Origin of the sequence: Bacillus sp. ME78 (genome assembly GCF_903970865.1) — a bacterium.
Taxonomy (GTDB): domain Bacteria; phylum Bacillota; class Bacilli; order Bacillales; family Bacillaceae_G; genus Bacillus_A; species Bacillus_A cereus.
On the sequence record NZ_CAJCKK010000016.1, the window covers coordinates 57,672 to 115,342 of the forward strand.

Here is a 57,671-nt window from a genome sequence, read left to right on the forward strand (position 1 = left end):
AATATATAGCGCCATACTAAGGAAGAAAATAAATAACTGTGTCAAACTAGCAAGACCGACTCCTAATATCTTCCCAAAGACCATGTGAACAGGCGACACCTTCGTTACCATCACTTCCATAACACGCGACGCCTTCTCTGACGCTACCGCTGTAGCAATCGCATTTCCATACGAAGTAATTGCTAAGTACATAATCGCTACTAATAAATACACCAGTAAGAATGAGCTTGTTTCTTCGTTATTTAAGTTTTGCTTTTTCGCTTGCACGTTCATCGTCAGTGATTTCACAGCCTCTTCTGATAACTGTTGTTTAACTACCGCACTTTGAAAATACTGATTTTGTACAAATACCTGCGCACTTTGAATCAACTTAGGATTATCCACCTTCATAAAGTAATCTAATACTGGTTCAGCACCCGCACCCTCTTTTAATATAAAGAGCGCTTCGACTTTCTTATCTAACAAATCTTGCTTATATTGATTTAATTTTGTTTTATCACCTAAAGACCAATCCCATTCCGGAAGAGCTTTACTAAGATTAGATTGATCCAAAGTAACATTAGGTGCTTCGGAAATAAATACAACTTTTGCTTTTTCTTTCTCTCCAGAAAACTTTTGTACTAAAGTTGGAAAGGAGAATAAGAATATCCCTCCCCCTATTAATAACAATGTCATCCCAATAAATATTTTCGTCCTCACACGATCCCAATACGTTTGCCCTAAAACAATCCAGAAATTCCTCATTACTTATGCACCCGCCTTTTCAACAAAGATTTGATGTAAAGAAGGTTCTTTAATAGAAACATCTCGGATATATTGTTTAGTTTTAATGTCTTCAAGCAGCGAAAATGCATCCTCTCCATCATTAACTTTAATCATGAACGTACGATTAACTTTTTCAAAATTGAAATTTTTCTTTTTAAGAATAGGTTCAATATCCCCTTCCGTTTGCAACGTCATATATTTGTATTGATAACTTTTCTTAATATCTGACAAGGCACCCGATAATACAAGTTGACCATTTTTCATAATACAAAATTCCTCACAGAACGTTTCTACACTGTCCATTTGATGACTACAGAAGATAATCGTTTTTCTTTGCGCGATTAACTCGAGCACAACATTTTTTAACATCTCTGCATTTACAGGATCCAATCCACTAAATGGTTCATCTAGTATGATGAATTCCGGATTATGCAATATCGCTGAAATCAATTGAATTTTTTGTTGATTTCCCTTTGACAATTCCTCTGTTTTCTTCTTTAAATGTGGTGTCATTTCTAATTTTTCTAGCCACTGTAACGCATGCCTTTTTGCAAGATTAGCTGGCATTCCTTCTAACTTGCCGAAATACACCAATTGCTCCACTACATTCATTTTCGGGTATAATCCACGCTCTTCTGGTAAATAGCCAATAGATAGGTCTTTCTTTGAAAAAGGGCGATTATTCCATAGAATTTGGCCGCTATCCGGTTTGATTAAATCTAAGATCATACGAATTGTTGTCGTCTTACCAGCACCATTTCGGCCCAGCATCCCTAAAATTCCACCTTCTTCTACACGTATATTTAAATCATTAACGGCTTTATATTCACCAAATGTTTTATTTAATCCTTGAATTTCAAATGCCATCCATAACAGCTCCTTTTAGCTTTTTACGAAATAAATAACCGCCATTCCTAATACAATCCCGCCTATCATCAAAAAAAACTTTTTCATCACTATTGCCTCCTTCATTTACTTGTTAAGTTGTATCTTTATCATAGACTTCTTTCTGATGCTATTGTCCGCAATCCGTACTGTATTTACCGTAAAAAAGGCGAACCACTCTTATGTGGTTCACCGCAATTTCAACAGATGACATTGATTGTATGAAAACTTCTTAAATGTTATTATAAAAATATTCAGAAATTAAACGATATACCTACAAAGAGAGGTGTCTAAACCGTTGCAGATACAACGTAACTTCGTTTTCATTTTATGTGTAACTATCCTGTATTTTTGTTTACAAGGCTATATCTTATATAAAATAAACCAACCATATAGTGGAGTTCTTATTTCTAAAACAGACTCAACTACATACACAATAGCAAAAATTAAATCCTCCGGTTGGGCTTTTCAGACGGACTTAAAAGAAGGAGATATAATCTATTCGATAAATAAAGAAAAGCCTCATTTAGGAATACTTCCTGGATATCAAAACCAATCACTAAATGCATCTGAAATACAAATTAAAAAAGACGATATCACCCAAACTTATAAAGGAACACAACATTTTATTGATTCTCGTGACAAAATTATTTCTGTATACTTTCCCTTCCTACTCGCTTTTATTTGTTTAGGGTTATCTATTTTTCTTTATACAAAGAAGCCTTTGAACCGGGAAACATTCTTTTTGATCACGTTTCTATTCATGACTTCCTCAAGTCTTCTAATCGCAGTTGAATCTGGTAAAGGTGATTTTATCGCTCTCATTATTTTAAGTATTGTATTTCAAGGTACACCTATGTCTCTCATTTTATTGTTGAATGAATTATTCAAGAAAAAGCAACTATACGTCATTTCTATGAGATTTCTAAAAATCGATATTGAAATTGGCATTATTTTACTATCATTCTCTATTTTAACGATGTTCATTCCATTTCCAATAGTTAATACCGATGGATTAGAACTAATTTACCTTTCAATAAATATTATCTTTTGTATATATTTTTTAATCCGTGCCTATATCAAATATCACAGTACAGTACATAAACCATTTTTAAAATTAATGCTCACGATTCATTCCATTGCCTTCTTTCCGTTCGTTACACTCTATGCTCTTCCAGATGCAATATTCAGAACACCGATTCTCTCAGCAGATATTGGAGCTATGTTCCTAATCGCTCTTCCAATCGGTTATTTTTATTTAGTAGCGACGAAGCAGATTTTTGATATAGATTTTGTATTTGATCGTTTACGGTATTACGCATTTCTGTCATTAATCCCAACTCTATTAATTGCAATCATTACGAGCTGGAGCATTTATTACAAAGACAATTTTCTCTCTCGACTGCTGCAAAGTTTTATTATTATTTTTCCGTTAAATATTCTATTTCTCATATTAAAAGAAAGATTAGATTTTACATTTCGTAATCACCTCTTTCGGACTAAAACAAACTTATACGTAAACATTGAACAGTTTACCGCACAGCTATCATCTATTATGAAAACAGAAGAGTTAGAGAAAAAATTCACTAATGAAATCGTTTCAATGTTGAAACCTTCTTTTATTCAATTTGTTCAATATGATATGAAAGAAAACACATATACACAATGCAACGGATATGGACAAACGAAAGATTTCACACTTTCTAAAAAGAAAAAATGGAGTATGGCAGCATTACTAATTAATGATTTATTAGAGGATGATGGATGCATCGGTATTTACTTATACTCTACTAAACATATAAAACACTACATCTGGATTGGAACAAAAGTGAATAATATTAAATATAATACGCATGAAAAATCATGGTTCATCACTGTCACGACATACGTCCGTCTTATTTACGAAAACTTGTATACCATTAATGAAATTATTCATTCTCTAGAGCAGGAGAGTTTAGAATCCAAAACAAATTCTGCAAGCTTATCACGCCTACTCTTTCAAATTTCTGAACAAGAAAGGCGCCGACTTGCTTCAGATTTACACGACTCTGCATTACAAGATCAAATTGTATGGTACCGCAAACTAGACTCTTTATTAAAAAACAAATCCGTTCCACTAGAATTAAAAAATGAACTAAAAAAAATCCATTTCGGTATGCACGATGTAATACAACAAATTCGCGACACATGTAATGAATTGCGTCCATCACTTTTATCAGATGCTGGTTTAATTGGTGCATTAAGAGAATTGCTAGCCCAAACACAATTGCGTGTGCAGTTTCAAATTCAATTTGATCATGAATCAATTCAAGAACATCATTACGATTTTGACAAAATTCTATCTTTATATCGTATCATTCAAGAACTACTAACAAACGCAGATAAACATTCCGAGGCAACCATCGTATCGATTTTTTTATGGGAAGAGAATAACTGTATTTTCCTAGACTACCGAGACAACGGCAAAGGTTTTAATATAGACACTCCCTACTCTCCTAAGCAGCATATGGGGCTTTCCGGTATAAAAGGAAGGCTTCAATCAATTGGTGGAGAAATACATATAGTATCCGAAGCTAAAAAAGGACTTCAAATAAACATTACAGTTCCGAGGTGGTAAATAATGATTCGAGTATTAATTGTAGATGATCATCAAATTGTAGGCGAAGGAACAAAGAGCATGATTGAATTAGAAGAAGATATGCAAGCAGAATATATTTTAAATGAACAGGAAGCACTCATAAAAAGTGACGCTACACCTTTTGACGTATACCTCTTGGATATGAATATGCCCAATTGTAGTGGTATTGAACTCGCCCAGAAAATATTACATATTCAAACAGATGCAAAAATCATTTTATATACAGGTTTTGAATATGTATCCCAATTCAATTTATTAATAAACTCTGGTATCAGCGGCATTATTAGTAAATCAGCTTCTCAACAAGAGCTATTAATGGCAATTCGTGCAGCTGTAAACGGATATACTTTACTTCCTATTTCGTTATTACGTCAACTACGTACAGACGATATAACGACTCAACAACTTGAAAATAAAACCGCTCTTCTTACACAAAAAGAATTAGAAATCTTAGAATCCGTCTCTAAAGGAAGTAGCAATAAACAAATTGCTGATGAACTGTACATGAGTTCAAGAGCTGTAGAATACAACCTAACAAAAATCTTCAAAAAATTAAAAGTAGGATCACGCTCCGAAGCTTTAACAGAAGCAATGAGACAAGGCATTTTGAAAGTACACATATAAAATGAGACTTCCATCAGTTTGTTTTGTTTAACCCTCAAATAATGAGATAAATAAAAAAGTCCTAACCTACAAAACGTAAGTTAGGACTTTTTGACGCGCCCAGAGGGATTCGAACCCCCGGCAGACGTGGTACCGGAAACCACCGCTCTATCCGACTGAGCTATGGGCGCATGATTATAGAAAACACTTCATTTTCTTCTCATAATAATAGCAATAAAATCCATCTAAATCAATAAAAATATCCCCGTAATACCTTATGCATCTTAGCTAAAAGCATATAAAATCTATTCCACCCCTAAATTTTCCAATCATAAATTCACCCCAACTCACAAATTATAATCTTTGAATTGATATTCCAAAGGGGGCTTCATTCAATGACTGTAATTACAAAATTAAAGCAAACTGTTTCTGGATTAAAAAGTGCACAAGCTAGCTTAGAGGGATTCGCTCTTGATACGGATAACCAACAAGCTAAGCAACTTTTCCAAACAGCTGCGCAGCAAACACAAACGATTATCGATTCTTTAAACCCACGCGTTGAAGAAGTCCAACAAGAAGAACCACAATACTCACAGCAATAACGAATCAGTCTTGCTGTGAAATAGAAAAAGGATGATATGCAGTCATCCTTTTTCTATCACATTACATATTGCAATAGAAATGGAATGATAATTATGCGAAAACTCGGCCTCATAACCGCATTATTTGCACTTCTATTTAGCTCTTTTACCGGATGTGATAATAGTCCTTTAGATAAAAAAGTGAAAGAAGAAGCAAAACGAACGGAGAAAGAAAAAGGTCCAAAGTTAACAAAGACGAGTACGGAATCCTTTAATCAATCTATATCACAAGGAGCGAAGAAAAGAGCTCTCGCTATGGATGAAATTATAAAAAGCACAGCAGTGAATTCAAATTTAGATCTCTACATAGCAGTTACACCTGAGCATCACGAAAGGTTTGGATTAAAACCTCTTCGTAAAAAGCTTCAAAAGCAGCTAAGTGATGAGCATCCTACTTTCGATGTTCGTGTCAGTACAGATAAAAAAATCTTTATGTTACTCGAAAAACTCGAAAGAAAAATTAAGGAAAAAGAAGTATCTAAAGATGAAATTAATAAACAATTAAAATTCATTGGTAAAAAAATGGAGTCTAACACTTAACGCTTTTTAAAAGAAAAGGAAGGATTGCAATGTCTAGTAAAGATAAAAACTTAACCCCTGTACAACAGGAGTATAAAAAATTCGAACAAGAACGCGAACCGAAACGACCTGTCTTAAAAAATTGTATAAAAGCCTTTTTCGTCGGTGGTTTTATTTGCTTCATCGGACAACTCATTTCTACTTTTTACATCACATATTTTGATTTCACTGAACGCTCAGCAGGAAATCCGACAGTCGCAACTCTTATTTTCATTTCTATGTTACTAACTGGATTTGGTATATACGATCGTTTTGGACAGTTTGCTGGTGCTGGTACAGCTGTACCTGTTACTGGATTTGGTAACTCTGTTATTGCCGCATGTATTGAGCATCGAACGGAAGGATTTGTCCTTGGCGTTGGCGGCAATATGTTTAAACTAGCTGGTTCTGTTATTTTATTTGGTGTATTTTCCGCTTTCGTCATCGCACTTATTAAAACTATTCTCGTTCAATGGGGAGGGCTATAAATGTTACAAGGACACCGAACGTGGGTATTTGAAAACAAACCAGTCATTATCTCAACAGGGGTTGTCGGTGGACCATTTGAAGCAAAGGGGAACATCCCAGAAGACTTCGATATCCTTCATGAAGATTTATGGCTCGGACAAGATTCCTATGAAAAAGCACATAAAATTTTATTCGAAGAAGCTTGTAGTCGCGCTACTGAAAAAGCAGAGCTTCGTAAAGATGATATTCAATTCGTACTCGCAGGAGATTTAATTAATCAAATTACTCCAACAAGCTTTGCTTGCCGCACACTGGGCACTCCTTATCTCGGATTATTCGGGGCTTGCTCTACTTCTATGGAAGGTTTAGCACTTGGGGCAAGTATCGTAAATGCAAAAGGTGCAAAATATTTATTAACTGGAGCTTCAAGCCATAATACTGCTGTAGAAAAACAATTCCGCTACCCTACCGAATACGGTGGACAAAAGCCGCCTACTGCACAGTGGACAGTAACCGGAGCAGGAGCCGCTATTTTAAGCGATACTGGCCATGGTCCAAGAGTAACATCTGCAACGATTGGGCGAGTTGTTGATATGGGATTAACGGATCCGTTTAATATGGGAGGCGCAATGGCTCCAGCTGCAGTTGATACAATTGAAGCCCATTTACGTGAACGCCAAATTGATGCCTCTTACTACGATTTAATCGTAACAGGCGATCTCGGACATGTAGGACGCGAAATTGCTTATGACTTACTACATAAACACGGAACGAAAGTAACGAGCGAACAATTTCAAGATTGCGGAATTATCATTTACAGAGAAGGACAACCTGTCATAGCTGGTGCTAGCGGGCCTGGATGTTCCGCAACAGTCGTGTATGGTCATTTATTAAACCGAATGAAAAGAGGAGAGTTCAAAAAAATACTTGTCGTTGCGACAGGCGCTTTACTATCTCCACTTACATTCCAACAAGAAGAAACAATTCCATGTATCGCTCATGCCGTTTCGATTGAATTTGGAGGTGCAACGCAATGATTTTTTTCTGGGCTTTCGTCATTGGCGGACTCATATGTGTAATCGGCCAACTTATGTTTGATGTCGGCAAACTAACACCCGCTCATACAATGGCAACACTCGTTGTTGCTGGAGCTATATTAGATGGATTTAATTTGTATGAGCCATTAATTGATTTCGCTGGAGCCGGGGCAACTGTACCTATTACAAGCTTTGGTAATGCCCTCGTTCATGGCGCAATGGAAGAAGCTGCAAAACATGGCATCGTTGGTGTTATTACCGGCATGTTTAAAGTAACGAGCGCCGGTGTATCAGCAGCTATTATTTTCGGCTTCATTGGAGCATTGTTATTTAAACCGAAAGGATAAGAGGTGTTTATATGACTGTTATCGCTAGCGTAAAAACTTGCCTTGCTAGTGTAAAGGGCGCTCAAGCAAGTTTAAGCTCCCTTTCATTAAATTCACAAGACGAAGAATCAAAACGCGTATTTCATGAATGTATGTTAGAAATGGACAGCGTCATCGCTGATTTAAAGGATAGAATTTCAGTATTAGAACGTGAAGAACCTCAATATAAAGGGTTTTAAGTAGACTGGAGGAAACGACTATGTCTCACCTGCCGGAATGGACACTTGTCATTCTTCGCTCTGTATTCATATTAATTATTTTATTCGCTATTACGAAATGGTTAGGGAAAAGACAAATCTCTCAGCTTTCCTTTTTTGAATACATAGCCGGAATGACGATTGGTGACATCGCTGCCCAAGTATCTACAGGGCTCGATTCAAAATTTTTTCACGGTGTCTTTGCAATACTCATTTTCGCTGTGGTACCTTTTTTAACAGGAATCCTCTCTTTAAAGAACAAAACAGCTCGGGACTTCTTTGAAGGAAAATCTACCGTATTAATAAAAGACGGAAAGATACTCGAAGATAACTTAAAGAAAGAAAAATATACGAGTGACGAATTACTGGAACTTCTCCGTGGAAAAAGTGCGTTCAGCGTAGCTGAAGTCGAATTTGCTGTCTTAGAACCGAGCGGAGAATTAAATGTATTATTAAAGAAAGATTCTCAGCCACTTACAGCAAAAGACATCGGTTTAAAAGTACCGAATGAAAAAGAACCACAAACTGTTATTATGGATGGAAATGTACTAGATGAACCTCTTTCAGCAAGCGGACATAACCGTGCTTGGCTACATTCAGAATTAGAAAAACTCGGTGTTGTTATTGAAAATGTCTTCCTCGGTCAAGTGGATTCATACGGACAACTTACTATCGACATTTACAATGACAAACTCCAAATGCCTTCTCCTCAAAACAAACCTTTATTATTAGCATCTTTAAAAAAATGTCATGCTGATCTTGAACTATTTTCTCTAGAAACAAAGTCGAAATCAGCAAGCGAAATGTATAGTAAAAACGCGAAACAAATCGAAAAAATTTTAAATAAAGTAACCTATCTTTTAAAAGACTAATTATCGAAAGAACGCTTCAGTTAAAAGGCGTTCTTTTCTTTTTTCTCCAGTTTTCATAACGTTTAAATTTATGTAATTCGGTTATGATGTTGAAGATACATAAGCAGGGAATTTCGAAAACATAGCGAATATTTCATGGTACAACTACATATTTTTTTGATTTAAAGTGGTTTCGTTTGACCTTTATTGACCATAATTGTATTATAAGACTAAGAAAGCTTTAGAAGGAGGAAATAACAGATGAATTTAATTCCTACAGTAATTGAACAAACAAATCGTGGAGAACGCGCTTACGATATTTACTCTCGACTATTAAAAGACCGCATCATTATGCTTGGTAGTGCAATTGATGACAACGTAGCTAACTCAATCGTTTCCCAGCTTTTATTCTTGGAATCTCAAGATCCAGAAAAAGATATTCACATCTACATCAACAGCCCTGGTGGTTCTATCACAGCGGGTATGGCAATCTATGATACAATGCAGTTTATTAAACCACAAGTATCAACAATCTGTATCGGTATGGCTGCATCTATGGGTGCATTCTTACTTGCAGCAGGTGAAAAAGGAAAACGTTACGCACTTCCAAACAGTGAAGTAATGATTCACCAACCACTTGGTGGAGCACAAGGTCAAGCGACTGAAATCGAAATCGCTGCAAAACGTATCCTATTCTTACGTGAAAAACTAAACCAAATTCTTGCTGACCGCACTGGTCAACCACTTGAAGTACTACAACGCGACACAGACCGCGACAACTTCATGACAGCGGAAAAAGCTTTAGAATACGGTTTAATCGATAAGATCTTTACAAATCGTTAATACTAAAAAGCGAAAGCGGCTCGTTTAGAATCGCAGGTCGATGGAGCCCCTGATTCCGAGGCGCTTTTTGCCTCGAATGAAGGGGCGAAACAACCGGAGATTCTAGCCGCTGGAGCTAGATATAACTAAAAGTGGAAGCGCCCTATAATTGGGCGCTTCTTTTATATATTGTTCCCCGCTCACATACCCCATCCAGTATCCCTCTAAATATATCAACGATTTTTCAATTATATCGAACAAAACTCAAATTATATCAACGATTTTTTTAATATATCAACGGTTCGACACAACATATCGATTTACCGACAATCTCCGACAAGGACAAACCAGCTAAATACCCCTCCCCGCTAATCCGCACAAACAACAAAACAAAAAAACTATCGCATATACGCGATAGCTCTTTATTGTACATATGCAGCTAATGCTTCTAAAGCCTCTTCTGCATCTGAACCTTCTGTTGTAATTGTTATCATGCTTCCAGTTCCAATTGCTAAGCTCATAATCCCCATTATGCTCTTTGCATTTACTGTCTTTCCATCTTTCTCAATGAAGATATCTGCATGAAAGCGATTTGCCTCTTGTACAAACAACGCAGCCGGACGTGCTTGTAAACCGTTTTTTAATGAAACCTGAACTCGTTTTTGAACCACAGCTCCATTTCCCCTTTACCCTCTTATTTTTTTGCTACCGTTTCCCCCGCGCGTAATTTCTCTGCAATTTCATCGATTTTACGCAAACGATGATTAATACCCGATTTACTAATTTTCCCCCCGGATACCATCTCACCTAACTCTTTCAATGTTACATCTTGATAATCTCTTCGTAGTTGCGCAATCTCTTGTAGTTTATCTGGCAATATATCAAGACCAACCGTCTCATCAATATAGCGGATATTTTCAATCTGCCTTAGCGCTGCACCAATTGTTTTATTTAAATTAGCTGTTTCGCAGTTCACTAAACGATTTACGGAATTACGCATATCACGTACGATTCGAATATCTTCAAACCTTAAAAGTGCATTATGAGCACCAATAATATTTAAAAATTCCGTAATTTTCTCCGCTTCTTTCAAATACGTAATGTACCCTTTTCTTCTTTCCAACGTCTTACTATTTAAATCAAATCCGTTCATCAGTTCACATATAGCATCATTATGTTCCTTATATAACGAAAAGATCTCTAAATGATAAGATGATGTTTCTGGGTTATTTACTGAACCACCTGCTAAAAATGCACCGCGTAAATACGATCGTTTACAACACTTCTTCTCAATCAATTCTTGTGATATATTTCGAATAAATGAAAAGTCATCTCGAACGATATGAAGATCGGCTAATATTTCGCGAGACTTTTCAACAAGCCTTACGATATATACATTATTTTTCTTCAATCGCATTTTTTTACGAACAAGTAATTCTACCGTCACGTCATATCCTTTTTTCAAAAGCGTATAAATCCTTCTTGCAATTGCCGCATTTTCCGTTTGAATATCGATAGATAAGCGACGGTTTGAAAAAGAAAGCGATCCGTTCATTCGAAGTAACGCCGATAATTCTGCTTTCTCACAGCATTCTTTCACTTCAAGATTCGTCAACTCTTTCTTTGTTTCTGATGCAAATGACACAGTCAACACCTCCTTATACGATTATTATGGAACAAAATTCTTGTCCTATATGAATGAGGAGCGCCACCTCAAACGAGGCAACGCACATTTATAACAATGAATATAAAATCGAAGCTAACTTTAACGTATCATGCCTTACAACACGATCATCATACTTCGCTAATCCCTCTTGAATAACATCAATATTATTTTCAGCAAAACGTTCTTCATCCACTACAACTGGTGTAGACATTTCTTCCTCGTATAACTTACGTAATTCACAAGGAATCTCACGGTTATTTACAATTGCAGTATTAATAAATGGTTGCCCTAAATGATCGTGTAACGCCTGCACATGATCAAAAGCAGTATATCCCATCGTTTCACCCGCTTGTGTCATAACGTTACATACATATACCTTCTTCGCTTTTGCAGCAAGAACAGCGTCCCCAATTTTGTTAACAACTAAGTTGGGTAATATACTCGTATACAAACTTCCTGGGCCGAAAACAAGTAAATCAGCTCGTTTAATCTCAGCCAAGGTTTCATGCAATGGCTCTACATCTTCTGGAGTTAAAAAGACACGATTAATCTTCTTTCCGTAATAAGGAATCTTTGATTCACCTGTTACAATTTCCCCATCTTCAAGTTCCGCATGAAGTACCGCACTTTGATTCGCTGCTGGTAATACACGTCCTCTGACATTTAATACTTTACTTGTTTCCGTAATTGCATGGAAAAAGTCTCCTGTAATCGAGGTCATACCTGCCAACAATAGATTTCCTAACGCATGACCTTTCAGTCCGTCTCCTGTTGTGAAACGGTGCTGAAATAAAGCTTCCACCAGTGGCTCTACATCCGATAACGCAACCAGTACGTTACGGATGTCACCTGGAGGTGGAATTTCTAGCTCATCACGTAATCTACCCGAACTGCCACCATCATCAGCGATTGTAACAACTGCTGTAATATCAACAGGATATTGCTTTAATCCTCTTAATAAAACAGAAAGTCCAGTCCCGCCTCCCATAATGACAATTTTAGGCTTTCTCTCTTTTTTCATCCCTTAATGGCCCTTTCTCTTCTCCACATCACGATGAGATACATGAACACTATACTCTGGTTTCAAATGTTTCCCAAGGTATTCTGTAAGCGTAACAGAACGATGCTGTCCACCTGTACATCCAATTGCAATTACAAGTTGACTTTTGCCTTCTCTTTTATAATGAGGCAGCATGAAAGTAATCAGATCCGTCAACTTCTCTAAAAACTTATGTGTCTCATTAAATTTCAGTACATAGGAAGAAACTTCTTCATCTAGTCCTGTTAATGGCTTCATATGTGGAATGTAATATGGATTTGGTAAAAAACGAACATCAAATACTAAATCTGCATCAATTGGAATACCGTACTTAAATCCAAATGACATAACATTTACACGAAATGCTTGCTCAGTTTCTGTTGAGAACAAGTGAACAATTTTTTCACGTAATTCTTTCGGTTTTAAATCCGATGTATCAAGCACAATATTCGCTCGTGCCTTCATATCTGTTAATAAATTGCGCTCTGCTTCGATTCCCTTTAACGGCAAACCAGTTGGTGCAAGTGGATGCGAACGTCTCGTTTCTTTATAACGAGTTACAAGCGTACTATCTTTCGCATCTAAAAATAAAATATGAGGAATAATCCATGTACGTTCTGATAAATCATCAAGTGCTCCCCATAAATGCTCGAAAAACTCGCGGCCACGTAAATCAATACCAAGTGCCACTTTATTCATTTTCCCTTTTGAATCCGCCATAAGCTCAATAAACTTTGGCAATAACATCGGTGGTAAATTATCTACACAAAAATATCCTAAATCTTCAAAACTTTGTAAAGCTACTGTTTTTCCAGCTCCAGACATCCCTGTAATAATTACCATTTTTATATCATTATTCTCTGTCATCGTATCCTCTCCTTGACGGTTTAACTCGGATCTAATCGATATGAAAGCAACTCAAAATCTGGGGTATATACAAATGTACCGTAGATTATGCCATTTCCTTTAATTAAATAATCAATAATGTGATAATCTCCTGGCGCCATTGCTAAATCATCAATTTTATCAAATGTATGCCAACCAATGATGCCTTCTTCGCTCTCTAGTTTGTTTTCTCCTGCAAAATCTGTCGCTAAAAAGGAGAACATCATCCATTCAGAAACAACTTTATCACCTTCTTGGATGACAAAGGTGAAGACCCCCTTTAACGCTGGGTTTTTCAAATAAATACCTGTTTCTTCGCGATATTCGCGAACAACGGAATCTCTTACAGTCTCACCACGCTCCATTTTCCCGCCTGGTGCAACCCACCAATTTCGGCGAGGTTTTTGGAGTAAGAGTACTTCATTATCTCTAATTAACACACAGTTTGTCACTCTTTGCATGTTTCTTCACCTCAGCTACTTGCAGTAAAATTTCTCACTGCATACTTCTTTCATTATACTATCAAAAACAGTTTGCTACAACGAAGGAGCCAGTCCTCTTTCGCTAAGCATACGCTACTCAACAATTTTAAAAAAGCTTTCCATAACAAGCAATGTAAATGCTTAGACTTTTAATGAATAGCATGAAAAATCCCCTTAACGATTTTTATCGCCAAGGGGATTAAAGCCCTTATTTCTTACCGAAATAAGTAACAATCGCAAATCCTAAAATAAAGGTAATAATTGAACTTATAATTGAAAATCCGCCGGTTGGAATACCAGGGAACACAATTACAATCGAACCGATAACTAGTCCAATAATTGCCGCAAATGTCATACTTTTGTAACGATCTAATAAAAAACTAATGCCTTTACTACTTACAACAAATCCAACCATAACACCAGCACCGATAACCACGATTAAAGGTAAGTTAAGTGTAGTTAAAGCGTTAATTGCTGTTGGATACACACCAATAATTAATAAAATAAACGATCCACTAATCCCAGGAAGTAGCATAGCCATACTAGCCATCCATCCTGCGAAAAATAAACCAATTGTATTTAAAATTGTTAACGTCGTAATTGGATCTGCTGCCTTATCTGGTTTAAAGAAAGCTGTGATCGCAACAAGAATTGCTGCAACTATTAATAAAACAATGTGCTTACCTTTAAACGACGACTTTGCATCAGCTTCTCTCATTAACATCGGTAATATACTAATAATTAAACCGAGGAAGAAAAATTGAGTCGGTTCATAATGATTTGCAAGTAAATATTTAATAACATGACTTAACGTTAAAAACGCTGCTGCCACACCAGCTGCAAGTGGAATTAAAAACCCTAAATGTTTTTTCCATTCACGACTAAAGAATCCACTAATTGCCGCAAGCAATTGTTCATAAATCCCTAACACAACAGCGATTGTACCGCCGCTCACACCAGGAATTAAATCACTAACGCCCATACAAAATCCACGATATATATTACGCCATTCCATACTGAATAAATTCCTCATTTCTTATAGTGATTTTTTCCGTAAAGTCCAGTATATCAATAAGAAAGCTTATAATCCTTATATTTTTTGACAATACTTTGACATTTTCACACAAAAAAAGAAGAAAGCTCCTGTCGGTAGCTTTCTTCTCACAAGGTATGTTATCCCTTATTTTTCTGATACAGTTTTTAATTCCTCTAATAATTCTTCTACATAATGTTGTGCACTTTGTGCTGCAATACTACCGTCACCTGTTGCAGTTACAATTTGACGAAGCATTTTTTCACGAACATCACCAGCTGCGAAAATACCAGGGATTTTCGTTTCCATACGTTCGTTCGTTTCAAGGTAACCATTTTCATTTGTAATACCTAGTTCAATAAATGGTTTTGATAATGGTAACATACCGATGTATACGAATACGCCGTCAGTCTTGACTTCTTTCTCTTCTCCACTGTTTACGTCTACAAGTGTTACACTTCCTACTTTACCACTTGCTTCGTTGATTTCTTTTATAGTGTGGTTCCAAATGAAATCTACTTTTTCGTTTTGGAAAGCACGGTCTTGTAAAATTTTCTGTGCACGAAGCGTGTCACGACGGTGAACGATCGTTACTTTTGATGCGAAGCGTGTTAAGAACACACCCTCTTCAACAGCAGAATCTCCGCCGCCAATTACGATAAGTTCTTTTCCTTTAAAGAATGCCCCATCACATACTGCACAATATGATACACCACGGCCCCCAAGTTCTGTTTCACCCGGTACACCAATTTTTTTATACTCTGCACCGCTTGCAACGATAATTGCACGTGCTTTATATTCTTTTTTACCAGCAATAATTGTTTTGTATTCTTTACCATCGATGACTTCTTTCACATCACCGTATGCATATTCAGCACCAAATTTCTTCGCATGCTCGAACATTTTATTTGATAAGTCTGGTCCTAAAATAGACTCATAACCTGGGTAGTTTTCTACATCTTCCGTGTTTGCCATTTGGCCACCTGGAATACCACGCTCAAGCATTAATGTGCTTAAATTTGCACGAGATGTATATACTGCAGCTGTCATACCAGCTGGTCCTGCACCAATAATAACGACATCATAAATTTTTTCTTCTGACACACTATTCACTCCTATCCATTCCTACACAATTAAGTTACCCTCATTATACTGTTAGCATCATTTTTTTCCCAATGATTTGCTTATCTTATGTGTGCGTACGCTTAACAGCTTGCACATACTTTCGGACAGTCGCTACAGATACATTATATACATCTCCAAGCTCCGACTGTGTCATTTTATTTCCTTGTTCGCCGCGTACAATGTATTCAATCGCAGCTGACCAGCCGTACACATTTGTAAATATGTCTCCAGATGTATATAAACGTATGAACGTACAAAACCAAAAGTGTAAACACTCTTCAATTAATTCATCATCTTTTTTCGTATAATTGTATAAGGCATCCGCGATTCTCGCGCACTGCTCAAATTGTTGTAAATCAGCTGGAATACTCTTATGACTATTAAGTAAAAAGAAGTACTTTGCAAGTTGCGATACGATGGGAACACCGTTCTTCGCTTGCGTTATATCAAAGAAGAATCCAACCTTCTCCGGCGTTGACAATTCATTCATTAAATATAAAGCTAGCATTTGTTCTTCTAGCGTCGCACTTTGCTGAAATGATTTTCGTAATTCTTCAAATAACACGTTTTGTCCTTCATCTGCTAAATTCAGCGCATTCCACGGTTCTTTTCCCTTTTTATCAGGATGCAATTCCACGACATGTTGCCACATTTTTTCAGCTAGTTGCTGATCTTTCACCATATACGCAGAATATGCAAACCAATAATAAAAACTAACGTCTCCTTCGTATCCTTGACGCTTTAATAGTTTGAACCATTTATATGCATGCTCGAAATAACCAATTGTTGCAAGTGTAGTTCCCAGTTTCAAACGATGTTCAAATGAAATCGGATATACCGAAACTAACTGTCCCGCTAACGCTTCTACTTGTTTATGCTCTCCAATTGAATATAGAAAAATAAGCGTATTACAAAGCGCATGTATATTACCAGGGTTTTTCTCTAAAATCATTTCTGTTAACTTCAGTGCTTTGTCTACATTACCCGATTGAAAATGTGCAATGGCTAAATTATTATGACCTGACCAAAATTCCGGATAATCTTTCGTAACAATTTCTAATGTAGCAATTGCTTCTTCCAATTGTCCATTACGAATATAACGATTCGCTTCTTCCTGCATAACAATTAAATCATCTTCATCTTCAATCTCTTCCGCACCCATTGCTTCTTCTTCCATAATCTCAAGAAGTTCTAATGTATCTTCTACGAATTCCTTCTCTTTTGCAACTTCTAAATAACGATCCGCATATTTCTTCGCCTGTTGAAATAACCCCATATATGCATAATTATTTGCAATAAAATAATAGCACTGTTCAAGTTCTGGATTAGATCTAACTAACTTTAAGAAGATTTGGTTCGACTCTTGATATTCACCAGCCTCAGATAATACTGTTGCTAATTGACATAAAATAAACGGCTCCTTCTCACTTTGTGCCGCTCTTCGAAAATATTTAATTGCATCTTGCAATTTTTGCCCTTTGTAAGCTCTCATCCCTTTTTTATAAAAGAAGTCCGCTAATTGATTAAAAGAGATAACTTGTCCGCTCTCCTTATATATCCTTTGATTTTTCCCCATATATCCTCCAGTTTTTTGTTTTCTTCGCTCACACATTCTTCTATCTATAAGTATAAACGATTCCGTAAAAAACAAAACAGTATATTATACTCAATTATTTCCTTTTTATTCATAAAAAAAGAGGAGAAATGTTACATTTTCACCATGAACCTTCTCTTGCGGTCATTTGCTCTTTCGTATAAATAATACGCATTGGATTTCCACCTACGAAAGCACCGCTCGGTACATCTCTATGAACAAGTGTGCCAGCTGAGACAGTCGCACCGTCTCCAATTTTCACACCTGGTAATATTGTTACATTCGCTCCAATCATCACTTCATTTCCAATGACGATTTCCCCAAGTCGATATTCACGAATTAAATATTCATGCGCTAAAAGCGTTGTATTATAGCCAATAATCGAATTCTCTCCCACAGTTATCTTTTCCGGGAACATAATATCCGGCATTACCATAAGCGCAAATGATGTTTTCTTTCCTACTTTCATCCGTAAAAAAGTACGGTACAACCAATTCTTAACAGATAAAAATGGCGTGTAACGCGCAATTTGGATAATAATAAAGTTTTTCATTACCTTCCAAAAAGACACTGTTTTATACACATTCCATAATGAATTTTCTCCTGAAACAGGATAGCGCGTTGTCCGTCGCACTTAGCTCGCTCCTCTACTAACTTACTTGGACCTTTATGAACGGTTCATATTAGACAAAATCGGTAGCAAATCACTCATTTTATCTAGCATAAAGTCCGGCTTGTAAGCTTCTAAATACGCTCTACCTTTCAACGTCCATGAAACCGCAGCTGTTTTCGTCCCCGCATTTTGACCACCGACAATATCATGATGATTATCTCCAACCATCAATGCCTCTTCTGGTTTTGCATCTAATAATTCAAGCGCTTTTTGAAGTGGCTCTGGATGTGGTTTCACATGCTCTACATCATCAATTGTCACGACAACATCAAAAAATTCATCAAGCTTTGACAACTGTAATCCCATCTCAACGGTTTGTCTCGCTTTCGTTGTAACAATACCAACTTTATAACCCTGCTTCTTCAACTCTCGAACTGTTTCATATACAGTTTCATATTCTTCTACTAATTCATCATGATGATCATGGTTAAATTCGCGATAACTTGTAATCATCTCTTCAACCTTACTTTCATCAATCTTACTGAAAGTATCATGCAAAGATGGACCGATAAATGGCAACACATCTTCACGCTTATATTGATTTGGATAATACGTATTTAAAGTATGTAAAAAAGAAGAAATAATAAGTTCGTTTGTATTAATTAAAGTTCCATCTAAATCAAATAATACTGTATTTATTCTCATTGCCTTAGTCCTTTCGCCTTCCTGAATATGAAAGAAGCAGCATCTTATAATAAGATGCTACTTTTCTCTAATTTTCCGAATATCTTTTATCAGCTTGCCCCATTTTTCGTCTCACAATAATGAAAATAATAGAAATAACAACAAGTCCAATTGACATTACTTGTGCAATACGAAGTGGTCCTAGCATTAAACTATCTGTACGTAAGCCTTCTACGAAGAAGCGTCCTACTGAATACCAAATTAAATATGTGAAGAATAATTCCCCGCGGCGTAAATTCACTTTTCTTAATGCAAGTAGTAAAATTACACCTGCAAAATTCCATAATGATTCATATAAAAACGTCGGATGATAGTACACACCCTCAATATACATTTGATTAATAATGAAATCTGGTAAATGAAGACCTTCTAAAAACTGTCTCGTTACTTCATCACCATGCGCCTCTTGGTTCATAAAGTTTCCCCATCGGCCAATTGCTTGTCCTAGTAAAATACTTGGTGCAGCAATATCCGCCAACTTCCAGAATGAAACCCCGCGTCGCTTTGCAAAAAGAATCCCTGTAATAACCGCTCCGATTAAACCCCCATGAATCGCCAAGCCACCTTGACGAATATTAATAATTTGACTCGGGTTTTGCGCGTAATATTCCCATTCAAAAATAACATAGTACATTCTCGCAAATAGAATAGCGATCGGTACTGCAATTAATACAAGGTCAACAAATGTATCTTTTGGAATACCTAGCCTTTCTCCCTCGCGAGTTGCTAGCCAAAGACCTAATAGCACCCCTGTACCGATAATAATCCCGTACCAATAAACAGGAAACGGCCCAAGTTGGACAGCTACGCGGTCAAGCTGCGGTACAGAACCTAACAGCATATGTATGACCTCCCTCTCCAATGTTTACTCCTGATTCCCTAACTCAATCGCACTCATTAATCGTTCTGAGAACTGCTGTGCTGCATTGACTCCCATACGCTTTAAACGGAAGTTCATCGCTGCTACTTCAATAATAACAGCCAAGTTTCGACCAGGACGAACTGGAAGTGTAATCTTCGTAAGTTCTGTATCAATAATTTTCATCTTCTCTTCATCAAGACCTAAGCGATCATAGTTTTTCTTTTGATCCCAAATTTCAAGATTAATAACAAGTGTAATACGCTTATAATTTCGCACTGCCCCTGCACCGAATAACGTCATAACGTTAATGATACCTAGACCACGAATTTCTAATAAATGCTCAATTAAATCTGGTGAGCTTCCTACTAATGTGTCTTCATCTTCTTGGCGAATTTCTACACTATCATCCGCAACAAGGCGGTGACCACGCTTCACAAGTTCAAGAGCTGTCTCACTTTTACCAACACCACTTTGACCTGTAATTAAAACACCAACACCGTAAATATCTACTAATACACCATGAACAGCAGTTGTTGGTGCTAGCTTACCTTCTAAATAATTAGTTAAACGACTTGATAATCTCGTTGTCGTTTGAGAAGAACGTAATAAAGGCATGCCTGATTCACGTGATGCTTGTAATAACTCATCTGGTACATCTTGATTACGAGTTATAATAATACATGGCGTCTCCTCGGTACAAAGCGCTTTCATTCTCTCTTGTTTTTGCTCTGTTGTTAACGTATCAAAGAACGTAAGCTCCGTTTTTCCAAGAAGCTGCACGCGATCAGCTGGATAATATGTAAAGAATCCTGCCATTTCAATTCCAGGTCGTGATAAATCACTTGTATCAATCGGACGATGAATTCCTTCCTCACCACTTATTAACTCCAATTGAAATTGTTCAATTAAATCTTTTGTCCTTACTTTTGGCATATGTATAAACCTCCACTCCGCTGCGGGTTCAGTCTCGTTTGATGTAAAATTCCATTCTACCGGATATTGTACCATTTTTTTCTGGAAACAAGAAATACGGTTTCTAATAAATAGAAAAAAACATTTCATACGAATAATGAAATGTTTTTCTTTTTGTCATTTTCTCTTTTTTTCATATAGAGGTTCCACAATTGCCTTCTCAATAATCATATTAAAAATTGAAATACAAATTGCCGCAACAATCGCTACACCAAATCCTGATATATTAAAAGCATCTCCTAATAATGAATCTGCTATTTTTAACGTAATCGCATTAATAACAATTAAGAAGAAGCCGAAAGTTACAACAGTAATTGGTAGCGTAATTAAAATTAAAAACGGCTTTACGAACACATTTAAAACCGCCAATATAATACTCGCAATAATTGCAGTTTGTATATTTGCTACGTAAAATGCATCTGGTGCAATCCCTTTTAAAAGCCCCGATACAGCGATTAACACAACGCTATTTACAAGAAGTGATACAATCCATCTCATTTCGTTACACATCCTTTTAAACATATATATTTCATCATACGCTAATAGATAATAAACGCAAGTATGATACAAACACTTATATCAACTTATTCTATCTTTCATGCTTGTATACCTACTAACACTTCCTCGCAAAATAAGGACCACACCACCTATGTTCATGAGTTTTTACAAAGGCCCAAGTGAAATCTTTATCTACGATATAGATATCACCTTTATACGCATCTTCTGTCTCACACAATATATCATCCATATGTAACAAACTCGCATCCTTTATTAACAGTACCTCATCACAGTGTTGGTAGAAAATGTAGCAATCCTTTTTCACTTCATTATGAAACGCGTTTTCCGCTTCTTTACCCTCTAAACACTTCTTTTTCTCATAACTAAATATGTGCCATAGATAACCACATGCATACCTATCTCCATGAAGAAAAATATCTTCTTTTTCTTTATCACTTAAATGATTTGCAAAGTGATCCTCCCAGCGCTTTCGAAAATATACACCCCAACTTTGAAATTCTCTTACCTTCATATTTTTCTTTCTTAACACCTCTAAAAACTCCATCTTCTCCCCCTATACAATAAAAACCGAGCGTCATTTCCACTCGGTTTTCATCAATAAACTTATTGCGATAACTCTACTTCTTTTATTTTCTCTTTCATTCTTGCTTTATCACGATTTAAAATCTCTTTTAAATACTTACCAGTGTACGAGCGCTCTTCTTTTACTACTTGCTCTGGCGTTCCCGAAGCGACGATTTGTCCACCTTTGTCCCCGCCTTCTGGTCCAAGATCAACAATATAATCAGCTGTTTTAATCACATCTAAATTATGTTCAATTACAAGTACCGTCTCACCACTCTCAACAAGACGTTGCAGCACTTCTAGAAGACGTGCAATATCATGCGCATGCAACCCAGTCGTTGGCTCATCTAAAATATATAACGTACGACCTGTAGAACGACGGTGTAATTCAGAAGCTAATTTCACACGCTGTGCTTCCCCACCAGATAATGTTGTTGCTGGTTGACCTAATTTCATATAACCAAGCCCAACATCTACAAGCGTTTGAAGTTTACGCTTAATTTTAGGAATATTAGCGAAGAATTCTACTCCATCTTCAATTGTCATCCCTAACACTTCAGAAATATTCTTATCTTTATATTTCACTTCTAACGTTTCACGATTATATCGTTTACCGTGACAAACTTCACACGGAACATACACATCTGGTAAGAAATGCATTTCGATTTTAATAATTCCATCACCACGGCACGCTTCACAACGGCCACCTTTTACGTTAAAGCTGAAACGTCCTTTTTGATATCCGCGCACTTTAGCTTCGTTCGTTTGTGCAAACACATCACGAATATCATCGAATACACCTGTGTACGTCGCTGGATTAGAACGTGGTGTACGACCAATTGGCGATTGATCAATATCAATTACTTTATCTAAATGTTCAAGACCTTTAATCTCTTTATGAGTACCTGGCTTCGCTTTCGCTTTATATAACTTTTGCGCTAACGATTTATATAGTACTTCATTAATCATCGTACTTTTACCTGATCCAGATACACCTGTTACCGCTACAAACGTACCGAGTGGGAATGACATTTTTGCATTCTTTAAGTTATTCTCTTTTGCGCCGACAATCTCCACTTTACGTCCGTCACCTTTACGTCTTTCAAGTGGAACTGGAATAAACTCTTTACCGCTTAAATATTTTCCTGTTAACGAATTATCATCTTGCATCACTTCAGCTGGTGTCCCTGCCGATACAACTTGCCCACCGTGAATACCTGCACCTGGTCCGATATCAAGTAAATAATCAGCAGCCATCATCGTATCTTCATCATGCTCAACAACGATTAATGTATTACCTAAATCGCGCATTTCTTGCAATGTACGAATAAGACGATCGTTATCGCGCTGGTGTAAACCAATTGAAGGCTCATCAAGAATATAAAGTACGCCAGTTAGACGAGAACCAATTTGCGTCGCTAAGCGAATACGCTGCGCCTCACCACCTGATAACGTACCAGCCGCACGACTTAGCGTTAAATAATCTAAACCAACGTTCACTAAGAATCCAACGCGCTCCTGAATTTCTCTTAAAATTAAATGAGCTATTTTTTGTTGCTTCTCCGTTAGCTCTACATTCGAGAAAAATTCTTGTACTTCTTGAACTGAATACTTCGTTACGTCAGCAATCGTTTTATCACCAACAAAAACAGCTAAGCTTTCAGGCTTTAAGCGGCCGCCTTTACACTTCGGACAAGCTTGTTCTGCCATATACTTTTCCATTTGCTCACGAATGTAATCAGAACTCGTTTCACGATAACGACGTTCAATGTTTGGAATAACACCTTCAAATAAAATCTCATTTTCCTTTACTTGACCGAATTCATTTACATAGCGGAAATAAACCTTCTCTTCCCCGCTTCCGTACAACACTTTATCAAATAAATCTTTCGGTATATCTTTCACAGGCATATCCATATCAACGCCGTAGTGATTACATACAGATTGTAAAAGTTGTGGATAGTATTGTGAACTTGTCGGCTCCCAAGGTGCAATCGCATGTTCATTTAATGATAAATCCCAGTTCGGGATAACAAGCTCTAAATCTACCTCTAGCTTTGAACCAAGTCCATCACAAGAAGGACATGCTCCAAACGGACTGTTGAATGAGAACATACGCGGCTCTAATTCTCCGATTGAAAAACCACAATGCGGACAAGCATGATGTTCACTAAATAGAAGTTCCTCTTCTCCCATTACATCGATTAACACTCGGCCTCCGCCAAGCTTTAATGCACTTTCAAGTGAATCAGCAAGACGGCTTGCGATTCCTTCTTTTACAACAATACGGTCAATTACAACTTCAATAGAATGCTTCTTATTTTTATCTAACGTAATCTCTTCAGACACATCAAGCATTTCACCATCAACACGTACACGAACATATCCTTGCTTCTTAATATCTTCAAGTACTTTCACATGTGCACCTTTACGCCCAGAAACGATAGGAGCTAACACTTGTAATTTCGTACGTTCAGGATATTCAAGAACACGGTCTACCATCTGCTCTACTGTTTGTGATGTAATTTCAATCCCATGATTTGGACAAATTGGCGTACCAATTCGCGCAAATAATAAACGTAAATAATCATAAATCTCCGTTACCGTTCCGACAGTTGAACGTGGATTACGACTCGTCGTTTTTTGATCGATTGAAATCGCTGGTGACAATCCTTCAATCGTATCTACATCCGGCTTATCCATTTGTCCTAAAAACTGGCGCGCATACGCAGATAACGATTCTACGTATCTGCGCTGCCCTTCTGCATAAATCGTATCAAATGCTAATGATGATTTCCCCGAACCAGACAATCCCGTTACAACGACAAGCTGATTTCTCGGAATGGTTACATCAATATTTTTTAAGTTATGTGCTCTAGCACCTTTTACAACGATAAAATCCTTGCTCTTACTCACTCTTTTCACCCTTCCGCTTTTAATTCTAATAGTAAATCTCTTAGTTCAGCTGCACGCTCGAAGTCTAACGCTTTTGCTGCTTCTTTCATCTCTGCTTCCATCTTCGCAATTGTCTTTTCACGCTCTTTTTTCGTCATTTTCTTAGCAGGAGTTGCTTCGTATGTTTCTGTCTCTTCAGCAGTTGTCGTTGCACGGATTACATCACGTACGCCTTTTTGAATCGTTTTCGGCGTAATACCATGCTCTTTATTGTAGGCTTCTTGTATAGTACGACGACGCTGCGTTTCTTCAATTGCAATTCCCATGGATCTTGTTATACGATCTGCGTACATAATAACGCGGCCGTTTTCATTACGCGCGGCACGACCAATTGTTTGAATTAATGAGCGCTCTGAACGTAAGAACCCTTCCTTATCAGCATCTAAAATCGCTACAAGTGATACTTCTGGAATATCTAATCCTTCTCGTAATAAGTTAATACCGACCAGTACATCAAACTTACCGAGGCGAAGATCGCGGATAATTTCAATACGTTCTAACGTTTTAATTTCAGAGTGAAGATAGTTCACTTTAATTCCTACATCTTTTAAGTAGTCCGTTAAATCCTCTGACATTTTCTTCGTTAAAGTCGTAATTAATACACGTTCATTTTTTGCAATACGATCTTGAATCTCTCCTAATAAATCGTCAATTTGCCCTTCAATAGGTCGTATATCGATTGGTGGATCTAAAAGCCCTGTTGGACGAATAATTTGTTCTATTACTTCTGGTGACTGCTCTAACTCGTACGGTCCTGGAGTCGCCGAAACGTAAATAACTTGATTTGTTTTCTCCTCAAACTCATCAAACATGAGCGGTCTATTATCTAAAGCTGATGGCAGACGGAATCCATGATCCACAAGTACTTGCTTACGTGCTTGGTCCCCGTTATACATCGCTCTTACTTGTGGCACTGATACGTGCGACTCATCCATAACAATTAAGAAATCTTCCGGGAAATAGTCCAATAACGTATACGGTGTTGCACCCGCTGGACGAAGTGTTAAATGACGGGAATAGTTTTCAATACCTGAACAAAAGCCCATCTCGCGCATCATTTCTAAATCATAACGTGTGCGTTGCTCTATACGCTGTGCTTCTAGCAACTTACCGTTATCATTTAATTCCTTTAAACGCTCTTCTAATTCTTTTTCGATATTTTCAATAGCGACCTTCATTTTCTCTTCACGTGTAACGAAGTGAGATGCTGGGAAGATTGCTACATGATCACGTTCTGCTAATACTTCACCTGTTAACGCATTTACTTCACGAATACGATCAATTTCATCGCCGAAAAATTCAATTCGAATACAATGCTCATCAAGTGATGCTGGGAAGATTTCAACTACATCTCCGCGCACACGGAATGTACCACGCTTGAAATCAATATCATTACGTCCATACTGTACATCAACAAGTTCACGAAGCAATTGATTGCGGTCCTTCTCCATACCAACTCGAAGTGATACAACTAACTCGCGATATTCTTCAGGAGAACCTAAACCATATATACACGATACACTCGCAACGATAATTACATCGTCCCGTTCAAATAATGCAGACGTTGCCGAGTGACGCAATTTATCAATTTCATCATTAATCTGCGCGTCCTTTTCAATAAACGTATCTGTTTGTGGTACATACGCTTCCGGCTGATAATAATCGTAATAACTAACAAAATACTCAACTGCATTATTCGGGAAAAAGTCTTTCAACTCACTATATAACTGTCCTGCTAACGTTTTATTGTGAGCCATAACAAGTGTTGGCTTTTGCACTTCTTTAATGACATTTGAAATCGTAAATGTCTTACCCGTTCCTGTCGCTCCAAGCAACACTTGCTTTTTCTTTCCACTATTAATTCCCTCTACAAGCTTCTCTATAGCTACCGGCTGATCACCTTGCGGGGAATACGCTGATATAATTTCAAATTGATGTTCCAAGTAAAATCCGACCTCCTCATAAAAATCTGTATTATTATTTTACCACGAATGCCTATAAAAAACCTAAAAAAACGAACAGATATTCGGTAAAGTTTTCGACAATATACACATAGAAAAAGGAAGGAGTAAATACTTCCTTCCTCTACTAATTCTATTTTTCAGGTACATATACTAAGTCATATCCATTGCGCCCAGCTTCATTCATACAATCTATTAACCGATAAGTACTTTCTGATTCGCGCTGCTCTTTAACAATACTTTTACAACTATCTTTATGTAACCCTTTATCCTTCCCAGCAAATTTGTCTTTTCTATTATCTGACACATAAAATATATCGTTCCCACTATACTCTAACGTTTGAAAAATCGGGTCCCCTTCAAGGGTATACTGTACAATTCTTATTTTATCAACTTCCCTTTGTTCGACATTCAAAACGAAATTTTCAAATTTATCTAGATTGGAAATCCTGGTTCCCTTTACAATGACATCGTTCTTCTTATCAATTGTAGTGTTAGATGGTGAGCATGCTACTAAACTAAAGAGAAATAGACATATAAAGCTGGTTCTTTTTTCTATTGTCATCCTCTCCTATAAAAATTATTTGTATACCCAAAAGCTACTTTCAACTATGAAAGTAGCTTTTCTTTTCCTTTCTCCTTCTTCGGAAAAACCACATATGAAAATGAAATCGCTGTATCAACTAAAAATATAATTGCCCACACTTGGCTCACGCGACTTGCAGCTTTATTTAAAACGATTCCCGATTCTAACCAATTACCCCATTGTTCAAATGGAATAAATCCATACGCGAAGAAAAAGAATATGTGCACACCAACGAATAAAACAAGATGTAATACCCAATTTTTTATTTCCTGCTTTGCATAGGCCATACCTGTTAATTCTACCTGTTCTTCAATAATAGGCGCCGGTTCATTACGCCATTTCGCAACTAGCTTTTGCGCAAATATATCAAGCTTCTTCAAATCCTTTTTCCCGTAGAAAACTGCATACAGTAAAATAATTACAGTAATGATTTGAAAATTAGAGAACTTTCCTGTTTGATAATAGTCCACTGCCCCTAATGTTAAAATAAACACTTCATTTACGAGGAGTACAATCCCCATAATAAAGCTCGCCTTCTTCAAACGGAATCCGTAACGGAGTAAAAAGAAACCGATAGCCGATAACCAAAATACAATCTCTGCTCCAATTAAAAAATACCAACGATATTCTGCGAGTATGCTCATTTATCCTTCTCCCTTTCATCATAAATACGAAAAGCTTCATCCATATATAATAAAAACTCTTCTTCAATTGGATACATGCTCATTTTCTGTGAATCTTCCTTTGATTTTCTAACCTCCCATAACTTATCTAAAAACGCTTCGTCACCATTAGCCATTTCTAAACACTTCTGCATTAATCTCTTCATTACCCTTTGTACCTCATCATTAGCGGCTTCTTTACCCTCTTTCATAAAAATACGTAATTGCTTTAATAAATCTACCCATTCTAAAACATTCGGATCTTCCTCACTCATATTTGGCAAATTATGAAGCAACTTTTGTTCTTCCTTTGAAAATACTTCATTTTGAAATATTTCACGTATACGAGGAGACTGTTTTGAAAGCTGAATAAGTTCAAACATAACTTTCCAATCAAGTTCTCCCTCTACATCTACCGAATAAACAACCGCTTGTAAAACACGCTCCATTCGATTGAACTTCTTTTGCTCTTCTTGTACAAATCGAAGTTGGTTTTCAAGTGATTTTTTCAAATCCAGCTCACCTTTTACTAACATATTCGCAACTTCTTTTAATGAAAATCCCATTTCTTTTAAAAATAAAATTTGTTGCAAACGAATAACGTCAGCTTCACTATATAACCGATGCCCACCCTCTGTTTTTCCGCTCGGCTTTAATAAATCTATTTGATCATAATAACGTAGTGTACGTACTGTAACCCCTGTTTCTCTCGTCAATTCCTGTATTGAAATCACTACCATCACCTCTTCCCCCTCATTATAGAAGATGACGTTACGTAACTTTCAAGTATTTTGTAAAAAAAATACAAAAAGCTGTTTATACAAAGTGTATAAACAGCTTTTATGGAAATAACCCCTTTTGTATGGCGCGCCCACAAAATAAAATAAGTGCTCCAACAACAACACTCGTTGCCGTTTTATGATAATGGGCTAATAATAATAAATAATACGATAAACCTACAGTACCAATCATAATACAAATACTCGGCACTGGATTACGAGAAAAATTTTGCATTCCCCAAAGAAGCGCAAATATAGCTGTAGCGACACATAACACCGATAATCCCATCCCAGTTCCCCTTTTTCTATCTATTATTCCTTGTTGCTAACACGCTCGTTGATGCCGTACTAATTAATAAACCAAAACCAATCCTTATATATTTAAACGTTTAATCTAATTGAAATCTCTCAAGCTTATCATTTATTTTCTTTCCCCTTACTCCAGCGTAAATATTTCCTCCATCTTCAATCCAAAATATTTGGCGATTTTTAAGGATAGCTCTAGGCTCGGGTTATAATGATGATTTTCAATCGCCACAATTGTCTGCCGCGTCACCTGCATCGCCTTTGCCATTTCAACTTGCGTTATATGATTTTGCTTTCGTAACTCTTTTATTTTATTTTTCACACCCATAGGATCCACCTTCAAAAGTAAAGATATCTTTACTTAAATTATAAATATTTTCCAGTTATAATTAAAGATATCTTTACAAATTTTAGAAAAACATTTCACTGCATATCTTCTCTAACAAAGTACAAGAGTAATTCAATTTATATCAGCGCAACTTAAAATATATCGGCGATTTTGCAAATATATCAGCGCAACTCCATTTATATCGGCGATTTCCCAAATATATCGACATCAGTAGCACCATAAGCATAAGAAAGAAGCTGCCCCAAAATATCTTTTGGAACAGCTTCTTCGTCCTACTTATATAAATCCTAATCCCCATACAAGAACGTATCCAAGAACCGATAAGCAAACCGAGCCAATCAGCCCTGCCACGAATGCTTTACTTCCTAATTTACGGAAAGTTTTAAACTCTACATTTAAACCGAGCCCTGCCATCGCCATTGCGATTAGCATATAAGCAATGACAACAATGTATCCCGCAACAACTTCTGGAATAATCCCAAGCGAATGCACTGCACTCATTGCTAAAAACCCGAAGATGAACCAAGGAATTGGAAGGTCGCGCCATGATCTTTTTTCCTCGCTACCTTCACTCTTACCAAACCATAATCCGATTAAAATCGCTACTGGTACAAGCATTGCAACGCGCGTTAGTTTCACGATAACTGCGATATCTACAGCCGTGCTTCCTCCTGGCGCCGCAGCTGCGATGACATGAGCGATTTCATGAAGCGTCGCACCTGAGAATACACCATAACCGTACGGAGATAAACCAAGCACTGGATATAATAACGTATAAATAAGCGTAAATATGGTACCTAAAATCGCGATGATTGCTGCCCCAACTGCTGTTTCATCATCCTTCGCTTTCACTTGCGGTGCAATTGCCACGACCGCGGCTGCGCCGCAAATTGCCGTACCGCATGCCGTTAAAATCCCAAGTTTCTTTTCTACTTTAAATACTTTCGTTAGTCCGTATACAACAAAAATAGTAAATGTAATAACAACCGCCGCGATGACCAATACTTTCGGTCCCGCCTTCGCAATATCAACAAGATTTAATCGCATTCCAAGTAAGATGATCCCAAAGCGCAGCAACTTCTTACTCGCAAAGTTCGTTCCTGCTATCGCATCGTGAGGAACTCCAATTGCAGCGCGCCAAACCATCCCAATTAGAATAGCAATTACTAATTGTCCCATAATATTTAAAAATGGAAGCTCTGCTAAATATTTCGCGGCAATTGCGATTAATAATGTAATCCCAATTCCTTGCGAAAATCCAAAACGCTTCTTCTTTTGTATAACAAGTGTTTGTTCCATTTTGAACCACTCCAATAATCGTATTGGAACATGCATGTTCTTTCTACTTACATTATAAGAGAGTTTCTATAATAAGTTTAATACCAATACCAAATCTCTATCATCAGAAATACTTATGATAAGATGATAGAAAAAGAAAGGAGCCCATTATATGAACGTAGACATTTTAAAAATTTTTGTTACTGTCGTTGAACAGAAACACTTCTCTCGTGCAGCGGAATTATTAAATCTTTCACAGCCTGGCGTAAGTATGCATATACGCAACTTAGAAAACGAATTTGGAACTACACTCATTCAGCGATCTCCGAAACATGTCCAAGTCACGGAAGCTGGAAATATATTATATATACATGCAAAGCAAATGCTCTCTCTTTACGAAGATGCTAAGCAAGAGATTAATGAACTACATAACGTTGTAACAGGAACACTTCGCATCGGTGCTAGTTTTACAATTGGCGAATACTTACTTCCAAAAATACTCGCTAACTATGCGAATGAAAATCCACGCGTCGAAGTGCATACCTTTATCTCAAATACAGAAGAAGTTTTGCAAAGTCTTCGCTCTAATCAAATTGATATCGGCTTAGTGGAAGGGCAAGTCGTATACGCTGATGTTAACGTTGAAACATTTATGCAAGATGAAATGAAGCTCGTCGTTCCGCCAAATCATCCATTGCTCCGCACAAAGGAAATAAATGAAAGCACACTCCAAGACCAAGTATGGGTATTAAGAGAAAGTGGTTCTGGTACACGTGCTTATAGCGATCGATTTATTCATCAACACCATTTAAAAATGAAGCGATTCTTTACATTTAGCAGTATTCAAAGTGTGAAGGAAGCCGTCGCCGCCGGTCTTGGCATCGCTATACTTTCTGATTGGACTGTACGGAAAGAGCTACTAGCAAAAGAACTATTCCACGTCGAAGTTCCAAATGAACAACTAATCCGTCCGTTCTCTATCGTTCGCGGCAAATATTTCATTCCATCTAAAGCCATTCAAGTGTTCTTAAATTATGTAAATTCTTTTGCGAAAAAACAGAGTTGACCTTCACATTAGTGTGAAGGTTTACAATACATGTAAAAGGAGTGAAACACATTGCGAATTGGAGAATTATCAAAAGAAACTGGCGTTAGTGAAAGATCACTAAGACATTACGAAGAAAAGGGATTACTCCCTTCTAAGCGCCTCGCAAATGGCTACCGTGATTTTGATGAAAGTGCCGTCGAAAAAGTGGAGCTTATTCAAATGTACTTGCAAATTGGCTTAAATTTAGAAGAGACAGCAAGGATGCTGCGCTGCCTTGAAATTGAACCGCACCTGTACGACAATCCGTGCAGCAGTATCCTTACGCTTTACGAAGATAAACTCAATGAAGTAACAAAGCAAATCACATTACTTTCCAACATCCAAACGAATTTGCAAAAACACGTTTCACTCCTAAAACAAGCAAAAGAAAAGGGATGATTACATGTTTGTTATACATGGCAGTTCAAGACAAAACGGAAATACGGAAGCTTTAACACATATGATGATTGATGGAATTGAAACAGAACAAATTTATTTACGTGATCACACAGTCTATCCTATTACAGATAAGCGTCATGATGCAGAAGGATTCCAACCTGTAAATGATGACTACGAGCAGTTAACCAAACGCATGTTAGAGCACGACACAATTATCTTTGCTACACCATTATATTGGTACGGAATGAGTGGACATATGAAAAACTTTGTTGATCGCTGGTCACAAAGCTTGCGCGATACATCTCTTCATTTCAAAGAGAAAATGAAAGATAAAAAGATGTATGTTGTCATCGTTGGCGGAGACAATCCAAAACTGAAGGCATTGCCGCTTATTGCTCAGTTTCAATACATCTTCGATTTTGTTGGTTCATCATTTGAAGGATATATCATTGGGGATGCGAATGGATTAGATGAAATCAAAAACGATGCTGAGGCGCTGGCAAAAGCACAAATTTATAATAGCGAATTCAAAAATAGCAAATAGAAATAAGTTTGACAAACTATTTAGACTTAGCAACGCAAGAAGAATTAGAAACCATGTTACAAGAATATCCTGGCACAATACTTTTCATTAGCCATGACCGTGCCTTTATTCGCTCTGTTGCAGACCATATTCTACAAGTAGATGAGAGTGAACCAAGAGTATTCCACGGTAATTACGAGCAATACACAAAAAGAACCACCGGAGATTCTGTAAACGTTACTGAGCAAGAATTGTTACGATTACAAACAAAATTAACAGAAGTCATCGGCCGGATTTCCATTCCAAATCATCACGATGACATCACATCTCTCGAACAAGAATACGCAAAATTATTAACTCAAATTCAAAAATGTAAAGAAGCACTCTAATGTCTTCCCTATATATCGACGGGGCATTCCACATTTCCCAAGAAATATTGAATCTTCGACATAGAATACAAAAAGCCGTGCATCAGCACGGCTTTTCATTTTAGATACGGACAGCAGTCCCGCTCACAGCAACCATTAGCATTCCTTCGCGAACTACCTCGTAATCCACGTCGATACCAACAATTGCATTTGCATTTTTTTGTCTTGCGAAAGTTTTCATCTCTTCCATTGCAATGTCGCGCGCTTCTTTTAATTTACTTTCATAAGCACCCGCACGACCGCCGACAACGTCACGGACAGAAGCGAAGAGGTCACGAACGATATTCGCGCCCATAATCGCTTCTCCATTGACGATATCGATATACTCAATAATTTCTTTTCCTTGAATTGTAGACGTTGTTGTTACAATCATACTTTATTTCCTCCCATATGAGATTTTTACCTACTTATGGTGCACTAATTCAGTACAAATTATATTTACGAACTAAACTGAGCTTCGTATAACCTACTGTATCCTCCGCCACGCTCAATTAATTCATCATGTGAACCTTGTTCTGCAATACCGTCTTTATTTACAACGACGATTCGATCTGCATTTTTAATCGTTGCAAGTCTGTGAGCGATAACTAACGTTGTACGACCAGCTGCTAATTCAGCAAGTGATTTTTGAATTGCAAGTTCCGTCTCAGTATCTAGTGCGGAAGTAGCTTCATCTAGTATTAAAATTGGCGGGTTTTTCAAGAACATACGAGCAATTGCTAGACGCTGCTTCTGTCCACCAGAAAGTTTTACACCACGCTCACCGATAACAGTATCTAAACCGTCTGGTTGTGAGTAAATTAAGTCTTCTAACTGCGCACGTTTTACTGCCTGCCAAATTTCAGCTTCTGACGCCTTTAAGTTCCCGTAAGCAATATTTTCACGAATTGTTCCTGAGAATAAGAACACATCTTGCTGCACAATTCCAATTTGCTTACGAAGTGAAGATAATGTCATATCTTTCGTATCAATACCATCAATTTGAATTGATCCAGATGATTGCTCATAAAAACGTGGTAATAGGCTACATAACGTCGTTTTCCCTGCTCCTGATGGTCCAACGAACGCAACCGTTTCACCTGCATGTATGTTCAAACTAATATCATTTAAAATCGGTTCTTTATTTTCATATCCGAACGTAATGTTGTTATATTGAATATCACCATGTACCTGTTTAACTTCCATTGCATCTTTAGAGTCTACAATGTCAGGCTCTGTTTCAAGAAGCTCTACATACCTTTTAAAACCAGCGATTCCTTTCGGATAGCTTTCGATTACCGCGTTAATTTTTTCAATTGGACGGAAGAAAATATTCGTTAATAGAACGAATCCGATAAATCCACCGTATGTTAATTCTCCTTGCAGAACAAACCATGTACCGCATATTAATACGAAGAGCGTTACGAGACGCATGAGCATATAACTAATCGATGAATTTAAAGCCATAATTTTATACGCCATTAATTTCGTTGTACGGAAACGAGCGTTGTTCACAGCGAATTGCTCTTTCTCAAACTTTTCATTTCCGAATGCTTGTACAACGCGAATACCACCAACGTTGTTCTCAATACATGCATTGAAATCAGCAACGTCTGAGAATAAACGTCTAAATGTACCTGTCATTTTTTTATTGAAGTAAAGTGCTAACCATAATAGGAATGGAATGACGAAGAACGTTAATAACGCTAACTTCCAGTTGATCATCATCATAAATGAGAATGCCCCAACTAAAGTCATTACGGCGATAAATAAATCTTCTGGTCCATGGTGAGCAATTTCCCCAATTTCCATTAAATCGTTTGTAAGGCGCGAAATTAAATGACCTGTTTTATTATTATCAAAAAATCTGAATGATAGCTTTTGAATATGATCAAATAATTTCTGCCTCATATCTGTTTCAATGTTAACACCAAGCATATGTCCCCAATATGTAACGACATATTGTAAGCCTGCATTTAACATATAAACTGCGAGTAAACCGAAACAAGCCCATAAAATAAGCGTCCAGTTTTGCCCTGGCAATAACTTATCAATAAATTGATTTACGATAAGCGGGAAGCCGAGTTCTAATAATCCTGCGACAACCGCACAAGAAAAGTCGAGTATAAATAAACCTTTATACGGTTTATAGTACGAGAAAAATTTACGCAGCATATCTTACCTCCATTTTCCAAAATTAAAAAGACTCCCTAAATGATAACCATTATCAAATAATTATTCAAGTTATCCGTCTATGAAACTGAAAATAAGCTTTGCGATAGCTGTCGTTTTTGGCCGGAAAGTCGATATATTCGAATAATCGCCGATATATTTCGAGTTACGCTGATATATTTGCAAAATCGCCGATATAAATTTCATTTACTAACTACCCTCCCCCCAAAAAACAAAAAAAGGTACCACCACAAGGTGATACCATTCCTTCTATTACATCGCTTCTGAATCCCACTCATGCTCCTGTTCAACGAATACAATACCTAATTCGTGATGTCCACCAGCATATAATGCAGTTTGTGCAAGACGAAGCTCACCATTTGTATCTAATACTTCTAATTTACAAAATGCTCCTGTCGTCTTCGTTTGAAGCGCATCATAAAATTCCTCAGCGCTTTTTGGAATGACTCCATTTACTTTCGTAATAATTTCTCCAGGCAGTAATTTCAGCTCTGTTCCAATTGTATTTGGAATTGTATCTAGTACAATGAGCCCATCATTGCGTGCAGCAAAATACGCTGGTCTTGTTTCATCGGCAATTTTCTCTTGCATCGAAATTGTGAAACGCCCAAGCATCGCGACTCCCATCGCGATAATTGCAAGTACGTGCCACCAGTAACTTGCGATTCCTAAAACGAGCACAAGTCCTGCTAATCCATAAACACGTCTTCCTGTAAATAATAAAGCTTCCGTCGGCTCATAACTTTTAATCTTTCTCATAAACCCAATTAAAAATGGAACGAGGAATAGAGAATATGTATTTGAACCTATTGAAACGACAGGCCACCATGAAATAAACTGCGTTACCGCATCACCCGGTACAAGAATAAAAATAGGAACGATCCATAAACGCTTTGAGTCGTGTAAACCAATCTTTAATCCACGCTTCCCCTTCCTAATCTTCGGTGTAGAGTATCCTACCGCGTTTTTAGAAATCAATAAGCCTTCTACAATAAGCATAACGCCTAGTAAAATAGCAAGGGATACAATGGTACTCTCTTCACCTTCTCGAAGCTGTAAGAAGGAAACTGGTAGCTTAGAAGATAATAGAACACATACAATCGCAATGCTAAATGTATAAGCTGCCGATAAATATCGATACATAGCCGTTAATCCAAATAGTAATGTCCAAATTAAAATGGCCCATAAGCTTGCTTTAGAAACAACAAGTCCAAGCCCAATCGTAATAATAGATACTACTAATCCGTATCCAATCCCTGCAAATAGAGAGGTTCGCAGTTCAAACCAAATATCATAAACTTTAAAAGAAAAATCTTTTCGTTCTCTTAACATACGTAAGTATCCAACGAAGATACTACTTATTACAAATATATAGACAGCAGGGTGTAAGAAAAAACGTCCAACTGCCCGCATTATTTCAAAAATCCACGCCTCCACGAACTCATTCACCACCATTTATATCATTCTTTCTTTTTATATTATCACAACTAAACAAACGTTTGTTTAACACAAAAAAATACAGGCAGCAAACTGCCTGTATTTCTTCTTATTTTGCCATTAACTTTAATGCTGACTGTAATTGTAAATCATTTTCTCCAGAACGGATTTTTTCGATAATTTTAGTTTGAATCGCTTCAGCTGTCTTTTTATCAAGCTGTCCTGTCGCTTCCATCTCATTCGCATTTTGGAATGCTTTCAGCGCCGATTCTGTCTCTTTACTAAAGTATCCATCTTCACGACCTGGTACATACCCTAAGCTCTTAAGCATTTCTTGAGCATGTTTTACTTGTACATCATTTGAATTGTATGAAAGTGTTTTTTCAATTTGAATTGGTGTCGCATGATAATAATTTGGTTGCTTCACTTCTACTGTTGGTGCGATTCCTTTTTTATGAATCCAGTTCCCATCCGGTGTTAACCATTTAAACATCGTTAATTTAATGTTGCTGCCGTCTTTAAATGGAACAGCTTGCTGGACAGTACCTTTACCAAATGTTTTTTCACCAATTAAATCGTATCCTTCCCCTTCTTTCAGCGCACCCGCTAAAATCTCTGAAGCAGAAGCACTTCCATTATCAATTAATACTGAAATTGGATATGGTTTTCTCTCTTTCAGTTCCGTAGAGAATTTCTTCTTCTCACCATTTCGCTGCTCTACTTGTAGCATTGGCTTTTTATTCGTCATAATTTCCCCTAGTATATCTTCTACACTATTTAAATAGCCACCAGGATTACCACGCACGTCAATAACTAAGCCTTTTATATTTTTCTTCTCTAACTCTTTTAACTGATCCTTAAATTCCTTCGCTGTATTCTCAGCAAAAGAAGTGATTTGCATATAACCGATATCTTTTCCACTCTCTTGCTTCACAGAACTAAACACTGTAAAGATTGGAATCTTTTCACGCTTAATTTTAAATACAATCGGATCAGTTACTCCCGCACGTTTAATTTCAATTGCGACAGTCGTTCCCTTTTTACCACGAATTTTTAATACCGCTTCTTCACGTGATAAGTCTTTCACACTGTTTCCATCTACAGATAAAATTTGGTCATTCGGTTTAATTCCTATCTTTTCTGCTGGTGAACCTTTAATTGGCGATACGATAATAAGCTTATCGTCCGTCTTGTTCACCTCAGCCCCAATCCCCTCTAATTCAGGATCAAGCGATTCACTAAACTGTTTGGCTGTTTCTTTATCCATATACGTGGAATAAGGGTCCTTCAGCGTAGACAACATACCTTGTATTGCACCTTCAACTAACTTTTCATCTTTCACGTCTTCCACATAACGTGAATCAATTAGTGCATACGCCTCATTAATTTTTGCCAAATTCCCTTGCGCAGTGCTAGCATTCCCACTCGAAATTGTTTGCGTTACTTCTGCTGGGGTAACCCCAAATACAGACATGCCTGCAAACATTCCGCCAGCACCAATTAAAAATGCAACAACCATTCCAATAATTGCAACTCTACGTTTCAATGCGGAATTCCCCTTTCCAAAACACACAGGTGGTGTAGCAAAAGGCATCACACAGTGTGTGATGCCTTTACCTATTTCTACTATATGATAAGCTTGTACGAATTATGTTTGCAACTTTTTATACTTTTAAGAAGCGACGAATTGACATTACACTTCCCCACATACCGATTAAAGCACCGATTAAAACTAGTAAACCAGCTAATTGGAATACGAAAGGACTGTATGGTAGAAGCTCGAAAATTGTTCCGCCAAGTTTTTCGTTAAACACACCTTGCAACGAATTATACGTAACTAGAATTAGGCCAATTGGAATAATTGATCCTAATACTCCTAAGAATAATCCCTCTAGCAAGAATGGCCAACGAATAAACCAGTTTGTTGCACCAACAAGTTTCATAATTTCAATTTCTGTACTACGAGCATAAATTGTAATTTTAATTGTATTAGAGATTAAGAACATCGCTGTGAATAAAAGACCAGCAATTAACGCAATCCCAATGTTACGACCAGTTTTTACAGTATCAAATAATCGTTCAACTTGCCCTTTTCCGTACTGAACATTACTGACAAACTGCATTTTTTCAACTTTCTTCGCGATTGTTGCTGTATCTGTTGGTTCTTTTGCTTTTACAACGAATACGTTTTTAAGTGGGTTATCTTGTTCAAATAACTCAAACGTTTTTCCACTATCACCTAAGCTTTTAATTAAACGTTTTAACTCTTCTTCTTTAGAAGAATATTTAATAGAATCTACTTTTGCAATCTTACTCATATCTTCTTCTAATTTCTTTTGATCCGCTTCTTTTGCAGCTGGATCAATGTGTACACGAATCTCTACATCTTGCTCTACTTTCGTCGCAAAATGGTTCATATTCATAATCGCTGTTAAAAAGACACCTACAAGTAATAATGTAACTGTTACTGCACTAACAGAAGCAAATGTCATCCATCCGTTACGTGATAGATTCTTTACACCTTCTCGCAAATGTCGACTAAGGGTCTTAGCCTTCATATCCGTATCCTCCCTCAATCTCATCTCGAACAATTTTTCCGCCTTCAATCGCGATTACACGATGACGGATTGTATTTACGATATCTGCATTATGCGTCGCCATAACGATCGTTGTGCCGCGCTCATTAATGCGAGTAAAAATATTCATAATATCAAGAGCTGTTTCAATATCTAAGTTACCTGTTGGCTCATCGGCAATTACAACCTTTGGTCTATTTACAATTGCTCTTGCAATAGCCACACGTTGTTGCTCCCCGCCCGAAAGCTCACTTGGAAGTGCGTCTGCACGATCTTCAAGGCCTACAAGACCTAGAACTTCTGTTACACGCTCACGAATTGCATCCGGTTCTTCTTCAATTACTTCTAAAGCAAACGCAACATTCTCATATACTGTTAATTTAGGTAGCAATTTAAAATCTTGGAAAATTACGCCTAATTGACGACGAAAATACGGAACGTCTCTTTCTGCCAATGTTTCGATAGTAAGTCCATTTACATTAATAGATCCTGTAGATGGTTTCTCTTCACGATACATCATTTTAATAAATGTAGATTTTCCGGCTCCACTCGGTCCAACTACGTATACGAATTCACCTTGTTTAATGTTAACTGTAAGACCAGCAATGGCTTTCATACCATTCGGGTACTCCTTATAAACATTCGTCATTTTTATCATTATTTATCACCCAATACTTAATGATTTTTTTCGAAATACTTTTCTGTACATCTGAAAATAAAAGACATCCTTCATTTTCACTTATTCATCCTTGTTGAAGGTAGTTTACTTATGCTTTCTCATAAGCAATACCACTCTATGTAATATATTTCAGCAAAATTCTACAAACCCCATTGTAACATCAAACGGTTTCCAATTTGGATACATTTTTGTTACAGTTATGTTACATTCCAGAAAAAGGAAAACGAGTTGAATATATTATCAACTCGTCCATTTCACCTTTTTTATTTATGTTCTGCTAACCATTCAGATACTTTTTTCGCATCTTCACCTTGAATAAGTCCTGGTGACATTGAACCGCGGCCTTTTTTAATAATCTCTTCGATATCTGCGGCGTCGTACTTACCGCCCACTTTTCTTAAATCAGGTCCAGTTGCCCCTGATAAATCTGTTGCGTGACATCCAGCACAACTTCTTTGGAAAATTTGTTCTGCGCTGTCTGTGCTTGCAGACTGTTTCGAAGACTTACTCTCTTCTTTATTTCCACATGCTCCTAAAGTAAAAACAACCGATGTCCCTAGCGCAATAGCCAACAATTTCTTTTTCACTTCTATCGCTCCCCATTGTTGATATTCTTTTTATTCCTAACACACTCATTTTCATTATAAGCATTATCTTTATATAGAAAAACTAAGGTGTATTTCATATTCCTCAAAAATACAGTGAGAACCTTGATAAAATAAAGCTTTCATAAGTTGTTTCAATTCTGTGAACAACTTAAAAAACTTCTATAAAGAATCCTTTTTAAAAGGAAAATTAGAAAAGTTCTATATAAACCTTCACCCTATTACCGCTCTATTTTACTATTCTCTACTTTTTACAAAACAATATACAGCATTGTAATCTACATATAATCCCATCAAAAAGAGAAGTTGTCGTTTCCAACTTCTCTTCCTCTTTACTTCATCTATAAAAATAAAATCAAATGCCTTATATCCTCTATATCCTCAGCATGCGCCAACAATTTTGTTGGCTTTTTTCGCTTATTAGATGCGAGAACGTAAGTAAGCATCAATAAATGGATCAATCTCTCCATCCATAACTGCTTGTACGTTACCAACCTCCGTATTTGTACGGTGGTCTTTTACAAGAGAATACGGGTGGAATACGTAAGAACGGATTTGGCTACCCCATCCGATTTCTTTTTGTTCCCCACGGATTTCATCTAATTGTGCCTGTTGCTCTTCTAGTTTCTTTTGATATAATTTCGCTTTTAACATCTTCATCGCATGCTCACGGTTTTTAATTTGTGAACGCTCTGACTGACACGTTACAACTGTATTTGTCGGTGTATGTGTAATACGAACTGCTGAATCTGTCGTATTTACGTGCTGCCCACCCGCTCCACTTGCGCGGTACGTATCAATTTTTAAATCTTCTGTACGTACTTCGATTTCAACTTCATCATTGAACTCTGGTACAACTTCACAAGATACAAACGATGTATGACGACGACCTGAAGAATCGAATGGTGAAATACGTACAAGACGATGTACACCTTTCTCTGCTTTTAAGTAACCGTAAGCGTTATGACCTTTAATTAATAAAGTTACACTCTTAATACCAGCTTCATCACCTGGTAAATAGTCAACCGTTTCTACTTTAAAACCACGTTTTTCAGCCCAACGTGTATACATACGTAATAACATAGAACCCCAGTCTTGTGACTCAGTCCCACCTGCACCTGGATGTAATTCTAAAATCGCATTATTTTTATCATAAGGATCACTTAATAGTAACTGAAGCTCATACTCATTCATTTCTTGAATTAAGCCTTTTACTTCTGATTCTAATTCCTCATGTAAATCTTCATCATATTCTTCTTTTAAAAGCTCATGCGTTACTTCTAAATTTTCGAACGTCTCATCTAACTGACGGAAACTTCCAACCATATCTTTTAACGCATTCGCTTCATTAATTACAACTTGTGCGCCTTGTTGGTCATCCCAAAATCCTGCGCCCATCATTTTTTCTTCTAATTCTGCAATTTGGTTCTCCTTAGTAGGGAGGTCAAAGAGACCCCCTAAAAGCCGCTAATCGCTTAGCCATTTTCTCTAATTCCTGTCTAATTTCTACTAATTCCATTTCCTTCACCTCTATGTAATTGCTGTTACTTTCGTATGAAAACAAGGGAAACTCTCTCCACTTATTACGGAGAGAGTTTAATTCTTCTTAATTATACATTTTTGATATAAAAGTTTGCAAAGCAGCCAAAGCTACCGCCCTATATTACTGAACAATACCACAGCAGTTTTTATATTTTTTACCGCTACCACATTTACATAAATCGTTGCGGCCCACTTGGTCACCTTTTACAACTGGCTTTTTCTTCGCTTCTTCGCCATCGCTAGATGGATGAACAGCTTCACCTTGAACAACTTCTTGACGTTCTAAGTTTTGTTCAATTTCAGCTTTCATAATGTAACGAGAAATTTCCTCTTCAATAGAAGCAACCATTGACTCGAACATCGCGAATCCTTCCATTTGGTACTCACGAAGTGGATCAATTTGACCGTAAGCACGTAAATGAATACCTTCACGAAGGTGATCCATCGCATCAATATGCTCTGTCCATTTCGTATCTACAACGCGGAATACAACAACCTTCTCAAACTCACGCATTTGCTCTTCTGGCATAAGCTTTTCTTTGTCATTATAACGCTCTATTAATTTCGCGATAATCGGTTCGCTCATTTCCTCAGGAGCAAGGCGACGTAATTCTTCTTCTTTTATGTCTCCTTCTTGAAGAAGGTTTGTATTTAAATAGTCAACAAGACCTTTAATGTTCCAATCCTCTTCAATTTCCTCTTGTGTATGAAGCGCAACAGCACGTTCTACTGTAGATTTCATCATACCTTCAATAATGCCACGTAAGTTTTCCGATTCCATTACTTCTTGACGTTGCTTATAAATAACTTCACGTTGCTGACGAAGTACATCATCGTATTGTAATAACTGCTTACGTGCATCATAGTTATTTCCTTCAACACGTTTTTGTGCAGACTCTACCGCACGAGAAACCATTTTACTTTCAATTGGCTGAGAATCATCCATACCAAGACGATCCATCATTGCTTTCATATTATCTGAACCAAATCGGCGCATTAATTCATCTTCCATTGATAAGTAGAACTGCGTCACACCAGGGTCCCCTTGACGACCAGCACGACCACGTAACTGATTATCAATACGACGGCTTTCATGACGTTCTGTACCGATAACTGCTAGACCGAAGATTTTCACATCGTCTCCAAGCTTGATATCTGTACCACGACCAGCCATATTCGTTGCGATCGTTACAGCACCTTTCATACCAGCTTCTGCAATGATATCTGCTTCACGCGCATGGTTTTTCGCATTTAAAATGTTATGACGTACACCTTTACGCGTTAACATTTTTGAAATAAGCTCTGAAGTTTCAATTGCAACTGTACCTACAAGAATAGGTTGCCCTTGTTTATGACGATTCACAATATCCTCAACAACTGCATTGAACTTACCTTCCATTGATTTAAAGATTAAATCGGCACGATCATCACGAATAATCGGTTTGTTTGTTGGAATTACGATAACATTCATATTGTAAATACTACGGAATTCTTCTTCTTCCGTTTTCGCTGTACCAGTCATACCAGATAACTTTTCATACATACGGAAATAGTTCTGGAACGTAATTGTTGCAAGCGTCATACTTTCATTTTGAATTTCTACACCTTCTTTTGCTTCAATCGCTTGGTGCAAACCTTCGCTATAGCGACGACCTTTCATAAGACGACCAGTGAATTGGTCTACAATTACGATTTCGCCCTCTTGTACAACATAATCTGTATCACGATGCATAACAACGTGTGCACGAAGCGCCTGATTAATATGGTGAAGAAGTGCTACATGTTTTAAATCGAATAAGTTTTCAATATGGAAAGCTTTCTCTGCTTTCGTAATACCATCTTCTGTTAACATTACATTTTTCGTTTTCACATCAAATGAATACTCTTTTTCATTTTCTAACGTACGAACAAATGCATTTGCAAACATGTATAGCTCTGTTGATTTTTGAGCTTGTCCCGAAATAATAAGCGGCGTACGCGCTTCATCGACTAAAATAGAATCGACTTCATCGATAATAGCAAAGTGAAGTGGACGTTGAACGCACTGCTCTTTATATAAAACCATGTTGTCACGTAAGTAATCGAATCCAAGCTCATTATTTGTGCTATACGTAATATCAGCAGCATAAGCCTCTTGTTTCTCTTCGCGTGACATACTATTTAAGTTAATTCCTACCGTTAAGCCAAGGAACTCATGAAGTTGTCCCATTTCGTTCGCATCACGTTGTGCTAAGTATTCATTGACTGTAACAACGTGAACACCTTTTCCTGTTAAAGCATTTAAATATACAGGTAATGTAGATGTTAACGTTTTACCTTCACCCGTTTTCATCTCAGAAATATTCCCTTCATGTAAGGCAATACCCCCCATTAACTGCACGCCATATGGACGCATTCCAAGAACACGAGTTGCCGCTTCGCGAACAACTGCAAAAGCTTCAGGTAGTAGATCATCTACTGTTTCACCTTTTGTTAGACGTTCTTTAAATTCAAGCGTCTTTCCTTTTAATTGTTCATCAGTTAGTGGCTTAATAGATGACTCTAATGCATCAATTTGCTCAACTGTCTTTTGCATACGTTTAATTTGGCGTTGGTTTACATCAAACACCTTTTTTAAAATACCGATCATAGGAAATACGCTCCTCTTTTATTAAAATAAAACTTCCGATTGTTTTTCTTTTTCTCTATTACAATCAGTCGTTATAAAAATCAAATGTATGTTATGCCAATTTTTCTCCTAATTAAAAAAACTAAAATGTATATACCTAATGATAATTGTAACACTTGTCTTATAACTATGACAACAATCGGCCGAATGTCTCGTTCTAAATTAAGAAAAGTTTTTTAAAAATCTATTTCCAGCAAAAAAAGCGCAGCCTCATTCGGCTGCGCTTTTGAATTATTATTTAGTTTCGATTAAACCGTATTTCCCATCTTTACGGCCATATACAACATTAGTTTCATTTGTATCAGCATTTGTGAAGACGAAGAAATTATGTCCTAGCATATCCATTTGTAGGATCGCTTCTTCAACGTCCATCGGTTTTAAATCGAATCGTTTTGTACGTACAAGTTCTAATTCATCCTCTTCTACCGCATCCAGAACAGCTACTGCTTCTGGAAGGATAAAGTTCGTTTTCATAGAACCTTTCTCACGTAACTTACGATTTACCTTTGTTTTATGTTTACGAATTTGTCGCTCAAGTTTATCAACTACTAAATCGATAGCAGCGTACATATCGCTATTAGTTTCTTCTGCACGAAGTAATAAATCAGTAAATGGTATTGTTACCTCGACACGTTGCTTGTCAGAGTATACTTTTAAATTAACTTTAATCTCTGGGAATGTATCAAAATAACGCTCTAACTTACTTAGTTTTTTCTCTACATATTCCTTTAATGCTGGAGTTACTTCAATATTTTCACCACGAATGTTGAATTTCATAGATGAATTCCTCCTTTCAAGCCTATGTACTATAATTTCGACACTGGCTTAAAAACTCCTTCTAACTTTTTTAAAAAAATTAGTGGAATTGCGATTTTTTTATCGTTTTTTGTTGAAATGAAAAGATGCATCGTTTCTATCTTTATTTTATCCTATTAACATCGTGAATAACGAATATAACTGTGGACAATTCGTTACAGAAAAGAAACAACTTTTTGACAACTTACCCTATAACAAAAAACCCCTTGCGAAAAACAAGAGGTTCTACTACATATATATAACGTTGCCACAAACGCAGCTTTCTCTTCCCAAAACAATATCCCCTACAGTTTCACAACATTAGCTGCTTGTGGTCCACGTGCTCCATCTACAATGTCAAACTCTACTTGTTGCCCTTCTTCTAATGACTTATACCCATCTTGTTGAATAGCAGAAAAATGGACAAATACATCGTCACCATCTTCACGCTCAATAAACCCAAATCCCTTTTCTGCATTGAACCATTTCACTCTTCCTTGCATGTTCATTCCATTCCCTTCACTCTAAAAATCAGGGCATTCGCCCCATATTTTGACTATAACGAATGACAACATATGAAGTCAAAGAAGACTTATCGCCTTTTTATTATCCCTTTCGACACTGCCATATTAACTTCTACAAAGTGTCAAACTAGATACTTCCCTTGCCCCTCTTTCATATAACAAACTTCCGATTTGCCTAACTGTAATTCCAGTCGTATACACATCATCAACGAGTAAAATATGTTGCCCAGAAAACATCTCTTCTCCCTGAAAATAAAAAGGATTGCTTCCTGACACCCTTTCTTTACGTGTCTTCTTACTTTGCTTTTCTGTTTCCCTTCTTCTTAATGATGGATAAGAAATTTTGACAGGTAAACAAGTTGCTAATAACTCAGCTTGATTAAAACCACGTTCAACTTCCCTTTCCTTACTAAGCGGAACAGCGATAACGGTTGAAACATTAGCAAAATACTTTTGAAATAAACTTCGAAAAGGACGATAAAAAATGCGCACTAACTCTGCATCCCCCCGAAACTTAAACTGCGCTACTATTTCTTTCATCTCATCATCATACATATATAACGAACGGTTTTTAAAAGAACGATACTTCGCCTCTTTCATCCACCTTAGACAATCTATACAAATACCGTCTTCTTGAAATGAGGCAGGAACATATTCTAAAGGCCGCCCACACTCCATGCAAATTTCTCCTATAATATAGGAAAGTTTCTGCTCACATCTATCACATATATATTTTCTATGACACTTTACAAAAAAATTGTACCAACTAACCGTTTCTACAAAACACTCATCACAAAGTAAACAATGCATTAATCGATCAATCCTTGTTCTTTCGCATTTTTATTCATACCTTGAATATGTTTTTTCGCGCGCACCATCGCCTCTGTCTTACCATAGTGAAAATAAACGACCTCTCCATACGGTGCTTCAAAGCTCCGCCCTGCTCGGCCCGCAATTTGTACGAGTGCACTTTCTGAGAATATTTCTTCTTCCGCCCCTAAAACCGCTACTTGCAAATTTTTTACTGTTACGCCTCGCTCTAAAATTGTCGTTGTAACTAATACTGGGATTTCTCCTTTTCTGAAAGCCGCTACTTTTTCTTTTCTACCCGGATCTTCCGCATGTACACCTTCAATTCGCTTGTTTAATGACTTTAACAACAGGCTTATCTCTTCTATATATCGCACATGGGGAACAAATAAAAAAATAGGATATTTTTTATTTAAGTACGTTTGTAACCACTGTAGTAAAACTCGAGGAATTCTTTTATGAATGAGGCTTTTTTTCCAATTCCCGCACCAACAAAATAAAGGAACTGGCAAAGGATGACGGTGATATCGTCCAGAAACAATAACACCTTTTTGTTCACCTCTTCTAAATTTTCGCTTCCACGTTTCATCTGGAGTCGCAGTTAAATAAATACGCGCCGCTCTTTCTTTCATCGCTTGTTTTACCGCGTACTGTAACATTTGATCTGCACAATATGGAAAAGCATCTATCTCATCTACAACCATGACATGAAACGCCCTATAATAACGCAATAATTGATGCGTGGTTGCAACGACTAGTACTGCATCTTTTTCTTTATCCACACTCCCTCCATATAAAGCCGCTACCTTTATATATGGAAATACTTCTTGTAATCTCGGTGCTAATTCCAGAACAACATCCGTTCTCGGCGTTGCGATACAAACTCTTTCTCCTTTTTGAAGCGCTTCGTTAATACCGTAAAACAACATCTCTGTTTTCCCAGCCCCGCATACAGCCCAAATAAAAAATGATTCTTTTCGCTTAATAGCCTCTATAACTCCTTGCGCCGCCAAATTCTGACCAGTAGACAACGTTCCGCTCCACCGTAACAAGTTTAAATTCTTTTCTCTCTTTCTTTCAGCAATCCCGCGAACAAGTAAAGCACATTCACTTATCCTCCCCATCGTTATACACTTCCGGCAATATGTGCACACTTTACTGCATCTTTTACATAAAAACGACGCAAATAGCCGCTGTTCTATATTTCCACAACGCTGACATACATATTTAGAAGCCTTCTTTTTTACACCTTGTACACAGACGACCTCTCCCTTCTTTTTCAAATCATTTAATTCCCTCTGTAAATCTGAAGAAAGTTCTTCTAATAGCAACTGTTTCCCCGCTAGCATCAACAATCACCTCCAGCACTACTATAAACCTTTCTCATCATCTCGTAAAAACTCAAAAAAGCCGATAACCTACTTATAAAATAGTAAGCTATCGACTTTATACACATTTTTTATTCTTTTATAAATCCTAGAATCGACCGTATCCTAAGAAATGTTTTTGGTTATATGAGCTGTTAATATCACCGTACGCAATTCCTTTATCACTAGCATGAATCATTTGACCATTACCAACGTAAATACCGATGTGAGATGGACCTGCTTTATAAGTACCTTGGAAGAATACTAAGTCTCCTGGTTGTGGGCTACTTACTTTTGAAACTGAATGCCAGTAACCATTAACGTCTTGACGACCTACACCGAATACGTAAGAAATAAATCCACTACAGTCAAAACCACCGTTTGATGGAGATGCACTTCCCCAAACATATGGTAAACCTAAGTATTGTTGTGCTTTACCAATTACGCCAGGAGTCGGAGCTGGGCCTGGTGTCGGTTCTGGTTTTTTATCTTCTTTTTTAGGTTCTTCTTTTTTAGGTACTTCTTTTTTAGGCTCTTCTTTTTTAGGCTCTTCTTTTTGAGCTTGTCCACCATTGTTTGCTGGTGCAGCTTGCTCTGCAGGTGCTTGTGCTGGCTGAGCTTGCGCAGCTTTAGCAGCTTGCTCTGCTTGTTTTTGAGCAGCAGCTTCTTGTGCAGCTTTTGCTTGTGCTTCTTCTTCTGCAATGCGTTGTAATTGTAACGCTTGTTTCTCAAGCTCTTTCAATTGACCTTCCGTACTTGTCATTGAAGTTACAACTGTATCCATTTTACCGCTTAAATCGTTTACCGCTGTTGCTTTTTTCTCTTTTTCAGCGTCAAGTTCTTTCTTAGCAGTTTCAATTTGAGCTTGTGCTTCTTTTAATTCTTTTTGTTTCTCTTTTACCGTTGCAACATCTTTTTTCACACTAGCTTGGTCTTCTTGTTGTGTTTTCATGATATCTTCATCAGACTCAAGAATTTTAGAAACAGAAGTTAAACGATCAACTAAATCTGCAACGTTTTTAGAGTTTACAAGAACTTCTGTTACAACGTTCGTATTTGGCTGTTCTTGAAGTGCAACTAAACGCTTTCTTAATAACTCTTCACGTTTTGCAATCTTCGTTTGTAATTCTGCAATATCTTTATTTTTCTTTTCAATTAATTGCTCAGTATCAGAAACTTTTTTCGTTGTTTCATCAAGCTTTGCAGCATTCTCTTGAACAGACTTATCTAAACCTTGAATTGTTTTGTTTAAGTCATTCATTTGTTTTTGTAATTCATCACGTTCTTGTTGTTGTTTATGTAAAGTGTCATTTTGTGTATTAATTTGTGATTTCACGTCAGAAATTTTATCTTCTGCAAATACATTTGGTGTTAGCCCTGAAAACATTAACCCTGCAACTAATGCGCAAGATGCCATTTTTAGCTTTTTCATTTTATTTTTTACACCGCTTTCTTTTTTCTTTTTCCGTATATAACCTATAAAATTTATACCATAATTCGGGATTTTTTTTGCTAATGTTACGTTTTTGTAAAACAAATGTAATATTATATGTAGCTCTAGCGCAAAATTCGTATATTTTTGTATGTGTGTGTAGAAATTTGCATACTTTTCTTACTTCTATAAACAAAGAAAAAACGTAAGGAATCCCTTACGTTTTATTAAATATACGAATACAAATGAAATGCTACTTCATCCATTTCTCAGCCCAATTTTGGACCTCATCCATAACACTTTCTAACGCTTTTCCCTTGTCAGTTAAGCCATACTCGATTCGAACTGGTACTTCTGGATAGACATTACGAACTACAATGCCCTCGCTTTCCAATTCCTTCAAACGCTCTGACAACATACGATCGCTCATATTTGGGATAATATCTGCGATTTCTCTAAAACGTTTCGACTCTTCAAGCAAAGATTTAATAATTAAGCCAGTCCACTTCTTACTAAGCAGAGTAAAAGCTGACTCAAACTTTGGACATAAACAAGAATTATGCTCCATATGTTTCACCTCTCTTCTATTATAATATAGTTTCTTGTAAAAAGTAAGTTATAAAACTTTCCTCATTATTTTATTTTACGTACATTTTACCATTTCCAAATATTAACTTGTCAACTAAACGTAACATACCCGTAAAAAAACCCTCTTAAAAAGAGAGCTTTTTATATCTTTATTACTTCGTATACCATCCAAGACCTAATGCACCTTCACCTAAGTGCGTACCAATTACAGCTCCAAAATAACCTGTACGAATTGTGACGTGAGGATATTTTGCTTCTAATTCTTTCTTCCATTCATTCGCTTCCTCTTCACGTTGCGCATGAATGATAACTGCTTCCATAGGTACACCTTTACTTGCTTGCTCATCAAAAATTTCAATGATACGTTTTAATGCTTTTTTACGTGTACGAATCTTTTCAAACGGAATAATGATTTTATCTCTAAAATATAAAACTGGCTTCACTTGTAACAGACTGCCGATGAAAGCTTGCGCGCTATTTAATCGACCACCACGTTGTAAATGATGTAAATCATCAACTACAAAATAGGCGTCCATCGTTTTCTTCATTTCATCAAAACGAGCAATAATCTCTTTTGGACTCTTTCCTTCACTTGCTAACCTTGCACCTTCACGCACATAAAATCCTTGTACTTCACAACTAATTTCAGAGTCATACGTGTATACATCAATACCCTCTACCATCTGTCCAGCTGTCGTTGATGTTTGATATGTACCACTAATTCCACTTGATAGGTGAATACTAATAACTGCATCATAATCTTTAGCTAGTTCTTCATATAGCTCAACAAACTTTCCGATTGCTGGTTGAGAAGTTTTTGGAAGTTCCTCTTGTTCACGTACTTTCACATAAAAATCATCTGCTGAAATTTCAGCTTCTTCTTGATAAGATTCTGTTCCAAACACAACGTTTAATGGAATCATATATATATTGAGTTCATCACGGATTTGCTTCGGTATATATGCTGTACTATCAGTAACAATAGCTATTTTCATTTTCGTACCTGCCTTATAAAAAGTTTTATTTCCTAATTTTACACGAAAACTACAAATGGTGCATCCATACAGGGAAATGCCGGTTGAAATTATACTCACCATCTCGACAAATTACAACAAAAAGATAAAATACTCACCAAAAACTTCAGCCTATTTAGAAAAAATGTTTGAATATAAAAAGGCTCGCTTTTAAAATGGAAAGTACTAGTCATTTTGATAGATAGGGGCGTATACAAGTGCTATTACAATATTTAACAATCAAAGACTACGGCGAACACGAAATCGTCATTCAAAAATCAAGATTTATTTGTTATATTAGCCGAGCAACGACTGAGGAAGAGGCTCAAGAATTTATACAAAAAATAAAAAAACAGCATTGGAATGCAACACATAATTGTTCCGCTTATTTAATTGGCGAACAAGATCATATTCAAAAAGCAAATGATGACGGCGAGCCTAGCGGTACAGCTGGCGTACCAATGCTAGAAGTACTAAAAAAACGTGGGCTAAAAGATACCGTCGTTGTCGTAACACGCTATTTTGGTGGCATTAAACTTGGCGCAGGTGGATTAATTCGTGCATATGGAAAGTGTACAAGCGAAGGCATTAATCATGTCGGTGTTGTCCAGCGAAAACTAATGCGTGTGATGCAAACCGAGATTGATTACACATTACTTGGCAAAGTAGAAAATGAATTACGTAATTCAAAATATGCCATTAAAGATATACATTATCTAGAAAATGTCACATTTGATACTTATGTAGAAGAAGACGGCAAACAAGCATTTACAAATTGGATGATTGAATTAACAAACGGGAAATGTACAATTACAGAAGGAGATATGTTGTACTTAGAACAAGATGTTATCTAAGCATAACTCTTTTATCACCTTCAAAGATTAATGTAGTGAATTACTTCCCTACAAATGAACTAACGAACTAAGGAGATTATATATGGAAGAACGTTATTATCATCTCCAAAATAGCAGAATAAAAAAGAAGCGAAGAAGGAAACTTTTCTTCTTCCTTATTTTCGCATTTTTATTTGGCAGCATAGGAGTTTATGTGTTAAATTCTTACTCTTCTCTTATGGGGATGTATAGTGGTTTTACTCGTGAAAAATCGGATTTAAGAAACAAAGATGTAGAAATTACAAAGGAACCTTTTACAATTCTCATTATGGGTATAGAAGATTATGCGACAGACGGTCAAAATGGTCGTACAGACTCATTAATGTTTGCAACAGTCAATCCGAAAACTCAAAAGATTTCACTTATGAGTATTCCTCGTGATTCTCGAGTTAAAATTGTTGGTAAAAATAAGGAAGACAAAATTAACGCTGCCCATGCTTACGGCGGAGAAGAAATGGCAATCAAAACTGTCGAAGGCTTTCTAAAAGTTCCTGTAGACCATTATCTTAAAATTGATTTCCAAGGCTTTAAAGGTATCGTTGATGCTGTCGGCGGCGTTACGGTTGACGTACCCTTCGATTTCTGGGAGCGCTCTGACGTAGATTACTACAAAAAAATTCAATTTAAGCAAGGACAGCAAAACTTAAACGGTGAAGAAGCACTTGCTTACGTCCGTATGCGAAAACAAGATCCAAATGGCGATTATGGTCGAGCTGCTAGACAAAGACAATTACTAGCCGCTGTTGCCCAAAAGTTAAACTCCACCTCTACTGTATTTAAAATTAAAGATTTAACAGCTGTCGTTGGAAAATATATAAAAACCGACATTCCTATTTCAGACGGACTTGCTCTTTACAATAAACTTTCTGGATTTGATCCTTCTACAATGCAAACGTTAAAGCTTGAAGGCGAAGACAAAAAGATAGGCGGTATTTATTACTTCCTTCCAGATCCAATCAGTGTAGAAACGGTGCGTAACGAAATTGAAAAAGAATTAGGGGAAAAAGCAAAAAATCCAACTACAAAAAACAACTCAAATCCTGATTCAAATTCAAGTTCTAATTCTAACGAACAAGCAAAAAAAGAAACAAACCAAAATAAAACACCAACTGATCCGCCACCTTCTACAAATGCTCATGCAGAGTGGATTATGCGCAATCAGCCGTAACAAAAAGGCCCAATCTATCCGATTGGGCCTTTTTTATTTACTTATTAAAGTGTTGTAAAATTGCTTCTACAATGCGCTCTGATGCACGACCATCACCGTAAGGGTTAGATGCTTTCGCCATCTTATCATGAGCTTCTTTATCTGATAACAACTCATCTGCAAGACCAAAGATTGTCTCTTCGTCTGTTCCTGCTAATTTCAGCGTACCTGCTTCAATACCTTCAGGGCGCTCTGTTGTATCACGAAGAACAAGAACTGGTACCCCAAGTGATGGAGCTTCTTCTTGTACACCACCAGAATCCGTTAACATTAAGTATGAACGAGCTGCAACATTGTGGAAATCAATTACATCTAGCGGCTCAATTAAATGAATACGGTTATGTTCACCTAAAATTTCATTTGCTATTTCACGAACAACAGGGTTCATATGAACAGGGTACACAACTTGTACATCTTCATGCTTATCAACAAGACGCTTAATTGCACGGAACATATTACGCATAGGTTCACCTAAGTTTTCACGACGGTGAGCTGTCATAAGTACAAGACGATCATTTCCAAGTTTCTCTAGTACAGGATGACTATATGTTTCTTTTACAGTCGTTTGCAACGCGTCAATCGCTGTATTTCCTGTGATGAAAATACGTGACTCATCTTTATTTTCCTTCTGTAAGTTCGTTGCTGATTTTGCTGTTGGTGAGAAATGAAGATCCGCCATTACACCTGTTAATTGACGATTCATCTCTTCTGGGTATGGAGAATACTTATCCCACGTACGAAGGCCCGCCTCAACATGACCTACTGGAATTTGATTATAAAAAGCAGCTAAGCTTGCAATAAATGTTGTTGTTGTATCACCATGTACAAGTACAATATCCGGCTTCGCTTCTTTCATTACTTTATCCAAACCTTCTAAACCACGCGTTGTAACATCAATTAAAGTTTGGCGGTCTTTCATGATATTTAAATCGAAATCTGGCGTAATTCCAAAGATATTTAATACTTGATCTAACATTTGGCGATGCTGTGCTGTTACAGTCACAATCGATTCAATTTTTTCTGGGTGTTTTTGCAACTCTAATACAAGAGGTGCCATTTTAATTGCTTCTGGACGTGTCCCGAAAATTGTCATTACTTTTAAACGTTCAGTCATGTGATTGCCTCTTTTCTTTCACTATTTACAGCTTCTATTATGACATATAAAAATATGGATGAGTACATCCCTTTTTAACGCATAATAGAAACATATCTATTACAAATACTTCTTCTGCCAACTGAATAATAATCTATCTTTTGTTTCTTAACATCTTCATCAGTATAACAATTTCTCCCATCAAATAAAATAGGCTCTCTCATAAGTTGTACGTACTTTTCTAACGGATAAGTTTGAATATCTTCCCATTCTGTTACGATAAAAGCCGCACTCGCATCTTGAATCGATTCATCTATACATCTACTATATTGTATAGCATCTCCAAATATATTTTTCACATATTGAATTGCTTTTGGGTCGTACAGAACAATTTCTGCACCTATATTAAGTAATGCTTCTATTATAATAAGAGATGATGCCTCTCTAATATCATCCGTATTCGGTTTAAAGGATGCGCCAAGAACTGCAATCCGCTTTTTATTCATGTTCATAACTTTTTTCGCTTTTTCAATCAATAGCAGCTGTTGCTTATTATTTACTTCAATAACCGCTTTTAACAAACGAAAATCATGAGCAACATTTCCCGCAATTTGCACCAGCGCTTTCGTATCTTTCGGGAAACATGATCCCCCATATCCAATGCCCGCATTTAAAAAAGATGCACCAATTCTCTTATCCATTCCCATCCCTTTGGCAACATCCAATACATTTGCGCCTACCTTCTCACATATATTTGAAATTTCATTAATGAAACTAATCTTTGTAGCTAAAAAGGCATTCGATGCGTATTTAATCATCTCTGCACTTTTAATATCTGTAACATACGTTTCTAAGCATAATTGGCTATACAAACTCTCTACTCTTCTTGCTACTTCCTCACTATCCGCTCCAATTACAATACGATCTCCATGAAAGAAATCATAAATACCTGAACCTTCACGCAAAAACTCTGGATTCGATACGATATGTACTGTATGCCTCCCTTTTAAATTCCCCTCAATCCATCCCTTCATTACATCATTTGTACCTACTGGAACTGTACTTTTCGTAACAACAATAATATCGTTCGTCGCATATAATCCAATATCGTTACAAGCACTCTGAATATACGTTAAATCCGCCGTCCCATCTAATAAAGGTGGTGTTCCAACTGCAATAAATATAAACTCTACATCATCAAATGCCTCTTCTTTATTTGATGTAAAAGTTAAAGCATTATTCTCATATGCATAATTTATTAATTCATGTAATCTAACCTCATAAATAGGTAAATCCCCTTGTTTTATCCGTTCAATTTTTTCATCATCTATATCAAAACATGTAACTGAATGCCCCAACTTTGCCAATCCTACTCCTGTAATTAATCCAACATATCCAGTACCTATTATTGTAATTTTCATTTCCTTTTCGCACAGGAATTTACAATAGAAAAGATATGAAATACAGAATTCTCCCTGTGCTCCCCCCTCTCACATTAAAAATGAGAAAACCCTTTTCCTTCTTCATTATATGAATTACTCCCCTTATTTTTTTTAAAGTTTTTGTAAAATTAAATGCACTATAATATAAAGTGAAACTTTAATCAGTGGGGCTTTTACGGGCAGTTGATTCCCACCTAACTTCTTTGCTTCGCTGAATTTTGAGGTGGGGTTCTTACTGCCCGTTAATGCGGGATAAAGTGAAACTTTAATTAGTAGGAATGGGGCTACTAGTTGACGCGAGATAAATTCCCACATTTTAACATGAAACTTACTCATTTCTACGTGTAACACTTATAATACTGAACTAAAAGTATTCACTATCGAAGAAAAAAGGAAATGTCATATTCCAAAGTCCAGTACGATTAACCTTCTCATATGATGCAACATTCTATATACAATTGTCATATATTCTATCCGCTTCCATTAACCGTAAAGAGAAAAAAAGATTGAATTCTAATCTTTTTGTGATACCATATGTTATGAGCCTGTAAATAAACATCATAATTTTCAGATAAATATATTTTCAAAAAAAAAATTACGTTAGAATATAAAGGGTGGGGTATTAATGGACTCACAAGTGATTTATGCCATTTTGGCATCTTTCATCACTGTACTCGTCGTTACTCCTTTAGTTATTAAATTAGCTTTTAAAATAGGAGCGACAGATAAGCCAAACGCACGTAAAGTGCACCAAAAGATTATGCCACGTCTTGGCGGGTTAGCAATATTTATTGGTGTAGCTGTAGGATTTGTTGTCGGCGGCTTATATGAGCAAAGAATGTTATCGATAACACTAGGTGCGATTATCATTGTAATCATCGGAATTTTAGATGATATGTACGAGTTATCTGCGAAAGTAAAATTCGGTGGACAACTGTTAGTTGCCATTATGATTGTAAAAAGTGGATTATTAGTGCAAGTATTATATATCCCATTCCTTGGGGATACTGAACTTGGATGGCTTGCTTATCCAATTACAGTATTTTGGCTTGTAGGTATTACGAATGCAATCAACTTAATTGACGGCTTAGATGGATTATCTGCTGGTATTTCATCTATCGTACTTGCAACGCTAGCATATATGGCCTTCACTAGCCCATGGGGTACTGGAACAGCTATTATCTTGCCACTCGCATTAATTATATTAGCAAGTACAATTGGATTTTTATTCTTCAACTTCCATCCAGCAAAAATTTTCATGGGAGATACAGGAGCACTATTTTTAGGATACTGTATTTCTGTTATATCGTTACTTGGATTATACAAAAGTGTAACGTTATTCAGTTTTATCGTTCCAATTATCATTTTAGGTGTACCTATATTTGATACGATATTTGCAATCATCCGTCGTATCGTAAATAAAAAACCTATTTCAGCACCAGATAAATCGCATTTACATCACCGCTTACTTGCAATGGGATTCTCTCATCGTAAAACGGTACTAATTATATACGCATTCGGTATTTTCTTTAGTGTAAATGCCATTATTTTCACTAGTGCAACGTT

60 protein-coding genes and 1 tRNA gene (2 of these 61 cut by a window edge) are annotated in these 57,671 nt (G+C 36.8%); 17 read left to right on the forward strand and 44 right to left on the reverse strand.

The annotated features are described in order from the left end of the window. A protein-coding gene (locus H6481_RS17885; RefSeq protein WP_182812556.1) for an ABC transporter permease crosses the window boundary here: on the reverse strand, positions 1–744 show its 5' portion. 477 nt of this gene lie to the left of the window's left edge; 744 of the gene's 1,221 nt are visible here — the first part of the coding sequence; the start codon lies at positions 742–744; its stop codon lies off the left edge, out of view. Between the two features lie 3 nt (positions 745–747). After that, positions 748–1,632: an ATP-binding cassette domain-containing protein gene (locus tag H6481_RS17890; RefSeq protein WP_182812559.1), complete on the reverse strand. Its 885-nt coding sequence runs from the start codon at positions 1,630–1,632 to the stop codon at positions 748–750. 316 nt (positions 1,633–1,948) lie between these two features. Between H6481_RS17890 and H6481_RS17895 the strand changes: the two genes are divergently transcribed. Beyond that, a complete protein-coding gene (locus tag H6481_RS17895) occupies positions 1,949–4,267 on the forward strand; it encodes an ATP-binding protein (RefSeq protein WP_182812562.1) in 2,319 nt (772 codons plus the stop codon). 3 nt (positions 4,268–4,270) lie between these two features. After that, positions 4,271–4,912 carry a response regulator transcription factor gene (locus H6481_RS17900; RefSeq protein ID WP_000621765.1) on the forward strand — a complete coding sequence of 214 codons (642 nt, stop codon included), beginning with the start codon at positions 4,271–4,273 and terminating at the stop codon, positions 4,910–4,912. Positions 4,913–5,006: 94 nt separating this feature from the next. Here H6481_RS17900 and H6481_RS17905 read toward each other — a convergent pair. Continuing rightward, positions 5,007–5,082: transfer RNA gene (locus tag H6481_RS17905), tRNA-Arg, on the reverse strand. A 204-nt stretch (positions 5,083–5,286) separates the two neighbouring features. Here H6481_RS17905 and H6481_RS17910 point away from each other — a divergent pair. The 8 genes from H6481_RS17910 to clpP all read left to right on the forward strand — a co-directional run bounded on the left by H6481_RS17910 (position 5,287) and on the right by clpP (position 9,872). Then, the gene (locus H6481_RS17910; protein ID WP_000216166.1) at positions 5,287–5,493 is read left to right on the forward strand and encodes a DUF1657 domain-containing protein; all 207 of its coding nucleotides are present in this window, start codon (positions 5,287–5,289) and stop codon (positions 5,491–5,493) included. 93 nt (positions 5,494–5,586) lie between these two features. Continuing rightward, a complete protein-coding gene (locus H6481_RS17915; RefSeq protein ID WP_001228545.1) occupies positions 5,587–6,072 on the forward strand; it encodes a YhcN/YlaJ family sporulation lipoprotein in 486 nt (161 codons plus the stop codon). Between the two features lie 29 nt (positions 6,073–6,101). After that, positions 6,102–6,578, forward strand: coding sequence for a stage V sporulation protein AC (gene spoVAC / locus H6481_RS17920; protein WP_000095399.1), 477 nt, complete (start codon positions 6,102–6,104; stop codon positions 6,576–6,578). Next, positions 6,579–7,595: a stage V sporulation protein AD gene (gene spoVAD, locus H6481_RS17925; protein ID WP_000938972.1), complete on the forward strand. Its 1,017-nt coding sequence runs from the start codon at positions 6,579–6,581 to the stop codon at positions 7,593–7,595. Further along, positions 7,592–7,942 (forward strand): stage V sporulation protein AE, encoded by a 351-nt coding sequence (gene spoVAE, locus H6481_RS17930; protein WP_000575919.1) that lies wholly within the window; start codon positions 7,592–7,594, stop codon positions 7,940–7,942. Before spoVAD ends, spoVAE begins: the two co-directional genes overlap by 4 nt. Before the next feature lie 11 nt (positions 7,943–7,953). Further along, complete coding sequence (locus tag H6481_RS17935; RefSeq protein ID WP_000215897.1) at positions 7,954–8,160, forward strand: DUF1657 domain-containing protein; 207 nt, start codon at positions 7,954–7,956, stop codon at positions 8,158–8,160. A 20-nt stretch (positions 8,161–8,180) separates the two neighbouring features. After that, entirely contained in the window at positions 8,181–9,050 is an 870-nt protein-coding gene (locus H6481_RS17940) for a DUF421 domain-containing protein (RefSeq protein WP_000018924.1), read from the forward strand. Between the two features lie 240 nt (positions 9,051–9,290). After that, positions 9,291–9,872 carry an ATP-dependent Clp endopeptidase proteolytic subunit ClpP gene (gene clpP, locus H6481_RS17945; RefSeq protein WP_001049162.1) on the forward strand — a complete coding sequence of 194 codons (582 nt, stop codon included), beginning with the start codon at positions 9,291–9,293 and terminating at the stop codon, positions 9,870–9,872. Positions 9,873–10,273: 401 nt separating this feature from the next. Here clpP and H6481_RS17950 read toward each other — a convergent pair whose 3' ends face one another. The 22 genes from H6481_RS17950 to H6481_RS18055 form a co-directional block, all read right to left on the reverse strand. Beyond that, the gene (locus H6481_RS17950) at positions 10,274–10,522 is read right to left on the reverse strand and encodes an HPr family phosphocarrier protein (protein WP_000250307.1); all 249 of its coding nucleotides are present in this window, start codon (positions 10,520–10,522) and stop codon (positions 10,274–10,276) included. A gap of 23 nt (positions 10,523–10,545) precedes the next feature. After that, on the reverse strand, positions 10,546–11,496 hold the full coding sequence (gene whiA, locus H6481_RS17955) for a DNA-binding protein WhiA (protein WP_000006566.1): 951 nt from the start codon (positions 11,494–11,496) through the stop codon (positions 10,546–10,548). 88 nt (positions 11,497–11,584) lie between these two features. Further along, positions 11,585–12,538, reverse strand: a complete 954-nt coding sequence (locus tag H6481_RS17960) for a YvcK family protein (protein WP_000712187.1) — start codon at positions 12,536–12,538, stop codon at positions 11,585–11,587. A 3-nt stretch (positions 12,539–12,541) separates the two neighbouring features. Next, positions 12,542–13,423, reverse strand: coding sequence for an RNase adapter RapZ (gene rapZ / locus H6481_RS17965; protein ID WP_000138459.1), 882 nt, complete (start codon positions 13,421–13,423; stop codon positions 12,542–12,544). Between the two features lie 20 nt (positions 13,424–13,443). Beyond that, the gene (locus H6481_RS17970; protein WP_001190080.1) at positions 13,444–13,902 is read right to left on the reverse strand and encodes an 8-oxo-dGTP diphosphatase; all 459 of its coding nucleotides are present in this window, start codon (positions 13,900–13,902) and stop codon (positions 13,444–13,446) included. Positions 13,903–14,131: 229 nt separating this feature from the next. Beyond that, positions 14,132–14,938 (reverse strand): DUF368 domain-containing protein, encoded by an 807-nt coding sequence (locus tag H6481_RS17975; protein WP_098237983.1) that lies wholly within the window; start codon positions 14,936–14,938, stop codon positions 14,132–14,134. A gap of 165 nt (positions 14,939–15,103) precedes the next feature. Beyond that, positions 15,104–16,060 carry a thioredoxin-disulfide reductase gene (trxB, locus tag H6481_RS17980; protein ID WP_071731508.1) on the reverse strand — a complete coding sequence of 319 codons (957 nt, stop codon included), beginning with the start codon at positions 16,058–16,060 and terminating at the stop codon, positions 15,104–15,106. A gap of 85 nt (positions 16,061–16,145) precedes the next feature. Beyond that, entirely contained in the window at positions 16,146–17,657 is a 1,512-nt protein-coding gene (locus H6481_RS17985) for a tetratricopeptide repeat protein (protein ID WP_182812565.1), read from the reverse strand. A gap of 139 nt (positions 17,658–17,796) precedes the next feature. Further along, entirely contained in the window at positions 17,797–18,309 is a 513-nt protein-coding gene (locus tag H6481_RS17990; RefSeq protein WP_001255070.1) for a DapH/DapD/GlmU-related protein, read from the reverse strand. 33 nt (positions 18,310–18,342) lie between these two features. Further along, positions 18,343–18,993 carry a pyrophosphatase PpaX gene (gene ppaX, locus H6481_RS17995; RefSeq protein ID WP_001222403.1) on the reverse strand — a complete coding sequence of 217 codons (651 nt, stop codon included), beginning with the start codon at positions 18,991–18,993 and terminating at the stop codon, positions 18,343–18,345. Positions 18,994–19,060: 67 nt separating this feature from the next. After that, complete coding sequence (gene lgt, locus H6481_RS18000) at positions 19,061–19,873, reverse strand: prolipoprotein diacylglyceryl transferase (RefSeq protein WP_000924240.1); 813 nt, start codon at positions 19,871–19,873, stop codon at positions 19,061–19,063. 24 nt (positions 19,874–19,897) lie between these two features. After that, positions 19,898–20,827, reverse strand: coding sequence for an HPr(Ser) kinase/phosphatase (gene hprK, locus H6481_RS18005; protein WP_001127251.1), 930 nt, complete (start codon positions 20,825–20,827; stop codon positions 19,898–19,900). 156 nt (positions 20,828–20,983) lie between these two features. Next, positions 20,984–21,364, reverse strand: coding sequence for a phage holin family protein (locus tag H6481_RS18010; protein ID WP_001267308.1), 381 nt, complete (start codon positions 21,362–21,364; stop codon positions 20,984–20,986). A gap of 115 nt (positions 21,365–21,479) precedes the next feature. Beyond that, on the reverse strand, positions 21,480–21,929 hold the full coding sequence (locus H6481_RS18015) for a DUF4275 family protein (RefSeq protein ID WP_000394744.1): 450 nt from the start codon (positions 21,927–21,929) through the stop codon (positions 21,480–21,482). A gap of 59 nt (positions 21,930–21,988) precedes the next feature. Next, a complete protein-coding gene (gene uvrA, locus H6481_RS18020) occupies positions 21,989–24,865 on the reverse strand; it encodes an excinuclease ABC subunit UvrA (protein ID WP_000045587.1) in 2,877 nt (958 codons plus the stop codon). A 5-nt stretch (positions 24,866–24,870) separates the two neighbouring features. Further along, a complete protein-coding gene (gene uvrB, locus H6481_RS18025; RefSeq protein WP_000400989.1) occupies positions 24,871–26,847 on the reverse strand; it encodes an excinuclease ABC subunit B in 1,977 nt (658 codons plus the stop codon). 151 nt (positions 26,848–26,998) lie between these two features. Further along, the gene (locus tag H6481_RS18030) at positions 26,999–27,430 is read right to left on the reverse strand and encodes a DUF4362 domain-containing protein (RefSeq protein ID WP_097920035.1); all 432 of its coding nucleotides are present in this window, start codon (positions 27,428–27,430) and stop codon (positions 26,999–27,001) included. A 44-nt stretch (positions 27,431–27,474) separates the two neighbouring features. Then, positions 27,475–28,095 (reverse strand): hypothetical protein, encoded by a 621-nt coding sequence (locus H6481_RS18035; protein ID WP_000025200.1) that lies wholly within the window; start codon positions 28,093–28,095, stop codon positions 27,475–27,477. Next, the gene (locus H6481_RS18040; RefSeq protein ID WP_000260341.1) at positions 28,092–28,853 is read right to left on the reverse strand and encodes a MerR family transcriptional regulator; all 762 of its coding nucleotides are present in this window, start codon (positions 28,851–28,853) and stop codon (positions 28,092–28,094) included. Before H6481_RS18040 ends, H6481_RS18035 begins: the two co-directional genes overlap by 4 nt. A gap of 100 nt (positions 28,854–28,953) precedes the next feature. Further along, positions 28,954–29,181 (reverse strand): hypothetical protein, encoded by a 228-nt coding sequence (locus H6481_RS18045; RefSeq protein ID WP_182812568.1) that lies wholly within the window; start codon positions 29,179–29,181, stop codon positions 28,954–28,956. 147 nt (positions 29,182–29,328) lie between these two features. Further along, positions 29,329–29,526, reverse strand: coding sequence for a helix-turn-helix transcriptional regulator (locus H6481_RS18050; protein ID WP_098276831.1), 198 nt, complete (start codon positions 29,524–29,526; stop codon positions 29,329–29,331). A gap of 297 nt (positions 29,527–29,823) precedes the next feature. Then, positions 29,824–30,846: a YeiH family protein gene (locus tag H6481_RS18055; protein ID WP_023523453.1), complete on the reverse strand. Its 1,023-nt coding sequence runs from the start codon at positions 30,844–30,846 to the stop codon at positions 29,824–29,826. 151 nt (positions 30,847–30,997) lie between these two features. Between H6481_RS18055 and H6481_RS18060 the strand changes: the two genes are divergently transcribed. Genes H6481_RS18060 through H6481_RS18075 form a run of 4 tightly spaced genes read left to right on the forward strand, consistent with a single transcriptional unit; the run spans position 30,998 to position 33,223 of the window. Continuing rightward, the gene (locus tag H6481_RS18060; RefSeq protein ID WP_001100008.1) at positions 30,998–31,891 is read left to right on the forward strand and encodes a LysR family transcriptional regulator; all 894 of its coding nucleotides are present in this window, start codon (positions 30,998–31,000) and stop codon (positions 31,889–31,891) included. Positions 31,892–31,942: 51 nt separating this feature from the next. Continuing rightward, complete coding sequence (locus H6481_RS18065) at positions 31,943–32,311, forward strand: MerR family transcriptional regulator (protein WP_001219212.1); 369 nt, start codon at positions 31,943–31,945, stop codon at positions 32,309–32,311. 4 nt (positions 32,312–32,315) lie between these two features. Further along, positions 32,316–32,855, forward strand: coding sequence for a flavodoxin family protein (locus H6481_RS18070; RefSeq protein ID WP_000497599.1), 540 nt, complete (start codon positions 32,316–32,318; stop codon positions 32,853–32,855). Positions 32,856–32,863: 8 nt separating this feature from the next. Next, positions 32,864–33,223 (forward strand): macrolide transporter, encoded by a 360-nt coding sequence (locus H6481_RS18075; RefSeq protein ID WP_182812571.1) that lies wholly within the window; start codon positions 32,864–32,866, stop codon positions 33,221–33,223. Between the two features lie 100 nt (positions 33,224–33,323). Here H6481_RS18075 and H6481_RS18080 read toward each other — a convergent pair whose 3' ends face one another. The 17 genes from H6481_RS18080 to H6481_RS18155 all read right to left on the reverse strand — a co-directional run bounded on the left by H6481_RS18080 (position 33,324) and on the right by H6481_RS18155 (position 51,452). After that, positions 33,324–33,635 carry a heavy metal-binding domain-containing protein gene (locus H6481_RS18080; RefSeq protein WP_000637523.1) on the reverse strand — a complete coding sequence of 104 codons (312 nt, stop codon included), beginning with the start codon at positions 33,633–33,635 and terminating at the stop codon, positions 33,324–33,326. A 65-nt stretch (positions 33,636–33,700) separates the two neighbouring features. Next, positions 33,701–35,416 (reverse strand): ABC transporter ATP-binding protein, encoded by a 1,716-nt coding sequence (locus H6481_RS18085; RefSeq protein WP_000944629.1) that lies wholly within the window; start codon positions 35,414–35,416, stop codon positions 33,701–33,703. 69 nt (positions 35,417–35,485) lie between these two features. Then, positions 35,486–35,620, reverse strand: coding sequence for a hypothetical protein (locus tag H6481_RS28860; RefSeq protein WP_254906602.1), 135 nt, complete (start codon positions 35,618–35,620; stop codon positions 35,486–35,488). Between the two features lie 66 nt (positions 35,621–35,686). Next, positions 35,687–36,889, reverse strand: a complete 1,203-nt coding sequence (locus tag H6481_RS18090; protein ID WP_182812574.1) for a PDZ domain-containing protein — start codon at positions 36,887–36,889, stop codon at positions 35,687–35,689. A 91-nt stretch (positions 36,890–36,980) separates the two neighbouring features. Next, positions 36,981–38,465: a S41 family peptidase gene (locus H6481_RS18095; protein WP_002094199.1), complete on the reverse strand. Its 1,485-nt coding sequence runs from the start codon at positions 38,463–38,465 to the stop codon at positions 36,981–36,983. A gap of 70 nt (positions 38,466–38,535) precedes the next feature. Then, entirely contained in the window at positions 38,536–39,429 is an 894-nt protein-coding gene (ftsX, locus tag H6481_RS18100; protein ID WP_000645028.1) for a permease-like cell division protein FtsX, read from the reverse strand. Next, positions 39,419–40,105: a cell division ATP-binding protein FtsE gene (gene ftsE, locus H6481_RS18105; RefSeq protein ID WP_000594319.1), complete on the reverse strand. Its 687-nt coding sequence runs from the start codon at positions 40,103–40,105 to the stop codon at positions 39,419–39,421. The genes ftsX and ftsE overlap by 11 nt, the downstream gene beginning before the upstream one ends. 284 nt (positions 40,106–40,389) lie before the next feature. Beyond that, positions 40,390–40,713 carry a cytochrome c551 gene (gene cccB, locus H6481_RS18110; protein ID WP_000727975.1) on the reverse strand — a complete coding sequence of 108 codons (324 nt, stop codon included), beginning with the start codon at positions 40,711–40,713 and terminating at the stop codon, positions 40,390–40,392. Between the two features lie 438 nt (positions 40,714–41,151). Then, positions 41,152–42,250 (reverse strand): peptide chain release factor 2 gene (gene prfB, locus H6481_RS18115; RefSeq protein ID WP_096001455.1). Its coding sequence is split into 2 segments (ribosomal slippage): positions 41,152–42,177 and positions 42,179–42,250, totalling 1,098 coding nucleotides; the frame shifts between segments, so codons are not numbered across the junction. Between the two features lie 144 nt (positions 42,251–42,394). Further along, positions 42,395–44,902, reverse strand: coding sequence for a preprotein translocase subunit SecA (gene secA, locus H6481_RS18120; protein WP_000579372.1), 2,508 nt, complete (start codon positions 44,900–44,902; stop codon positions 42,395–42,397). A gap of 273 nt (positions 44,903–45,175) precedes the next feature. Next, the gene (gene raiA / locus H6481_RS18125) at positions 45,176–45,718 is read right to left on the reverse strand and encodes a ribosome-associated translation inhibitor RaiA (RefSeq protein WP_000671189.1); all 543 of its coding nucleotides are present in this window, start codon (positions 45,716–45,718) and stop codon (positions 45,176–45,178) included. Between the two features lie 323 nt (positions 45,719–46,041). Then, complete coding sequence (gene cspC / locus H6481_RS18130; protein ID WP_001990088.1) at positions 46,042–46,239, reverse strand: cold shock protein CspC; 198 nt, start codon at positions 46,237–46,239, stop codon at positions 46,042–46,044. Positions 46,240–46,365: 126 nt separating this feature from the next. Continuing rightward, complete coding sequence (locus H6481_RS18135; protein ID WP_071713846.1) at positions 46,366–47,070, reverse strand: ComF family protein; 705 nt, start codon at positions 47,068–47,070, stop codon at positions 46,366–46,368. Continuing rightward, a complete protein-coding gene (gene comFA, locus H6481_RS18140; protein WP_182812577.1) occupies positions 47,070–48,419 on the reverse strand; it encodes an ATP-dependent helicase ComFA in 1,350 nt (449 codons plus the stop codon). The genes H6481_RS18135 and comFA overlap by 1 nt, the downstream gene beginning before the upstream one ends. 127 nt (positions 48,420–48,546) lie before the next feature. Next, positions 48,547–49,974, reverse strand: coding sequence for a C40 family peptidase (locus H6481_RS18145; RefSeq protein WP_182812580.1), 1,428 nt, complete (start codon positions 49,972–49,974; stop codon positions 48,547–48,549). A 148-nt stretch (positions 49,975–50,122) separates the two neighbouring features. Continuing rightward, on the reverse strand, positions 50,123–50,437 hold the full coding sequence (locus H6481_RS18150; RefSeq protein WP_000400857.1) for a helix-turn-helix domain-containing protein: 315 nt from the start codon (positions 50,435–50,437) through the stop codon (positions 50,123–50,125). Positions 50,438–50,609: 172 nt separating this feature from the next. Next, positions 50,610–51,452 carry a DegV family protein gene (locus tag H6481_RS18155; protein WP_000684727.1) on the reverse strand — a complete coding sequence of 281 codons (843 nt, stop codon included), beginning with the start codon at positions 51,450–51,452 and terminating at the stop codon, positions 50,610–50,612. 236 nt (positions 51,453–51,688) lie between these two features. Between H6481_RS18155 and H6481_RS18160 the strand changes: the two genes are divergently transcribed. Both H6481_RS18160 and H6481_RS18165 read left to right on the forward strand, forming a co-directional pair. Further along, the gene (locus H6481_RS18160) at positions 51,689–52,324 is read left to right on the forward strand and encodes a YigZ family protein (RefSeq protein ID WP_000926670.1); all 636 of its coding nucleotides are present in this window, start codon (positions 51,689–51,691) and stop codon (positions 52,322–52,324) included. An 82-nt stretch (positions 52,325–52,406) separates the two neighbouring features. Next, a complete protein-coding gene (locus H6481_RS18165) occupies positions 52,407–53,531 on the forward strand; it encodes an LCP family protein (RefSeq protein WP_000392800.1) in 1,125 nt (374 codons plus the stop codon). A gap of 37 nt (positions 53,532–53,568) precedes the next feature. Here the strand turns inward: H6481_RS18165 and wecB are convergent, their stop codons facing one another. Together wecB and H6481_RS18175 are read right to left on the reverse strand one after the other, a co-directional pair. Next, complete coding sequence (gene wecB, locus H6481_RS18170; RefSeq protein ID WP_000140121.1) at positions 53,569–54,684, reverse strand: UDP-N-acetylglucosamine 2-epimerase (non-hydrolyzing); 1,116 nt, start codon at positions 54,682–54,684, stop codon at positions 53,569–53,571. A 74-nt stretch (positions 54,685–54,758) separates the two neighbouring features. Then, positions 54,759–56,084, reverse strand: a complete 1,326-nt coding sequence (locus tag H6481_RS18175; protein ID WP_182812583.1) for a UDP-glucose/GDP-mannose dehydrogenase family protein — start codon at positions 56,082–56,084, stop codon at positions 54,759–54,761. Between the two features lie 646 nt (positions 56,085–56,730). On the opposite strand from H6481_RS18175, the gene H6481_RS18180 reads away from it, so the two are divergent. After that, positions 56,731–57,671 carry the 5' portion of an MraY family glycosyltransferase gene (locus H6481_RS18180; protein ID WP_000378306.1) on the forward strand. Its footprint extends 133 nt past the window's final position, so only the first 941 of its 1,074 coding nucleotides appear in the window; the start codon lies at positions 56,731–56,733; its stop codon lies beyond the right edge, outside the window.

Coding starts and splice junctions, on each gene's coding strand:
- H6481_RS17975 (WP_098237983.1), bottom strand. CDS start 14,938: ATGGAATGGCGTAATATATATCGTGGATTTTGTATGGGCGTTAGTGAT.
- spoVAC (WP_000095399.1), top strand. CDS start 6,102: ATGTCTAGTAAAGATAAAAACTTAACCCCTGTACAACAGGAGTATAAA.
- H6481_RS18010 (WP_001267308.1), bottom strand. CDS start 21,364: ATGAGATGGATTGTATCACTTCTTGTAAATAGCGTTGTGTTAATCGCT.
- raiA (WP_000671189.1), bottom strand. CDS start 45,718: ATGAAATTCAACATTCGTGGTGAAAATATTGAAGTAACTCCAGCATTA.
- H6481_RS18095 (WP_002094199.1), bottom strand. CDS start 38,465: ATGCCTTTTGCTACACCACCTGTGTGTTTTGGAAAGGGGAATTCCGCA.
- H6481_RS17970 (WP_001190080.1), bottom strand. CDS start 13,902: ATGCAAAGAGTGACAAACTGTGTGTTAATTAGAGATAATGAAGTACTC.
- H6481_RS18040 (WP_000260341.1), bottom strand. CDS start 28,853: ATGGTAGTGATTTCAATACAGGAATTGACGAGAGAAACAGGGGTTACA.
- spoVAD (WP_000938972.1), top strand. CDS start 6,579: ATGTTACAAGGACACCGAACGTGGGTATTTGAAAACAAACCAGTCATT.
- H6481_RS18080 (WP_000637523.1), bottom strand. CDS start 33,635: ATGATTGTAACAACAACGTCTACAATTCAAGGAAAAGAAATTATTGAG.
- hprK (WP_001127251.1), bottom strand. CDS start 20,827: ATGCCAAAAGTAAGGACAAAAGATTTAATTGAACAATTTCAATTGGAG.
- lgt (WP_000924240.1), bottom strand. CDS start 19,873: ATGCTGTTAGGTTCTGTACCGCAGCTTGACCGCGTAGCTGTCCAACTT.
- H6481_RS17985 (WP_182812565.1), bottom strand. CDS start 17,657: ATGGGGAAAAATCAAAGGATATATAAGGAGAGCGGACAAGTTATCTCT.
- comFA (WP_182812577.1), bottom strand. CDS start 48,419: ATGCTAGCGGGGAAACAGTTGCTATTAGAAGAACTTTCTTCAGATTTA.
- ftsE (WP_000594319.1), bottom strand. CDS start 40,105: ATGATAAAAATGACGAATGTTTATAAGGAGTACCCGAATGGTATGAAA.
- H6481_RS18045 (WP_182812568.1), bottom strand. CDS start 29,181: ATGGGATTATCGGTGTTATGTGTCGCTACAGCTATATTTGCGCTTCTT.
- wecB (WP_000140121.1), bottom strand. CDS start 54,684: ATGACTGAACGTTTAAAAGTAATGACAATTTTCGGGACACGTCCAGAA.
- H6481_RS18090 (WP_182812574.1), bottom strand. CDS start 36,889: ATGGTGGTGAATGAGTTCGTGGAGGCGTGGATTTTTGAAATAATGCGG.
- H6481_RS18070 (WP_000497599.1), top strand. CDS start 32,316: ATGTTTGTTATACATGGCAGTTCAAGACAAAACGGAAATACGGAAGCT.
- H6481_RS18055 (WP_023523453.1), bottom strand. CDS start 30,846: ATGGAACAAACACTTGTTATACAAAAGAAGAAGCGTTTTGGATTTTCG.
- rapZ (WP_000138459.1), bottom strand. CDS start 13,423: ATGACAGAGAATAATGATATAAAAATGGTAATTATTACAGGGATGTCT.
- H6481_RS18050 (WP_098276831.1), bottom strand. CDS start 29,526: ATGGGTGTGAAAAATAAAATAAAAGAGTTACGAAAGCAAAATCATATA.
- ftsX (WP_000645028.1), bottom strand. CDS start 39,429: ATGAAGGCTAAGACCCTTAGTCGACATTTGCGAGAAGGTGTAAAGAAT.
- H6481_RS18060 (WP_001100008.1), top strand. CDS start 30,998: ATGAACGTAGACATTTTAAAAATTTTTGTTACTGTCGTTGAACAGAAA.
- H6481_RS17900 (WP_000621765.1), top strand. CDS start 4,271: ATGATTCGAGTATTAATTGTAGATGATCATCAAATTGTAGGCGAAGGA.
- clpP (WP_001049162.1), top strand. CDS start 9,291: ATGAATTTAATTCCTACAGTAATTGAACAAACAAATCGTGGAGAACGC.
- ppaX (WP_001222403.1), bottom strand. CDS start 18,993: ATGAGAATAAATACAGTATTATTTGATTTAGATGGAACTTTAATTAAT.
- H6481_RS18035 (WP_000025200.1), bottom strand. CDS start 28,095: ATGAGCATACTCGCAGAATATCGTTGGTATTTTTTAATTGGAGCAGAG.
- H6481_RS17960 (WP_000712187.1), bottom strand. CDS start 12,538: ATGAAAAAAGAGAGAAAGCCTAAAATTGTCATTATGGGAGGCGGGACT.
- H6481_RS18155 (WP_000684727.1), bottom strand. CDS start 51,452: ATGAAAATAGCTATTGTTACTGATAGTACAGCATATATACCGAAGCAA.
- cspC (WP_001990088.1), bottom strand. CDS start 46,239: ATGCAAGGAAGAGTGAAATGGTTCAATGCAGAAAAGGGATTTGGGTTT.
- H6481_RS18085 (WP_000944629.1), bottom strand. CDS start 35,416: ATGCTGCGTAAATTTTTCTCGTACTATAAACCGTATAAAGGTTTATTT.
- H6481_RS18015 (WP_000394744.1), bottom strand. CDS start 21,929: ATGGAGTTTTTAGAGGTGTTAAGAAAGAAAAATATGAAGGTAAGAGAA.
- H6481_RS18165 (WP_000392800.1), top strand. CDS start 52,407: ATGGAAGAACGTTATTATCATCTCCAAAATAGCAGAATAAAAAAGAAG.
- H6481_RS18150 (WP_000400857.1), bottom strand. CDS start 50,437: ATGGAGCATAATTCTTGTTTATGTCCAAAGTTTGAGTCAGCTTTTACT.
- H6481_RS18030 (WP_097920035.1), bottom strand. CDS start 27,430: ATGACAATAGAAAAAAGAACCAGCTTTATATGTCTATTTCTCTTTAGT.
- H6481_RS17935 (WP_000215897.1), top strand. CDS start 7,954: ATGACTGTTATCGCTAGCGTAAAAACTTGCCTTGCTAGTGTAAAGGGC.
- spoVAE (WP_000575919.1), top strand. CDS start 7,592: ATGATTTTTTTCTGGGCTTTCGTCATTGGCGGACTCATATGTGTAATC.
- H6481_RS17940 (WP_000018924.1), top strand. CDS start 8,181: ATGTCTCACCTGCCGGAATGGACACTTGTCATTCTTCGCTCTGTATTC.
- H6481_RS18135 (WP_071713846.1), bottom strand. CDS start 47,070: ATGCATTGTTTACTTTGTGATGAGTGTTTTGTAGAAACGGTTAGTTGG.
- H6481_RS18175 (WP_182812583.1), bottom strand. CDS start 56,084: ATGAAAATTACAATAATAGGTACTGGATATGTTGGATTAATTACAGGA.
- H6481_RS28860 (WP_254906602.1), bottom strand. CDS start 35,620: ATGAAATTTATATCGGCGATTTTGCAAATATATCAGCGTAACTCGAAA.
- H6481_RS17915 (WP_001228545.1), top strand. CDS start 5,587: ATGCGAAAACTCGGCCTCATAACCGCATTATTTGCACTTCTATTTAGC.
- secA (WP_000579372.1), bottom strand. CDS start 44,902: ATGATCGGTATTTTAAAAAAGGTGTTTGATGTAAACCAACGCCAAATT.
- H6481_RS17890 (WP_182812559.1), bottom strand. CDS start 1,632: ATGGCATTTGAAATTCAAGGATTAAATAAAACATTTGGTGAATATAAA.
- H6481_RS17910 (WP_000216166.1), top strand. CDS start 5,287: ATGACTGTAATTACAAAATTAAAGCAAACTGTTTCTGGATTAAAAAGT.